The organism is Streptomyces sp. NPDC002671 (assembly GCF_053592475.1).
The window spans coordinates 1-55,725 of sequence record NZ_JBSFVU010000027.1 but is presented as its reverse complement, the minus strand read 5'-3'; the positions used below and the strand labels follow the sequence as shown (position 1 = coordinate 55,725).

The following is a 55,725-nucleotide window of genomic DNA, read 5'->3' as shown; positions in this document are numbered from 1 at the left end:
GTCGGCATCGGCCTGCTGGCCGGTGCCGTGGCGAGCAACTCCTCCTCGCAAATGGGCCCCAACGACAACCGGCTGGCCCTCGGCTTCTTCGGCCTGCTGCTCGGCAGCATGTGCATCATCACGCTCGGCGTGCTGACCACCGCCTCCGAGTACGGCACCGGCATGATCCGTACGACGATGACCGCGTGCCCGAGCCGGGGCCGGGTGCTGGCCGCCAAGGCGATCGTGTTCTTCTCCGTCGCCTTCGTGGTGACGCTGGCCGCCGCCTCCTTCGTGGCGATGGTGCAGGCGTCCATGCTGAAGGGGCACGGCGGGCACACCCCGTCCAGTGGGGAATGGCTGAAGGGCACGGTCGGCATCAGCCTCTACATCGCGCTGCTCGGGCTGCTCTCGCTGCTCGTCGGTTCGATCATCCGGCACTCTGCGGGCGCCATCACCCTCATGATCGGCGCGGTGCTCGCGCCGCTGGTGATCGCGCTGTTCATGTTCGCGTCCTCGCTGGAGACCGTGCGCGAGAAGCTGATGGAGTACTCCATCCCGAGCCAGCTGAGCGTCTTCTACGACAACTCCCTGACCCAGTCCGGCGGCCCCACGGGCTGGGACCCGCTGTGGATCGTCCTGGTCGTGACGGCGGCGGCGTACGCGGGCGCGTACGCGCTGCTGCAGAGCCGGGACGTTTGACGTGCTCCCTGGCCTAAAGGCCAGGGATTCCGGCCTGGGTCGTCTGACCCTTCCGGTGGCTTCCTGCTTCAACGCGCTGTGCCGGGACTTTCGTCCTGGTCTTACCTGCGCTCCACGAGGCGTTTGACGTCTCCGCCCGTCCGGCGGCGACGATTCGGCGTCCTTCGAAGAGGACGTTGCGTGCTGCGTTGTGGTCGCGGTCGTGCACGGTGCCGCACGCGCCGCACGTCCACTCCCTCACGTGCAGGGGCTTGGGACCGTCCCTGAATCCACAGGCCGAGCAGACCTGAGAGGACGGGAAGGCCCGGTCCACCTGGGCGAAGGTGCGGCCGTGCCTGACCGCCTTGTACTCCAGCATGTTCACGAACGCGGCCCATCCCGCGTCGTGCACGGACTTGGCGAGCCGGGTGCGGCCGAGGCCGGACACCGCGAGGTCTTCCACATACACCGCTTGGTTGTCGCGAATGATCTGCGCGGATGCCTTGTGGTGCCAGTCCCGGCGCCGGTCGGCCACCTTGGCGTGCTGGCGCGCGACTTTGATGCGGGCCTTGGCCCGGTTCTTCGATCCCTTGGCCTTGCGGGACAGCTCCCGCTGAAGGCGCTTGAGTTTCTTCTCCGCCCGGCGCAGGAAGCGGGGACTGTCGATCTTGCTGCCGTCGGACAGGACGGCGAAGGCGGACAGGCCGAGGTCGATACCGGACTCCGTCTCCAGCTCGGGGAGGATGTCCGGCCCGGTGTCCACGACGAAGCTGAGGAAGTACCGGCCGCAGCTGTCCTTGGTGACGGTCAGGGACGTGGGCGCGGCCGGCAGTCGGCGGGACCAGTTGACCTTGAGACTGCCGACCTTGGCCACGTACACCGTGCCGTTCTCCTGGAGGGAGAAGCCATTGGTGTTGAGGCGGATCGACTGCCGGGTGTCCTTCTTCGACTTGTACCGGGGCGGCCCGGCCTTCCGGCCCTGCCGCTTGCCCCTGAGGCTGTCGAAGAAGTTCTTGTAGGCGGTGTCCAGGTCCCGCAGGGACTGCTGCAGAACGACCGCCGACACGTCGGCGAGCCAGGCGCGTTCCTCGGTGCGCTTGGCCTGGGTGATGCGAAGCCGGGACAGCTCCGCCGACCTCACATACGGCAGCCCCGCCGCGTGCGCTTCCTTGCGGTCGCGCAGGCAGTCGTTCCACACCACACGGGCACACCCGAACGCCTTAGCCAGCGCACGGCACTGAGAGGCATCCGGATAGGCCCGGAAGTTGTAGCGGAGCTGCACACCCAAGACCCTACGAACGATTGGCCTCATCGAGAGGCAGAACGACTACAAACGCTACAAACGCCACATTTTCGTTCAACGGCGTACGCGATCACGTCCACCTCCTGATCAACTACCCGCCCAAGATCACCGTTTCGAAACTGGTCAACAGCCTCAAGGGCGTTCCCGCCCGCCGGATACGCAGGAGTTCACCGGCCGGATCAACCGCGCCATCATGCACGGACACCTGTGGTCGCCCTCGCACCTCTCCGCGTCGTGCGGCGGAGCACCATCGGCGATCCTCCGCCAGCACATCGAGCAGCAAACGCGCCCGCTCCAAGGTGCACGTCAGAGCCGTCTGGAGATGCATTCATCCCCAGCGTGAACGCCGGGCTTTCTGCAAGAGTCCCGGTAATCGGGGCGGTCACTGTCCCGTGCCCGAACGGCTGGGCAGGGTCGGGTTGAAGGCGTTCGCGCGGGGGCCGGTCCAGGGCGGGGTGAAGGTCAGGAGGAAGGTGACGCGGTCGGCGAAGCGGGGTTCGGGTACGGGTATCTCGACGCCGGGGTGCTCGGCGTAGCCATGGGTGACCGTACGGGCCACGTAGTTGGTGATGGCGTCGGCTCGGTGGGGACGTGGGCGCCCGCCCGGGGCGGTCAGGCGGCTGAGTATGCGCAGCACTGTGGGGACGGACGCGTCGAACGTGAAGTCCAGGGGCGGGTTGATGCCGCTGACAGGGATGGTGTCATCGTCGGGCACGGTGTCGAGGCCTGTCTGGTCGTACCAGAAGGCAGCCGCGTGGGCCTCGCCGCGGGCGCGGTGGTGCAGGGAGAGGCAGTAGGCGGCGGGGGAGTGTCCCGCGCCGGCGGCGTACTGCCACCAGAAGCGGGCTCCCTCGTCGATGTCGGCGACGTGCAGAGCGCAACCCAGCAGCCAGGCTCCTTCCGGTTCGGGGAGCTGGTCGGTGAGGAACTGAAGGGTGCCGGGGACGAGCGCGGTGAGGACGGCGTCGCACAGGGTGCGCAGCTGGCGGACCGTGACAGCGTCGGCGTCGGCGTGCGGGGCCTCGGTGAGCGCGGTGTCGTCGGAGGTGTGGTCGGGGTAGGCGCCGTCTTCATACGGGACGGTGTCGGCGGGGACGCCGGGGCTGTCGTGCAGGCGGGCGCGGGCGAGGAGGGCGTCTATGGCAGTCATGGCGGTGAGGATTCACTCCCGGGGGCTGTCGAGGAGGTCTTCGAGGGCGGCGCGGGCATGGTGGTCGATGGCGTGGGCGATGGCGGGGCTCAGACCGGTGACGTAGGGGATCGTTTCCTCCAGGTCCAGGCCGCAGAGGTGGCCCAGCACGATGACGTCCATGTGGTCCTGCGGGAGCCGGGTGATGGCATCGAAGAGGTCCACCATCTCGGTCAGGACGACGAGGTGCCCCGGCACGCTGTCATTGACCTCCTCGGTGGAGAAGACGGCGGCGCGCAGGTCGGGGTGGCCGTCACGGTGGGCGGCGCGGGCCAGGACGCGGTCGCGGAGCAGAAGCCAGGCGTCGCGCCGGAGGTTCGCGCTGCTGGCGGCCGTGCTCCAGTCCAGCCACAGCAGGTCGAAGGTCTCACCCACCGCCCAGTGGGCGCGGTTGTCGGTCAGCAGGAAGGCGCGCGCGTACGCGGTGTACGGGGCGCGCATCTTCTCGGTGAAGGCCTGGTGGGCCAGGGGCTGGATCTCCGGTTGGCAGGCGACCTGCTGGATGCAGTTCTCGATCCAGTGCGGCTTCTTCTGGGCCTCGCGCGCCGCCGCCGTCCACAGGCGGCGCATCGGCTGGACCGGCAGGCCCAGCGCGCGTATCACGCTGAAGGTGATCTCCCAGGCGGGGTAGTAGCCGTTGCCGCGCAGGAGTTCGCTGATGCGGGCCTTGGAGTAGCCGGAGCGGTCGACGAGGTCGTTCAGGGTCAGTCCGCTGGAGTCTACGTAGCCGCGCACCGGCTCCAGCCAGGCCCGGTGCGAGGGGCCCGCCGTCTCGGAGATCGGGAGGCGCTTACGGCCCCGCCTGCCACTGTTCTCCGACGGGGGCGGCTGGTCGTCGCCAGAAGGCCAGGTCATCGGGGCGGCTCCTCGCCGGCGGTGGTGGGGGCGGGGGCCGGGTCGGCAGGCGCGCGAGGGCCGTCGGGCCCGTTCAGGGCCTGGGCGATCTGCTGCACGAGCAGGCCCAGGGACGGGAGCAGGGTGGCCATGGCCGCGACCTGTCCCAGCACGGTCATCACCGTGCTCCACGTGAGGACCGCCACCAGTACGGCGACGGTCACCACCTTCTTACTCGACATCACACTTCGTTTCTGTGAGCGGGGGTCTCACTCCAACTGGCCCTCCGCCAGGCGGTGCTGAAGCGCCATCAGGAGGGAGGGCCAGCATGGCCCCGGCAGCGTTCCGCACGCCACGTGATCATGGAGGTACGGAACAATGGCCCCAAGGGCCAGGCTCCGCTAGCCCGCGCCACCCCTGGTGCGCCGGATGAACGGCGATGATTCAACACTTTGAGGGGGAAAGGCCGCATCTGTGCGCGCAATGCCGCGCGCGCCGTCATCATGGGGCCCGAGGCGCTACTCGACGCCGCACTGGAAACCGCGCGGCCCCCGTGCTGAAGCGACATCCAAGGGGGGCCGCGCGGGCGGATGCGGATCCGGAATCGCGGGCCGAACGGCGGGAGGAAAATGCCCCATTGGACGACTAGTGCCGCTGCCGGTGTGATGTCCGTCATCTGAGACGTGACGCGCGTTACTTACCGGTCACACGGCCGCTCCGGAGCGCTATCGTCCGCCGAAGAGGCAGACGTTCACAGCGTTCAAGGGAGTCGGAGTGGCACGGAAGCTCGCCGTCATCGGGGCCGGTCTCATGGGGTCCGGTATCGCTCAGGTCGCCGCGCAGGCGGGCTGGGACGTCGTGTTGCGCGACGTCACCGACGAGGCACTCAAGCGTGGCACCGACGGCATCAAGGCCTCGTACGACAAGTTCGTGAGCAAGGGCAAGCTGGCGGCGGACGACGCCGAAGCCGCCCTCGGCCGCATCACCGCGACCACCGACCTGGACGCCGCCGCCGACGCCGACATCGTCGTGGAGGCCGTGTTCGAGAAGCTTGAGGTCAAGCACGAGATCTTCCGCGCGCTCGACAAGATCGTGCGCGAGGACACCGTGCTCGCCTCCAACACCTCCGCCATCCCGATCACCAAGATCGCGGCGGCCACTGAGCGCCCCGAGCGGGTCGTCGGTGTGCACTTCTTCTCGCCGGTGCCGATGATGCAGCTGGTCGAACTCGTCCGCGGCTACAAGACCAGCGACGAAACCCTCGCCACCGCGCGGGAGTTCGCCGAGTCCGTCGGCAAGACCTGCATCGTCGTCAACCGGGATGTCGCCGGGTTCGTGACGACCCGTCTCATCTCGGCGCTCGTCGTCGAGGCGACCAAGCTCTACGAGTCCGGCGTCGCGACCGCCGAGGACATCGACCTCGCCTGCAAGCTGGGCTTCGGTCACGCCATGGGCCCGCTGGCCACGGCGGACCTCACCGGCGTCGACATCCTGCTGCACGCCACCAGCAACATCTACACCGAGTCCCAGGACGAGAAGTTCGCCCCGCCGGAGCTGATGCGCCGGATGGTGGACGCCGGTGACATCGGCCGCAAGAGCGGGCAGGGCTTTTACAAGTACTGATCCGTACAGATCAGCACAGATACGGACGCACTCCCCGGGAGGATCACTCCCGGGGGGTGAATTCGGTATCGGTTCGCTTACAAGCAGCAACCGCTCTGCCACTGAGGCAGTCAGACGTTGCACAGCACCGTCATCACCGTCATGGAGTACGCCACTCGCACTCAACGGGGAGCGCATATGTACATCAGGGGCGACCACGTCGAGCTGGTCGTCGGGGGCCGCCTCGACGTCCGCAGCGCGGCGGACGCCCGTACGGCCCTGCACTCGGCCGTCGACGACGGAGTCGGCGACCTGGTGCTCGACCTGTCCGAACTCGACTCCTGGGACGCCACGGGACTCGGGGTGATCATGGGCGCCCACCGGCGGGCCGGCCGCTGCGGCCGTCGCCTGGTGCTGCGCGGTGTGCCGCCGCAGATGCAGCGCCTGCTGGTGGCCACCCGGCTGCACCGGATTCTCGCCATCGAAGGCGGCATCGGGGTGGAGTCGCTGCCCCGGGTCTGACGGCCCCGGATCTGACGGCCCCGGATCTGACGGCCTCGGATCTGAGGGCGAACCGTACGTCGAGGGCAATCCTCGTAAGACCGTGACGTCTCGGGCCGCGCGGCACCCCGCCCTGTCGGTGACACCGACCTAAGGTTTAGGGTTCGGTCGCCCGCTGCCTCGCGACCCTCGACCGAGCGGGCCCGGACCAGAAGCGACAGCGCAGTGTGCAGCAGGCCGGGAGGGGCCGGTATCCGAGCACACAACGCTTTTGGGGGGCTGGAACCCATGGACCCGATCAACCCGGGACCCGAGGAGCAGGGCCAGGCTCCGGGCCGACGCCCGCCCCGGGACTCCCTCACCGCCGACTTCGGCCCGGGCTCGCCCGCGCTCGCCCGTACGGCACGGCTCGTCTCCGGGGACTTCCTGCTGACCGTCAACCCCGTGGACGGCAGCGAGATAGCGCCCTGCCGGCCGGACGAGGCGCCCGGCAGGCCCCGCAAGCTGACCGCCGCCGAGCGCGCCGAGGCCGAGCGCGCCGCCCGGCCCCCCGTGCCGCCCGGCCCGGCCCGGCCCGCGCTCTCCCTCCTCGAACGCCAGGACGAACGCGAACGCCTGGTCCGGCTGCTGGCCCGCGGACGTTCGGCGCGCCTCACCGGCCCCGGCGGCTCCGGCCGCACCGCCCTGCTCGACCTGGTCGCCGAGGACTGCCAGGACCTCGCCCCCGACGGCGTCGTCCGCCTGAGCGGCTTCCACCGTACGGCCGGCGACCTGCTGGACGGCCTCTTCCGTGCCGTCCACGACGCGCCCCGGTACCGCCCCGAACGGGACGAACTGCTCGCCCTCGTCGGGGAGATCGGCGCGGTCGTCGTCGTGGACGACCTGGAGTTCGGCGGCGACGCCCTGGAGGAACTGCTCGACGCCACCCCCGAGTGCGCCTTCCTGTTCGGCGCCACGCCCGAGGTCCCCGCCCCCTCCGCCGAGGTGGACGTCGAGGAGGTCTTCCTGCCCGGCCTGGACCGGGCCGGCGGCCTGGAGATCCTGGAGCGGGCCGCCGGCCGGGTCCTCACCGAGGAGGAGGCCAACTGGGCCGGCGACCTGTGGTTCGAGTCCGAGGGGCTGCCGCTGCGCTTCGTGCAGGCCGGCGCCCTGCTCCGGCAGCGCGACGAGCTGCGGGCCGGCGCCGACGCGGTCGACGAGTACGGCGTCTTCGAGGACGTACGTCCCCCGGTGGACGCGCCCCTGGCGCCCGAGGACGAGGTCCCGCTGCCCTCCCTCGGCGAGGCCGCGGCGCCCGCCCCACTGCTCGCCTCCCGGCTCAGCACCTCGGCCCGCGCCACCCTCCGCTTCGCCGTCGCCCTCGGCGGCGAGGTGCCGCACCAGGCCCATCTGCCCGCGCTGGTGGGCGACACCCACGCGGACGCCGCGCTCGGCGAGCTGGCGGGCTGCGGGCTCATCTCGCCGGTCGGCTCCCGCTACCGCCTGGCGGCCGGGGTACAGACCCAGCTGGAGGCCGCCGGATACGCCGACGACGCCCCGGACCGGGCGCTCACCGCGGCCGAGCACTACGCCTGGTGGACCGGCCACCCCTCGGTCACCCCCGAGCGGGTGTGCGCGGAGGCCGGTGCCGTGCTGGCCGCGCTCACGGTCGTCGCGCCCGCCACGGTGCCGCCCGTCGAGGGCGAGGAGAGCTGTGCCGTACGGCTCGCCCGCACGGCCGCGCCCGCCTTCGCCGCCGGGCTGCACTGGAGCGCCTGGGAACGGGCCCTGCGGTCCGGTGCGGAAGCCTCCCGGCTGGCCGGCGAGGTGTCCGAACAGGCCTATTTCCACCACGAGTTGGGCATCCTCGCGCTGTGCGGCGGACAGCTCGACCGGGCCCGCGCCGAGCTGGAGGCGTCCATCGGGCTGCGCGGCGCGCTGGCCGACAAGCGCGGCACGGTCGCCGGACGGCGCGCCCTGGCCCTGGTTGCCGACCGTGCAGGGGACCTGCCCGGGCTGCCGGTGTTCGCCGCCGAGGAGGCTGCGGAGGCCCGCCACGAGGAGTCGGCGCCGACCCGGCCGACCGGTATGCCGGCCACGTTCCCGAAGCCGTACCAGGCCCCCGCGGACACCCTGGTCACCCCGCGGGCCCCGAGCGACCCCTCCGGCGGCGGCATCCGGCGGCTGGCCCGGCGCAACCTGGTGGCGGCCGGGTCCGGTGCGCTGCTGGTCGCCGTCCTCGGCACGGTCGTCACGCTCGGGTTCACGTCCCACGACAGCGCGGACGACAACCCGGCCGACAAGGTGAACAACGTCAACCCGTCGGTGACCCAGGGCACGGGCGACGACGCCCCGGGCGCTGACCCGAGCCAGGGCACCAGCAGCACCGCTGCCCCGGGCACCCCCACCGGCCGGCCGGCGACCCAGGGCCCCGGCGTCACGTACACCACCGCACCGGCGGAGCCCACGACCGGCCCGACGGGCACGCCGGGTACGGGCGGCGGGGACACGACTCCCACGCCGTCGAAGTCGCGGACGACGAACCCGTCGACTCCGACGCCCACGCCCACCCGCACGACCCCGACGGCACCACCGACCACACCGACGCCCACCGGCACTTCGGGTTCCCCCACCCCGACCGGCTCGGCCTCGACCACCCCGTCCACGACGAACACGGCGAGCGGTCCGACGACGTCGACGAGTTCGGCGGGGGCGCCGGGGGGCGCCGGCAGCCGGGGTTCCGTGATCTGACGTCTGCCGCAGACAGCAAGAGGGCCGGTCCTCACACGGACCCGGCCCTCACGCCCGTATCACACTCGTATCACGCGAAGCTGATCAGAACAGCCGCAGCTTGTCGTCCTCGATGCCGCGCAGGGCGTTGTAGTCGAGGATCTGGCAGTTGATGCCGCGGTCGGTGGCGAGGACGCGGGCCTGGGGCTTGATCTCCTGGGCGGCGAAGACGCCGCGGACCGGGGCGAGGTGCGGGTCGCGGTTCAACAGCTCCAGGTAGCGGGTGAGCTGCTCCACGCCGTCGATCTCACCGCGGCGCTTGATCTCCACCGCCACCGTCTGCCCGTCCGCGTCCCGGCACAGGATGTCCACCGGGCCGATCGCGGTCATGTACTCGCGGCGGATGAGGGTGTAGCCCTCGCCGAGCGTCTCGATGCGGTCGGCGAGCAATTCCTGGAGGTGTGCTTCCACGCCGTCCTTGATCAGGCCGGGGTCCACACCCAGTTCGTGCGAGGAGTCGTGGAGGATCTCCTCCATCGTGATGATCAGTTTCTCGCCCGCCTTGTTGATGACGGTCCACACGCCCTCGTCCTCGCCCGTGCCCTCCTTCAGCGTGCAGGGCGGCGACATCCAGTTGAGGGGCTTGTAGGCCCTGTCGTCCGCGTGGATGGAGACGCTGCCGTCCGCCTTGACCAGGATCAGGCGGGGCGCCGAGGGCAGGTGGGCGGTGAGCCGGCCGGCGTAGTCGACCGAGCACCGGGCAATGACGAGACGCATGGTCGGCAACGCTACTCGACGTCCGCCGGTGCACGCGATTCGCCCGTTCTGCTTCCTGTGCATCGCCCCATTTGTCCCTGGAAACTCTTGTTCCTCCCTGGCCGATTGTGGGCGTAACTGGACCGTTCCATATACGCATTCTGCTGGTGTGGTCACCGACCGTTGCCTACCGTAGTGAACGGGAGGTCGCGAGCTGTGTACTAAGCGTGTTCGATATCGCGAACTCCCTTGTCTGTCCGGCAACCCCTGCTCCGCGGGGGTGCGAGAGGAGAACCCATGTCGCTCGACGTCTCACCGGCCCTACTCGAACAGGCCGAGCGAGGCGAGGTCGACGAAGCAGCATTCGTCGACTGCGTCCGGACCTCCCTGCCCTACGCATGGGAGATGATCAGCTCCCTGGTGGCCCAGCTGAAGGTGGACGGCGGAGAGTTCGCCGACAACCAGACGCCTCCGCCGGACGAGCAGGCACGCGGCCAGCTGCTGCGTGCGCTCGCGAGTGACGCCATACGAGGCGCCCTGCAGCGGCACTTCGGTGTGCGGCTGGCCTTCCAGAATTGCCACCGGGTGGCGGTGTTCCCGCTGGACGCCTCGGTCGACGAGAGGCTGGCCCGTTTCACCTCGGTGCGCGCCCAGCTGCTGAACCAGTCTCCGGAGCTTCGGGACTGCTGACGCCGAGCTCCGGGACTGCTGGGCCAATGAGCCGCTCGCTTGCCGCTCCACCCGGGGGAGGTGCATCGACTACTGGGGCGGCAAGCCCCTCAGCGCAGCTGCGGCAGCACCTCGGCGCCCAGCCGCCGTAGGTTCCCCTCCGTCGCCGCCAGGTCGCCCGAGCCCTCCACGAGGAGGGCGAAGCGGGAGATGCCGGTGCGCTCCGACGTGGCCGCGAGCCGGTCGGCGCACAGCCGGGGCGTGCCCACCGGGTGCAGTCCGCAGAGCAGTTCGGTGTAGGCGAGCGGGTCGCGCATCGCGCGCGCCCGGCCGTCCACCGTCACATGCGCGTCCAGGCCCTGCTTCAGCCAGCCCGGCATCGCCTTCAGCAGGGTCTCCACCGCGTCGGTGCGCCGGTCCGCGATCTGGCAGACCCCGGCCGACACATGGGCGGCGCCCGCGAACTCCTCGGCGGGCCGGCCCGCCGCGCGTGCGCAGCGCTGCCACAGGGCGACCATCTCGGCCTTCTCCTCGTCCCCGATGTGCATGCCGAGCAGCATCGGCAGCCCGCGCTCGGCGGCCAGCCGGACGCTCGCCGGAGAGGTGCAGGCGACGACGACCTCGGGTCCGGGCGTCTCCGCCAGGGCCTCGGACGGGCGCGGTACGACGGGCACCTCGCGGAAGGAGAACCGCTCGCCGGTGGCGGCGACGGACGGCTCGCGCAGCCAGCGCACCAGCAGATCGAGTGATTCCGGGAACCCGCGCTCGTACGCCGCGAGGCCCGCGCCGAAGACCTCCAGGTCCACCCAGGGCCCACCGCGCCCGACGCCCAGCGTGAACCGTCCGCCGCTCGTCAGGTGCAGCAGTGCGGCCTGCTCACCGAGGGCGACCGGGTGCGTGGTGGGCAGCACACTGACCGCAGTACCGACCCGGACGCGTCGGGTGCGGCCGAGCAGCAGCGCGGCCAGGGTGACCGCGGACGGGCATGTGCCGTACGGCACGAAGTGGTGCTCGGCCAGCCATACTGTGTCGAGCCCGGCCTCCTCGGCGACCTCCGCCGAGCGGACCGCCCGGTGCAGGGCCTCCCCCGGCCCCTGGCCCGGGAACTGGGCCGCCAGCACAAAACTTCCTACACGCATCGCTTTTCCTGATTCCTCGGCCCCGACCCGGAGCTCCCCCGCCCCGCATAACCGGGGGACACGTGCCGAGGACACGGCCTGGCGGGGTAATTTGCGGATTGTCTGCAGAATCGGACGCCCTGGAGGGGGACTTGTGTGGGTTGGTTCCCTACGCGTACCCCGGTCGGCGCGGCGTACGCTGGATGAGCCCGTGCTTCCTGTATAGCCCCGAGAGGTGTTCTGTGTCCCCGCGTCGCAACCGACCGAAGGCAGCCGGATCGTCGGGCCGGAGCGCCGAGGACGACAGCGCCGGCCGGTACGGCGGCTGGCAGTCCACGGAGAGCTGGCAGGGCGAGGAGTGGAGCGTGCGCCATGTCGCCGGGGCGAGCGCGCAGGGCAAGACGTACCGCTGCCCGGGCTGCGACCAGGTGATCCCCTCCGGCGTCCCGCACGTGGTGGCCTGGCCGGAGCACGCGGGCGTGGACGACCGCCGGCACTGGCACAAGGCCTGCTGGAACGCGAAGGACCGCCGCACCACGCGGGTGCAGCGGTCCCGTAACTCGCCGAGGTTCTGAGGGACTTCAGGGTCCCTCAGAACCCCCTTCGCGGGACTACCCTATGCGTTCCAGCAACTACGCACGGAGGTCTGCGATGCCGGCACGAAGGGTGATCACGGGACGCAGCCAGGAGCCCCGTCGGCGGTACGCGGAGGAACTCCGCCGACTGCGCGCCGCCAAGGGCCTCAGTCTGCGCGCACTGGCCGACGCGGTGGGCTGGGATCCGTCGCTCTTCAAGAAGCTGGAGAGCGGGGAGACTCTGGGCGGCCCGGAGGTCGCGGAGGCGCTGGACCAGTTCTACGGCACGCCTGGGCTGTTGTTGGCGATGTGGGAGATGGCGCTGGGCGATCCGACGCAGTTCAAGGAGCAGTACCGGCGGTACATGATTCTGGAGGCGGAGGCGATGAGCCTGTGGCACTTCGGAGTGAGCATCCTGCCGGGCTTGTTGCAGACGGATGCCTACGCGCGCGAGGTGCTCACACTCGGCGGGTACAAAGGCGAGGAACTGGAGCAGCAGGTGGCGGCTCGCTCAGGTCGGCGAATGCTGCTGGAAGGTGAGGACGCGCCGCCGTTCCGCGCCCTCATTGCCGAGGCGGTGCTGCGCACGCCGCTGCGGGACGCGGGAGCGTGGCGGGAGCAGTTGGACCATCTCCTGGAGATGTCGGAGCGTCCGAACATCACCATTCAGGTGCTGCCGGACCGTTCGGGTATGCACGGCCTGGTGAGCACCTCCGTCATGTTCCTACGGCTGACGAGCGGTACTACGGTGGCCTACACCGAGAACGCGTACCGTGGCGAACTGATCGAAGAAAACGCGGCAGTTGAGCGGCTGCAACGTGCATACGATGCGATGCGCGACCAGGCGCTGACTCCTGCCGAGTCGCGGAAGTTCATCCTGCGGATGTTGGAGGAAGTACCGTGCGAGCCATCGAACTGACCGCCCTGACGTGGCGCAAAAGCAGCTACAGCAATCCGGACGGCGGCGAGTGCCTCGAAGTCTCCGACACCATCCCCTGCGCCGTCCCCGTCCGCGACAGCAAGACCCCCCACAGCCCCGCCCTCGTCTTCGCGGCCAAGCCATGGACGTCCTTCGTCACGGCCGTGAAGGGCGGGGCGTTCCACTAGCTCTGTCCGCGTACCGCATAACCGAGGACCTTCTCGCTGAGCAGGTCCTCGATGTCGTCGATGAGGACCAGTACCTCTCGTGACACCTCGGCCGGTTTGCGGCCCGCGAGCATTTCGCGGCCGACGGTGACGAAGACCGTCTGGTGGATCCAGCAGATCTGACCCGCGATCAGCCCCGGCAGCGGGTCGCCGTCGGCCGCGCCCGTCTCCTCGCGCAGGGCCGCCTCCAGGTTGTCGTGGATCTCCTGCTGCAGGCTCCACAGGCGTGAGCGCAGCGGCGGGGCCTCGTGGATGACGCGCATGAAGCGGTCGTAGCCCTCCAGCAGGCCCAGCCGAGGGGAGACGGCCTCGGCCTCCTCGCGCAGTTCGCGCAGCACGGCCCGGGCCGCGGACTCGCCCGCGTCCCGGCCGCGCACCCAGCGGGCGAGCCGGTCGGCCACTCCCGCGGAGCGGTCGAAGAAGAGGTCCTCCTTGGCCGGAAAGTAGTTGTAGACGGTGTTGACGGAGACGTCGGCCGCCTCGGCGACGTCTGCCATCGTCACCGCCATGAAGCCGCGCTCCAGGAACAGTCCCGTGGCGATGTCCGAGATCCGCTGCCTGGTCTCGCGCTTCTTCCGCTCCCTGAGCCCCTCTGCCATGCCGTCATCGTAGGTTGCCGACAGGATAGCTGGTGCCTCTGAAATTTTGGTGGCATTGCAAAATTTCAGAGGCTCTGTTTTTCTAGTCGGCATGGCAGCAGTCATCAGCGCGGCCGGACTGGCGCGCACCTTCCAGACCAAGCAGGGCCCCGTCGAGGCCGTGCGCTGTGTCGACCTCGCCGTCCAGGAGGGCGAGATCCTCGGCTTCCTCGGGCCCAACGGCGCCGGCAAGACCACCACCCTGCGGATGCTCACCACCCTGCTCGCCCCCACCGGCGGCGCGGCCACCGTCGCCGGGTACGACCTGGCGACCGACCCGGTGGGCGTGCGCGGGGTGTGCGGGTACGTCGCCCAGTCCGGCGGCGTCGACCCGCAGATCAGCGTGCGGGAGGAACTGGTCACCCAGGGCCGGATGTACCGCCTGCCGAAGGCGCGGGCGGTCGAGCGCGCGGCCGAACTCGCCCGCGAACTGGACCTCACCGACCTGCTCGACCGGCGCGCCGGCGCGCTCTCCGGCGGTCAGCGGCGCCGCCTGGACATCGCGATGGCGCTCACCCACCGCCCGAAGGTGCTGTTCCTGGACGAGCCGACGACCGGCCTGGACCCCGGCAGCCGCGCCGACCTGTGGGCGCTGATCCGCCGGCTGTGCGACGAGTACGGCACGACGGTCTTCCTCACCACCCACTACCTGGACGAGGCCGACGCCCTCGCCGACCGGCTGGTGATCGTCGACCGTGGCGTGGTCGTGGCCGAGGGCACCCCGAGCGCGCTCAAGCTGAAGCACGGCGGCTCGCTCGACGCCACGCTCCAGGACACCTTCCTCGCCATCACCGGCCGCGGGCCTGTCCCGGCCGACGCCGCCCCCGTAGCCGTATAGGACCCCGCATGCTTCTCCACGACACGGCCCTCATCTACGGCCGCTACCTCCGCCAGTCCCTGCGCTCCCGCTTCGCCCTGCTCTTCGGCGTCCTCACGCCCCTGCTGTATCTCCTCTTCTTCGGCCCGCTGCTCACCGATCTGCCGCTGGGCGGGAAGGGCAGCTCGTGGCAGGTGCTCGTGCCCGGTCTGCTGCTCCAACTCGGCTTGTTCGGTGCCCTGTTCGCGGGCTTCATGGTGATCGTCGAGAAGGGGCAGGGGGTGGTGGAGCGGATGCGCGTGACCCCGGTCAGCCGCCTCGCCCTCCTCCTCGGCCGGGTGCTGCGGGACGCCACGGTCTTCGTCTTCCAGGCGGTGCTGCTGGTGCTGGCCGCCCTGGTGATGGGCCTGCGCGCGCCCCTGGCCGGCATCCTCATCGGCTTCGGGTTCGTCGCCCTGCTCACGCTGTCGCTGGCCTCGCTGTCGTACGCGCTCGGGATGAGGGCCCGTACCCCGCAGGAGTTCGGCCCGACGATCAACATGCTGTCGATGCCGTCGATGCTGCTGTCCGGCCTGATGCTGCCGATGTCCCTCGCACCCGGCTGGCTGGACGTGCTCTCGCACTTCGTGCCGTTCCGCTACCTGGTGGACGCGGTGCGCGACGCGTACGTCGGCCGGTACACGAGCACGCACATGCTGTACGGCGTCCTCGTCGCGGTCGGATTCACCGCCCTGTCGGTGACGGTGGGCACACGAGTGTTCCGAACGGCCGGAGCCTAACTACGCTGGCCACATGGTCAATCTGACACGCATCTACACCCGGACCGGCGACCAGGGCACCACCAATCTCGGGGACATGAGCCGGGTGCCCAAGACGGACCTCAGGATCTCCGCGTACGCGGACGCCAACGAGGCCAACGCGGTGATCGGCACCGCCATCGCGCTGGGCGGCCTGGACGAGGAGGTCGTGAAGGTCCTCACCCGTGTCCAGAACGACCTCTTCGACGTGGGCGCCGATCTGTCGACGCCGGTGGTGGAGAACCCCAAGTACCCGCCGCTGAGGGTCGAGCAGTTCTACGTCGACAAGCTGGAGGCGGACTGCGACCGCTTCAACGAGCAGCTGGAGAAGCTGCGCTCCTTCATCCTCCCCGGCGGCACCACGGGCGCGGCCCTGCTGCACCAGGCCTGCACGGTCGTACGACGGGCCGAGCGCTCCACCTGGGCGGCTCTGGAGGTGCACGGCGAGACCATGAACCCGCTCACCGCGACCTACCTCAACCGCCTCTCCGACCTGCTCTTCATTCTGGCGCGGGTCGCGAACAAGGAGGTCGGGGACGTGCTGTGGGTCCCGGGCGGGGAGCGTTAGGGCTCGCGCTTGGGGACCTTCGGGAACAAGGAGTAGCTGGCGGCGATCACCACGTTGATGCCGATCACCCACACCATGCGCAGCTGCCAGGCCCGCAGCGAACCGGTCTCGCCGTCGCCGCCGACGTACCAGACCGCGCCCTGCAGCAGGGCCAGGGCGACGAGCGAGGCCAGGATCCAGCGGCCCGCGACCTTCCACTCGTGGACGGCGCGGGCCGTGCCGTACTTAGGGGGCCGCACCGGCGGGGGGCCGCCGGCGAAGCGATGGGCGACGCGGGCGTCGGCCCACCTGACGGTGGAGTGGCCGAGGCCCACCGTGAAGCCGATGTAGACCGCGGCGAGGCCGTGCCGCCAGTCGGGCTGGGCGCCGTGCTTGAGGTCGATCGCGGTCACCGTGAACAGCACCACCTCCAGCAGCGGCTCGCACAGCAGCAGCGCGAGACCGGTGCGCGGCATCCGCAGCGCGTACCGGAAGACCAGTCCGGCCGCCAGCAGCACCCAGAACGCCACCTCACAGGCGACGATCAGTCCGACGATCACGGCACGCTCCCTTCGCTCACCCCTCAAGGCTTCCGGCTGCAAAAGGCTCGGGCGTCGTCGTCGCAGAGGAACCGGCGGTAAGCGAAAGTTGCAGTTGGGGACCCTTCCCGGGGAGCAGACGGACGGGCCGTGGGCCGTGTTGGATGGGCTCATGCCCCGCACACTCCCCCGCCCCCACCGCGACGACCTGCGCATCGCCGTGGGCGGGCTGCTCGGCGGGGTGCTGATGTGGGCCCTCGGTATGCACCCCCGTGTGCCCTCCGACGGCCTCGTGCTGTGGCGGGCGCCCTGGGGCCCGCTGGTGCCGCTCGCGATGACCGCCGCCTGCGAGCCGCTGCGCCGCATCCGGCCCCGGTTCGGCCTGCTGGTCGGCACCGTGGCGCTCGTCGGGGACACGGTGACCCTGGGCAGCGTCGTCACGGTCGTGCTGTACACGGACCTGGTGTACGCGGCCGTCCTGTACGGCAGCGCGACCGCCGCCCGGCGCATCCCCTGGGTCACCGGGATGCTGACCGTGCTCGGCGGGGTCGTACCCGCCGCTCTCTGGCGCGATCCCCAGGGCCTGCTGATCGGCGTGGGCGTCGGCGTGGTGGCGTTCGCGCCGGCCTCGACCGGCTGGGTGGTGCGCAACCACCGGGACGCGGCCGAGGCCGCCCGGCTGCGAGCCGAACAGACCGCGCTGCTCGCGGAGATGGACCGGACGCAGGCGATCACCGCCGAACGGGCCCGGATGGCACGGGAGTTGCACGACGTGGTGGCCAACCACCTGTCAGCCATCGCCATCCACTCCACGGCCGCGCTCTCCCTCGACGATCCGCAGACCTCCCGGGACGCCCTGGCCGTCGTCCGGGAGAACAGCGTGGAGGGGCTGGCCGAGATGCGCCGCCTGATCGGGATCCTGCGGGACAGCTCCGGCGACCTCGAACCGGCCGCGACCCCGACCCTGGACGGCGTCGGCGCCCTGGTCGCGGGTGCCCGCGCCAACGGCCTGGACGTCAGCCTCGACGCCGTGCACGACCGTGTCCCCGCGCCGGTCGAGCTGGCCGCCTACCGGATCGTGCAGGAGTCGCTGACCAACGCGCTGAAGCACGCGGCGCAGGGGCGCGTCGACATCGCCCTGCGGCAGCAGAGCGACGCCTTGCACGTCCGGGTGACCAGCCCCTACCGGCCCGGCGACCGCCCGCGCGCCCCCGGCTCGGGCTCCGGCCTCACCGGCATGCGCGAGCGGGCCGCGCTGCTCGGCGGCAGCTTCGCGGCCGGACCCGAGCACGGGCTGTGGACCGTGCGCGCCGCTCTTCCGCTCACCGAAGGAGACCCCGCATGATTCGCGTGCTGGTGGCCGAGGACCAGTCCGCCGTCCGCGCCGGGCTCGTGCTCATCCTGGGCAGCGCGCCCGACATCGAGGTGGCCGGGGAGGCGGCGGACGGGGAGCGGGCGGTCGAAGTGGCCCGGGAACTGCGTCCGGACGTGGTGCTGATGGACGTTCAGATGCCGCGACTCGACGGGGTGTCGGCGACCCGGCAGATCGTCGCGGAGCAACTCGCGGACGTCCTGGTGCTGACCACCTTCGACCTCGACGAGTACGTGTTCGGCGCGCTGCGGGCGGGCGCGGCCGGGTTTCTGCTGAAGAACACCGAGGCGCGGGATCTGCTGGCGGCGGTGCGGACGGTGGCGCGCGGGGAGGGGATCGTCGCGCCCGCGGTCACCCGGCGGCTGATCGCGGAGTTCGCCGCGCAGCCGGCGCGGGTCGCGAAGGCCGACCCGGCCGTGCTGGACGGTCTCACCCGGCGTGAGCGCGAGGTGCTGGCGCACATCGGCGAGGGGCTGTCCAACGCCGAGATCGCGAGGCGGCTGGAGATGGCGGAGGGCACGGTGAAGACGCACGTCAGTCGGCTGCTGGCCAAGCTGGAGCTACGCAGCCGGGTGCAAGCCGCCGTGCTGGCGCAGGAGTTGGGGATCCACTCGAACTGAGGGGCGAGTGGTCCAGACCTATTGACCTGTGGTCCAGACCTTTCTATTCTCGCGGCACCGCGGGCGTGAAGGCTCAGTCATGCCCCTGACATCCCCGATAAAGAGGGAGGCGCAGCATGCGCTTCAGACACAGAGCCGCGGCAGGGTTCGCGACCCTGTTGCTCCCCCTGGCCGGCCTGGTCGGTCTCGCGGGCCCCGCCGAGGCCGCGACGAACGCCACCGCCACTTACACCAAGACCAGCGACTGGGGAACCGGCTTCGGCGGTCAGTGGACCATCAAGAACACCGGTACCAGCAGCATCAGTTCCTGGACGGTCGAGTGGGACTTCCCCTCCGGCACGTCCGTCACCTCCGCGTGGGACGCGGACGTCACCAACTCCGGCACCCACTGGACCGCCAAGAACAAGTCCTACAACGGCACCCTCGCCCCGGGCGCCTCCGTCTCCTTCGGCTTCAACGGCGCCGGCTCGGGCTCGCCGAGCAACTGCAAGCTCAACGGCGACAGTTGTGACGGTACGACGGCTCCGGGCGACGCGGCCCCCTCGGCACCGGGCACTCCCACCGCCTCTTCCGTCACCGACACCTCGGTGAAGCTCAGCTGGAGCGCGGCCACCGACGACAAGGGCATCAAGAACTACGACGTGCTGCGCGACGGCAAGGTCGTCTCCACCGTGACCACGACGTCGTACACGGACACCGGCCTGACCGCCGGCACCGACTACTCCTACACCGTGCAGGCCCGCGACACCGCCGACCAGACCGGCCCGGTCAGCGGCGCGGTCGCGGTCCACACCACGGGAGGCGGCACCACTCCCCCGCCCACCGGCGGCTCCAAGGTCAAGCTCGGCTACTTCACCGAGTGGGGCATCTACGGCCGCAACTACAACGTCAAGAACCTGGTGACCTCCGGCTCGGCGTCGAAGATCACGCACATCAACTACGCCTTCGGCAACGTCACGAACGGCCAGTGCGCGATCGGCGACTCCTACGCCGACTACGACAAGGCGTTCACCGCCGACCAGTCCGTCAGCGGGGTCGCCGACACCTGGGACCAGCCGCTGCGCGGCAACTTCAACCAGCTGCGCGAGCTGAAGGCCAAGTACCCGAACCTCAAGGTGCTGTGGTCCTTCGGCGGCTGGACCTGGTCCGGCGGCTTCGGGCAGGCAGCGGCCAACCCGACCGCCTTCGCGCAGTCCTGCTACAACCTGGTCAAGGACCCGCGCTGGGCCGATGTCTTCGACGGCATCGACATCGACTGGGAGTACCCGAACGCCTGTGGTCTGTCCTGTGACACCAGCGGGGCGGCGGCCTTCAAGAACGTGATGGCCGCGCTGCGCGCCAAGTTCGGCTCCTCCGCCCTGGTCACGGCCGCGGTCACCGCGGACGGCTCCGCCGGCGGCAAGATCGAGTCCGCCGACTACGCGGGCGCCGCCCAGTACGTCGACTGGTACAACGTGATGACGTACGACTTCTTCGGCGCCTGGGACGCCAAGGGCCCGACGGCCCCGCACTCCCCGCTCACCTCGTACAGCGGCATCCCGAAGGCGGGCTTCACCACCGCCGACGCGATGGCCAAGTACAAGGCGATCGGCGTCCCCGCGAACAAGCTGCTCATCGGCATCGGCTTCTACGGCCGCGGCTGGACCGGCGTCACCCAGGACGCCCCGGGCGGCACGGCCACGGGCCCGGCGGCGGGCACGTACGAGCAGGGCATCGAGGACTACAAGGTGCTCAAGACGTCCTGCCCGGCCACCGGCACCATCGCGGGCACGGCGTACGCGCACTGCGGCAGCAACTGGTGGTCGTACGACACCCCCGCCACCATCGCGACGAAGATGGCGTGGGCCAGGAACCAGGGCCTCGGCGGCGCGTTCTTCTGGGAGTTCAGCGGTGACACCAGCAACGGCGAGCTGGTGAGCGCCATCAACAGCAATCTGTAGAAGAACGCCTAAGCGACATTGACGCGCTGACCGGGCGGGGCTGCCTCCAGCCACGCGAGAAATCCGGTCAGCGCGTCTTCGCTCATGGCGAGTTCGAGGCGCGTGCCCCGGTGCGTACAGGCGAGGACGACCGAATCGGAGAGCAGCGCCAGCTCCTCCTCGCCCTCGGGCAGGCGGCGGCCGGACACCTCGATCTGGGCCCGCTCCAGGATCCTGCGCGGCCGGAAGGCGTACGAGAAGACCCGGTACCACTCGATGCGGTCACCGTTGTAGCGGGCGACGCCGTAGCTCCAGCCCTTGCCGTTGGCGTCCGGTTTCTCGGCGACGTCCCAGCGCAGCGAACAGTCGAAGGTGCCGCCCGAACGCTGGATCAGCCTGCGGCGCAGACCGAACAGGAACAGACCCACCACCACGAGCGCGATCACGATCCCGCACACAGTCAGAGCGAGGACCATCGGCACCGACCTCCTCGTCTCCTAGGCACTGGAACTGAATCCGGAACTACGTCTGCGTCTGTAACTGAGTAATGAAAAGGAAAAGCCACCCGTATCTGCCTCAGCCGCGACCGGCACCGGATTGCTCCGGGCCGGCCGCGGCTGAGTGACGTCAACGCGCCGCGCGCTGGGTTCAGCGCGCCGCCGCCGCACGCAGGCGGACGTCCGCACGGCGCTCGGCGGCGGCGTCGCCCTCCGCCTTCGCGCGCTCCAGCTCGCGCTCGACGCGCTGGACATCGATCTCGTCCGCCAGCTCGGCGATCTCGGCCAGCAGCGACAGCTTGTTGTCCGCGAACGAGATGAAACCGCCGTGCACCGCGGCAACGACCGTTCCACCATCACTCGTACGGATGGTCACCGGGCCCGACTCCAGCACACCGAGCAGCGGCTGGTGACCGGGCATGACGCCGATGTCGCCGGACGTGGTGCGCGCGACGACCAGGGTGGCCTCGCCGGACCAGACCTGGCGGTCGGCGGCGACCAGCTCGACGTGCAGCTCAGCAGCCAAGGGTGGCTCCTCGGGTCACCACCCGGCGGTTCTGCCGGGTGTTGGTTACAAGTCTAGTGGGCGTGAGAGAGGGGGCGGGGACGTGCCCGCCCCCTCACGACTCAGGCAGGTGCCGGAGTCAGGAGACGCCCAGCTCCTTCGCGTTCTGCTTCAGGTCCTCAAGACCACCGCACATGAAGAACGCCTGCTCCGGGAAGTGGTCGTACTCACCGTCGATGATCGCGTTGAAGGCCGCGATCGACTCGTCCAGCGGGACGTCCGAACCGTCGACGCCGGTGAACTGCTTGGCGACGTGGGTGTTCTGGGACAGGAAGCGCTCCACGCGACGGGCACGGTGGACAACGAGCTTGTCCTCCTCGCCCAGCTCGTCGATACCGAGGATCGCGATGATGTCCTGGAGGTCCTTGTACTTCTGGAGGACCGTCTTCACGCGCATGGCCGCGTTGTAGTGGTCCGCCGCGATGTAGCGCGGGTCCAGGATCCGGGACGTGGAGTCCAGCGGGTCCACGGCCGGGTAGATGCCCTTCTCGGAGATCGGACGGGACAGAACCGTCGTCGCGTCGAGGTGGGCGAAGGTGGTGGCCGGGGCCGGGTCGGTCAGGTCGTCCGCGGGGACGTAGATCGCCTGCATCGAGGTGATCGAGTGACCACGGGTCGAGGTGATGCGCTCCTGGAGGAGGCCCATCTCGTCGGCCAGGTTCGGCTGGTAACCCACCGCGGACGGCATACGGCCGAGCAGCGTGGAGACCTCGGAACCGGCCTGCGTGAAGCGGAAGATGTTGTCGATGAAGAACAGCACGTCCTGCTTCTGGACGTCACGGAAGTACTCGGCCATGGTGAGGCCGGCCAGCGCGACGCGCAGACGGGTGCCCGGGGGCTCGTCCATCTGACCGAAGACGAGCGCGGTCTTGTCGATGACGCCCGAGTCGGACATCTCCTCGATGAGGTCGTTGCCCTCACGGGTGCGCTCACCGACACCGGCGAACACGGAGACACCGTCGTGGTTGTTGGCGACGCGGTAGATCATCTCCTGGATGAGCACCGTCTTGCCGACGCCGGCGCCGCCGAACAGACCGATCTTGCCGCCCTTGACGTACGGGGTCAGCAGGTCGATGACCTTGACACCGGTCTCGAACATCTCGGTCTTCGACTCGAGCTCGTCGAAGTTCGGGGCCTTGCGGTGGATGCCCCAGCGCTCGCCGTCGTACTGCTCGTCGACGTTCAGCACCTCACCGAGGGTGTTGAACACCTTACCCTTGGTGAAGTCACCGACGGGCACCGTGATGGAGTTGCCGGTGTCCGAGACCGAGGCCTGGCGGACCAGACCGTCGGTGGGCTGCATGGAGATGGTGCGGACCAGGCCGTCACCCAGGTGCTGGGCGACCTCCAGGGTCAGCGTCTTCTTCTCGCCGGCGTTGGCCGGGTCGGCCACCTCGACGTGAAGGGCGTTGTAGATCTCCGGCATCGCGTCGACGGGGAACTCCACGTCGACGACCGGGCCGATGACCCGGGCGACGCGGCCCGTAGCCGTCGCGGTCTCAACAGTGGTGGTCATTATCGGTCACTCCCCGCGGTCGCGTCGGCCAGGGCGCTGGCGCCACCGACGATCTCGCTGATTTCCTGGGTGATTTCGGCCTGGCGGGCCGCGTTGGCAAGACGGGAGAGCGTGTTGATCAGCTCGCCCGCGTTGTCGGTGGCCGACTTCATCGCGCGCCGCGTGGCGGCGTGCTTCGAAGCGGCCGACTGGAGCAGCGCGTTGTAGATGCGGCTCTCCACGTAGCGCGGCAGCAGGGCGTCGAGGACGTCCTCCGCCGAGGGCTCGAAGTCGTACAGCGGAAGGATCTCGCCCTTGTGGGCGACCTCCTCCGCGACCTCTTCGAGGCGCAGCGGCAGCAGCCGGGCGTCGAGCGCCGTCTGCGTCATCATCGAGACGAACTCGGTGAAGACGATGTGGAGTTCGTCCACGCCGCCGTCGGCCGTGTTCTTCTCGATGGCCTCGATCAGAGGCTCCGCCACCTTCTTGGCGTCAGCGTACGACGGCTCGTCCGTGAAGCCCGTCCACGACTCCGCGACCTTGCGCTCACGGAAGTTGTAGTGGGCGACACCGCGCCGGCCGACGATGTACGTGTCGACCTGCTTGCCCTCGCGCTCCAGGCGCTCGGTCAGCTGCTCCGCCGCCTTGATGGCGTTGGAGTTGAAGGCGCCGGCCAGACCGCGGTCGCTCGTGAGGAGCAGGACCGCGGCGCGGGCCGGGTTCTCCGCCTCCGTGGTGAGCGGGTGCTTGGTGTTCGAACCCGTACCGACCGCCGTGACCGCGCGCGTCAGCTCGGTCGCGTACGGCGTGGAGGCCGCCACCTTGCGCTGCGCCTTGACGACGCGCGAGGCGGCGATCATCTCCATCGCCTTGGTGATCTTCTTGGTCGCGCTGACGGATCGGATGCGACGCTTGTAGACCCGGAGCTGGGCTCCCATGAGTCAGGTCCCTTCCTTACGTCACTTGGCGGCAGCGGCAGGAGTGTCCTCGCCGAGCAGCTTGCCGTCCGAGGTCTCGAACTGCTTCTTGAACGCGGCCACGGCGTCGTCGATCGCCTGGATCGTGTCGTTGGACATCTTGGCGCCCTCACGGATGGAGGTGAGCAGACCCGACTCCTGGCGGTGCAGGTAGTCCAGCAGCTCCCGCTCGAAGCGGCGGATGTCGGCGACCGGGACCTCGTCCATACGGCCGTTGGTGCCGGCCCAGACGGAGACGACCTGGTCCTCGGTGGCCATCGGCTGGTACTGGTCCTGCTTCAGCAGCTCGACCATGCGCTGACCGCGCTCCAGCTGGGCCTTGGAAGCCGCGTCCAGGTCGGAACCGAAGGCGGCGAACGCCTCCAGCTCACGGAACTGGGCGAGGTCGACACGCAGACGACCGGAGACCTGGCGCATCGCCTTGTGCTGCGCGGAACCACCGACTCGGGAGACGGAGATACCGACGTTCAGCGCGGGACGCTGACCGGCGTTGAACAGGTCCGACTCCAGGAAGCACTGGCCGTCGGTGATGGAGATGACGTTGGTCGGGATGAACGCCGAGACGTCGTTGGCCTTGGTCTCGACGATCGGCAGACCGGTCATCGAGCCGGCGCCCATGTCGTCGGAGAGCTTGGCGCAGCGCTCCAGCAGACGGGAGTGCAGGTAGAAGACGTCACCCGGGTAGGCCTCACGGCCCGGCGGGCGGCGCAGCAGCAGGGACACGGCGCGGTAGGCGTCGGCCTGCTTCGAGAGGTCGTCGAAGATGATGAGGACGTGCTTGCCCTCGTACATCCACTGCTGACCGATGGCCGAACCGGTGTACGGCGCCAGGTACTTGAAGCCGGCCGGGTCGGACGCCGGGGCGGCGACGATGGTCGTGTACTCCAGGGCGCCGTTCTCCTCCAGCGCGCGGCGCACGCCGGCGATGGTGGAGCCCTTCTGGCCGATGGCGACGTAGATGCAGCGGACCTGCTTCTTCGGGTCGCCCGAGCGCCAGTTGTCGCGCTGGTTGATGATCGTGTCGACGGCCAGGGCGGTCTTGCCGGTCTGGCGGTCACCGATGATCAGCTGACGCTGACCACGGCCGATCGGGGTCATCGCGTCGACGGCCTTGTAGCCGGTCTCCATCGGCTCGTGCACCGACTTGCGCTGCATGACCGTGGGGGCCTGCAGCTCAAGGGCGCGGCGGCCGGACGTCTCGACCTCGCCGAGGCCGTCGATCGGGTTGCCGAGCGGGTCGACAACACGGCCGAGGTAGCCCTCGCCGACCGCGACGGAGAGCACCTCACCGGTGCGCGTGACCGGCTGACCCTCCTCGATGCCGCTGAACTCACCGAGGACGATGGCGCCGATCTCGCGCTCTTCCAGGTTGAGCGCGAGGCCGAGGGTGCCGTCCTCGAACTTCAGCAGTTCGTTGGCCATGGCCGAGGGCAGGCCCTCGACCTTCGCGATGCCGTCGCCGGCAAGGGTGACCGTACCGACCTCCTCGCGCGAGGCCGCGTCCGGCTTGTACGACTGGACGAAGTTCTCCAGCGCGTCCCGGATCTCCTCCGGCCGGATCGTGAGCTCCGCCATCTGGGTTCCCTGCTCTCCTTGTTGGGCCCGAAGTTTCACTTTGGGGGGATGGGGACTCCCCCCTGAAAGAGGTGAATCCTCTGCACGGCCCAACCAGGGCCGTAAGTACTTACTGCTTTTCTCGAAATACCGAGGTGCTGCTAGCTCGCCATGCGGCGGGCCGCGTCCTCCAGCCGGTCCGCGACGGAACCGTTGATGACCTCGTCACCGACCTGCACCCGGATCCCGCCGACGACCTCGGGGTCGACGTCGAGGTTGAGGTGCATCCGACGGCCGTAGAGCTTGGTCAGGGCGGCGCCGAGGCGCTGCTTCTGGCCATCACTCAGCGGCACCGCCGAGGTGACGACTGCGACCATGCGGTCCCGGCGCTCGGCGGCGAGCTTGGACAGGGACTCCAGTCCCGACTCCAGGCTACGTCCACGCGGCGCGGTCACGAGGCGCGTCACCAGACGCTCGGTGGCCGGCTTCGCCCGCCCGCCCAGCAGCCGGCGCAGCAGCTCGGTCTTGGCCGAGGTGCCGGCGGCGCGGTCGGTCAGCGCGGCGCGCAGGTCGGTGTTGGAGGAGACGATCCGGCTGAACCGGAACAGCTCGTCCTCCACGTCGTCCAGCGTGCCCGACTTCTCCGCGGCGGTGAGGTCGGCGATGTCCGCCAGCTGCTCCAGCGCGTCGACCAGGTCGCGGGGCTGCGACCAGCGAGCGCGGGCCATCCCGGACACCAGGTCGGCGGTGGTACCGCTGACCTGGCCGCCGATCAGGCGCTGGACCAGCTCCGCCTTGGCCTCTGCGGGCTGCGCCGGGTCGGTGAGGGCCCGACGCAGGCCGGCCTCGCGGTCGAGCAGCGCGGTGACGGCCGCCAGCTCGTCCGCGAGCTGTACGGCGTCCACGGACGTGGAGTCCGTCAGCGCGTCGAGACGCTCACGTGCGGCTGCCAGGGCCTCGCGGCTCGCTCCGTTCATCGCGTGGCCTCGGCCTTCTCCTCAAGCTCGTCGAGGAAGCGGTCGATCACACGGCTCTGGCGGGCGTGGTCCTCGAGGGACTCCCCGACGAGCTTGCCGGCCAGCTCCGTGGCGAGCGTGCCGACGTCCTGCCGGAGCGCCTGCGCGGCGGCCTTGCGGTCGGCGTCGATCTGCGTGTGACCGGCGGCGACGATCTCCTCGCGCTGCCGCTGGCCCTCGGCCCGCATCTCGGCGATGAGCGCGGCACCCTGCTCCTGCGCCTCCTGGCGCAGACGCGCGGCTTCGTGCCGGGCCTCGGCGAGCTGGGCCTTGTACTGCTCAAGGACGCTCTGGGCCTCGACCTTCATGGCGTCGGCCTCTTCGATGCCGCCTTCGATCGCCGCTCGACGCTCCTCCAGAACCTTGTTGATGTTCGGAAGCAGCTTCTTCCAGAAGAAGAAGAACACGATGGCGAAGGCGATGGTGCCGACGAGCAGCTCGGGACCGGCCGGAACGAGCGGGTTCTGCTCTTCCTCGGCCGCCAGCTGTACCAGGTTGGCGATCACATCAGTGCCTTTCGTCGTTTCGTGTCGGGTAAGGGGTGATTACTTACCGAACACGAACGGCATAACGATGCCGATGAGGGCGAGCGCCTCACAGAAGGCGAAGCCCAGGATCTGGTTGGCGCGGATCAGACCGGCCGCCTCGGGCTGGCGGGCCAGGGCCTGGGTGCCGTTACCGAAGATGATGCCGACGCCGACGCCGGGGCCGATCGCAGCGAGGCCGTAGCCGATCGAGCCGACGGAGCCGTGGACACCAGCGGTGGCGGCAAGGGTCTCAAGAGCAGCGGACATGCCGGTTCTTCCTTCTCTTTCATGGACCGGTGGGGGTTGGCCACCGGACGGCTGGGGGTTGAGGGCGGGTGGTTCGGCTCAGTGGTGCTCGGCCAGAGCACCCTGAATGTACGAGCAGGCAAGGAGTACGAAGACGTACGCCTGGACGGCCTGTACGAAAAGCTCGAAGCCGATCATCGCAAGCGTCATCACGAAGGAGACGCCGGCAGCCGGGACCATCCAGCTGTTCATCAGGTACCAGGAGGCGACGGTGAACATCACCAGCATCAGGTGACCGGCGAACATGTTGGCGAACAGTCGCACCGCGTGGGTGAAGGGCCGCACGAACAGGTTCGAGAGGAACTCGATCAGCATGACCAGCGGCAGCACCGCGCCGAGCGACTTGTCGTAGCCCGTGACGTTCTTGAAGAAGCCCACGAAGCCGTGGCGCTTGAACGTCAGACCGACCCAGAGGATCCACACGATCGCGGCCAGGACCATCGGGAAGGCGATGACCGAGGAGACCGGGAACTGGGCCAGCGGGATCACGGACCAGATGTTCATGATCCAGACGAAGAAGAAGAGGGAGACCATGAACGGCACCCACTTCTCGCCCTCGCGCTTGCCGAGGGTCTCGTAGACGATGCCGCGGCGGACGAAGTCGTAGCCGGCCTCGCCGATCATCTGGAGCTTGCCCGGGACGACCTTGGCCTTACCGAAGGCCGTCGAGAAGAACAGGACGACGAGCGCGGAGGTGACGAGCGCGAGCAGCATCACCTTGTTGAACTCGAACCCGCCGACGGTGGCCATGGGCTTGAACAGGAAGGAGTGCAGGCCCGGAGCCGGAAAGCCACACCCGTTGTCGGACATGATCCGACAACTCCAGTCAAAGGCGAGCTGGTTCTGGTCAGCACTCACCGCGGGCTCCTTCGGCGTGACGCATAGGTTCGGCAACCTCGTTGTGTCGGCGCGGCACACGGCCGCGGATCGGCACCGGACAGGTGTTACGGATGTGGGGGCGGCTGGGGGGCATCGAGCCTCGCGATTGAGCAGGCGTCAGCTCAGATGCCCGCGCCCGCGATGCCGCAGTTGGCACCGGACGATAGCAGGAGATCTCGCAAGCCTTTATCCCGCCCCTACCCCTCACGACGACGGCCCTGTCTTCTCGGGCTTCTCACTCTTCTCGGAGTCCGGGTCGATGTAGAAGATCTTGGCCTTCATGTGCGCGCGAGCTTGCGCGGCCATCCACACGACCGTCGCGACGACGAGCGCCACAGCGAACGCCTTCGCGTTGAAGAGGGAGGTGTCCTTGAAAACAGCGACGAAGATCAGGAGGAGCAGCAGCTGCGCGACGTAGAGCATCAGCCCCATCATCTGGAACAGCTGCGGGAGCGTTTTTGCCGTCCACTGGAGCACGTACAGGCCGATTCCCATGAACAGGATGGCCAGCAGTGTGCCGACGGCCGCACCGAGCGCGCCCTTGCCCCCCGCGACCGCGGCGCTCACGGCGACGGCGATCACGCCGGCAGCCGCTGTGGGCACAGCGATCTGCGCAAGGTTCCGGACGTCTTTGGACGGCATGGCGGCAACTCCGCTTTCACAGGGGGGCAGGTGTCGTCATGGACGAGCGTAGTCCCGGGCTGAGTGATCGAGATCTCACACCAAAGGACCGTCGCACTCGGGTCCTTCGGCTCTCTCCGGGGTTCTCGTGAACCGTATCACAAACTATTTGATGAGGTCTTTACCTGGTGGCTGTGCTGACTGTCACACATGAGAGTGACAGTGCGCGTCTGTGCAAAAACCGGGTTCACTTGTCTGGTATTGGGGGAGTTTGCTCCCCCATGAGTCGGCAATGCTCTAGTCAGATTCTTACCTTGGTGGGCTTAGCGCCGGTCAAGGAAACGCGAACGGGGGCCCACCGCGGTCGCCCCGTTGACGGCCCGCATCCCGGCGCTGACGGGGGCGCGCTCCTCGGCCTCCGCGGCGATCCCCGGGGCCTGCTGCACGTTCTCCTGGGCCTGCGGCGCGGTCTCCTGGACCTGCTGCGCGGGCGCCTCGGCGGCGCTCCGGCGCCTCCGGTAGCGCGGCGGCACGAACCGCTCCGCCCAGCGCGGGGCGCGCGGCGTGAAGCGCGGCAGCAGGAGCAGCACCAGGCCCACCGCGCTGAGGAACACCACACCCAGCCCGATCCACATCGACGCCGAGTTGACCGAGTAGGCGAGCGCGCCGAAAGCGATCAGGGCCGACCAGAAGTACATGATCAGCACGGCCCGGCTGTGCGAGTGCCCGATCTCCAGCAGCCGGTGGTGCAGATGCCCCCGGTCCGCGGCGAACGGCGACTGGCCGCGCCAGGTGCGGCGGACGATGGCCAGGACGAGGTCGGCGGCCGGTACGGCGATGATCGTGAGCGGCAGCAGCAGCGGGATGTACACCGGCACCGTCTGGTGGACCGCCGCCTTCTCCGAACCCGTGAACAGGGCGAGGGCGTCCGGGTCGAGCTGGCCCGTGATGGAGATCGCGCCCGCGGCCAGCACCAGGCCGATCAGCATCGAGCCCGAGTCACCCATGAAGATCCGCGCCGGGTGCATGTTGTGCGGCAGGAAGCCCAGGCACATGCCCACCAGGATCGCCGAGAACAGCGTTCCCGGGGCCGCGGCCTCGATGCCGTACGAGTACCAGATCCGGTACGAGTAGAGGAAGAACGCCGTCGCCGCGATGCCGACCATGCCCGCCGCGAGCCCGTCCAGACCGTCCACGAAGTTCACCGCGTTGATCGTGATGACGACCAGGGCGACCGTGAGCAGGGTGCCCTGCCACTGGGTCAGCGCCACGTTGCCGACGCCCGGGATGGGCAGCCACAGGATCGTCAGACCCTGCATGACCATCACGCCGGCGGCGATCATCTGACCGCCCAGCTTGATCAGCGCGTCGATCTCGAACTTGTCGTCCAGGACGCCGATCAGCCAGATCAGCGCGGCTCCGGAGAGCAGGGCCCGCGGCTCGTTCGACTTCGCGAAGACCTCGTTGAGGTTGGTGAGGTGGTCCGCCACCAGCAGGCCCGCGCACAGCCCGAAGAACATGGCGATCCCGCCGAGGCGCGGAGTGGGTTCCCGGTGCACGTCACGCGCCCGGATCTCCGGCATGGCTCCGGCCACGATCGCGAACTTCCGTACCGGCCCTGTCAGCAGATACGTCACCGCGGCCGTGATGCAGAGCGTCAGCAGGTATTCACGCACGGGCTTCCCCACAGGTCTCGCTGGCCATCACAGCCCCACACCCTAGCGATGCGCGCATATGGATGAGGACTTCCGGGTAGCGACGATGGTTGCACGTGAGGCTGTGCGTCACGCTCCGCACCGGGGTCCACGCGACTGCGCCTACCCCCGATCAGCGCGGATACGGCGGAAAACGCCCGGTCAGCGCACGTACCTCGGCCCGCGCCGTGGCAGGATCCGTCTCCTCGCGCAGCACCTCCGTGAGCAGTGCGCCGATCCGCTCCATCTCGGGCTCCCCCATGCCCTGCGTGGTCACCGCGGCCGTACCGAGCCTGAGGCCGCGGTTGTCGCCGTGCGGCAGCGCGCAGCAGTCCATGACGAGGCCGGCGGCGGCGAGCCGGCCGCGCGCGGTGCGGCCGTCCACGCCGAGCGGGGCGGTGTCGGCGGTGATCAGATGGGTGTCCGTGCCGCCGGTGGTGACGGCGAGCCCCTCCGCGGCCAGCCGGGCCGCGAGCACCCGCGCGTTGGCGACCACCTGATGGGCGTACGCACCGAACGCAGGGGTCGCCGCCTCGCCGAACGCGACGGCCTTGGCGGCGATGGTGTGCATCTGGGCGCCGCCCTGCGTGAAGGGGAACACGGCCCGGTCGACGCGCCCGGCCAGCTCGGCACCGCACAGCAGCATCCCGCCGCGCGGGCCGCGCAGCACCTTGTGGGTGGTCGCGCAGACGACGTCCGCGTACGGCACGGGGTTGGGCGCGGCTCCCCCGGCGACCAGGCCGATGGGGTGCGCCGCGTCCGCGATGAGATACGCCCCGACCTCGTCGGCGACCTCCCGGAAGAAGGCGTAGTCGATGTGCCGGGGATAGGCGATCGAGCCGCACACGATGGCCTTCGGCCGGTGCGCGCGGGCCAGGGTGCGCACCTGGTCGTGGTCGATGAGCCCGGTCTCCGCGTCGACGCCGTAGCCGACGAAGTCGAACCAGCGCCCCGAGAAATTGGCGGGCGAACCGTGCGTGAGGTGACCGCCGTACGCCAGCCCCAGCGCGAGGACGGTGTCACCGGGGCGCAGCAGGGCGGCGTACGCGGCCAGCACCGCCGACGAGCCCGAGTGGGCCTGCACATTGGCGTGTTCGGCGCCGAACAGGGCCCTGGCCCGGTCGACCGCGAGGCGCTCGGCGACGTCCACGATCTCGCAGCCGCCGTGGTGCCGGGCGCCCGGATAGCCCTCCGCGTACTTGTTGGCGAGCGGCGAGCCGAGCGCGGCCAGCACGGCCGGGGAGGTGAAGTTCTCGGCTGCGATCAGCTGGAGCGTCGTCGACTGCCGGCGCAGCTCCCCGAGCAGGATCTCGGCCAGCTCCGGATCCTGCCGCCGCAGGACATCGGTCTCGGGAACAGTGGTGACCGACATGACGGACTCCGGGCGGTCGACGGTGACGTACCCCCAATGTAGGCCCGCCCCGACCGCCCCGCGCGACCATTACGCCCGCGCGGGAACCCCCGTCAACGCCGTCACCACCGGATCCAGCGCCTCATGTATCTCGTCGCCGACCGAGCGGAAGAACGGCAGCGGTGCCCCGTACGGGTCGTACACCTCGTCCGCCTCCGCCGTCGGGGCCAGCAGCCAGCCGCGCAGGGCCGCGGCGGCGCGGACCAGGGCGCGGGCGCGCAGGACCACGCCGTCCTCCAGGGGCGGCAGGGTGGCCGGGTCTATCGCGCGGACCAGGCGGGTGAACTCCTTCAGGGTGAAGGTGCGCAGGCCCGCCGAGTGGCCCATGGAGATGACCTGGGCGCGGTGGTCGCGGGTGGCGGTCAGGACCAGGTCGGCCTTGATGACGTGCTCGTCGAGCAGTTCCCGGCCGACGAAGCCGGAGGCGTCCGCGCCGAAGTCGGCGAGGACCGTCTCCGCGTTCTCCTCCATGGGCGCGCCCTCGTGGCCCCAGGTGCCCGCGCTCGTCACGACCAGCCCGCCGCCGAGCACGCCGAGCCGCTCGGCCACGAAATGCCGGGTCAGCCGCTCGGTGATCGGCGAGCGGCACACATTGCCGGTGCTGACGTGGAGGATGTGGAAGGTGTCACGCGGAAACCCGAAGGTCGTGGTCTGCTCCGCCTCGCGTTCCCCGTTGCCTATGCCACGCCCCGCTTCAGGGGGTGTCAATTCGCCACCTCGAGGTCGGGTACGACCTTCCGCAGCTCGTCCGGCGAGATCGCGCCCTCGCGCAGCAGCACCGGCACCTCGCCGGAGACGTCCACGATGGACGACGGAATGTTGGCGGGCGTGGGGCCGCCGTCGAGGTAGACGGAGACGGAGTCGCCGAGCATCTCCTGGGCGGCGCCGCAGGTCTCCGGCGCCGGGTGCCCGGTGAGGTTCGCGGAGGAGACCGCCATCGGGCCGACCTCCGTGAGCAACTCGATGGCGACGGGGTGCAGCGGCATGCGGACGGCCACCGTGCCGCGCGTGTCGCCCAGGTCCCACTGGAGGGAGGGCTGGTGCTTGGCGACCAGCGTCAGCGCGCCCGGCCAGAACGCGTCGACCAGGTCCCAGGCCAGCTCGGAGAAGTTCGTGACGAGGCCGTGCAGCGTGTTCGGGGAGCCGATGAGGACAGGGGTGGGCATGCTGCGGCCCCGGCCCTTGGCGGCGAGCAGATCCGCGACGGCGTCCGAGGAGAACGCGTCGGCGCCGATGCCGTACACGGTGTCGGTCGGCAGCACCACCAGTTCGCCCCGGCGGACGGCGGACGCGGCCTCGCGCAGACCCGTCGTGCGGTCGGTCGAGTCGTTGGTGTCGTATCGCCGTGCCATGTCTAGCGGGCCTCCTCGTACACGAAATGCGGGACTTCGGAAATGACTGCCGTCGGGGTGCTCACGGCAGCGCCCTGCGGGCGGTCGCGAACCGGGGGCGGTTGTTGAGGTCGGGGTGGTCGGCCGCGTCGGCCCAGCCCAGCTCCTCGGTGAAGATCCACGGCACCTGCCCGCCCTGGGTGTCGGCGTGTTCGATGACGACGACGCCGCCGGGGCGCAGCAGCCGGTGCGCGGTGCGTTCCAGGCCCCGGATGAGGTCCAGGCCGTCCTCGCCGGAGAACAGCGCCAGCTCCGGGTCGTAGTCGCGGGCCTCGGGGGCGACGTACTCCCACTCGGTGAGCGGGATGTACGGCGGGTTGGAGATGACCAGGTCGACCTGGCCGTCGAGGTCCGGGAAGGCGTCCAGGGCGTTCCCCTGGCGCAGGTCGACCCTGGACCCCTCCACGTTCTTCCGCGTCCACACCAGGGCGTCCTCGGACAGCTCCACGGCGTGCACGCGCGAGCGCGGGACCTCCTGGGCGAGGGCGAGCGCGATGGCGCCGGAGCCGGTGCACAGGTCGACGATGCACGGCTCGACCACGTCCATGGCGCGCACGGCGTCTATGGCCCAGCCGACCACGGACTCGGTCTCCGGGCGCGGCACGAACACCCCCGGGCCGACCTGGAGTTCCAGGTACCGGAAGTAGGCCCGCCCGGTGATGTGCTGGAGCGGCTCACGCTGCTCGCGGCGGGCGATGACCTCCCAGTACCGAGCGTCGAAGTCCGCGTCCTTCACGGAGTGGAGTTCGCCGCGTTTCACCCCGTGCACGAACGCGGCCAGCTCCTCCGCGTCGGTGCGCGGCGAGGGCACGCCTGCGTCGGCCAGCCGCTGGGTGGCCTGCGCCACCTCAGCGAGCAGCAGACTTCGGTTGCTTGAGGGGCGCCCCCCAATGGATTGCTGCACGCATGCCCTCCGGAAGTACTCGTACGTGCCTTACGCGGCTGCGAGCTTCGCCGCCGAGTCGGCGTCGACGCAGGCCTGGATCACCGCGTTGAGGTCGCCGTCCAGGACCTGGTCCAGGTTGTACGCCTTGAAGCCGACGCGGTGGTCCGAAATGCGGTTCTCCGGGAAGTTGTAGGTGCGGATCTTCTCGGAGCGGTCGACGGTGCGGACCTGGCTGCGGCGGGCGTCGGCGGCCTCCCGCTCGGCCTCCTCCTGCGCCGCGGCGAGCAGCCTGGAGCGCAGGATACGCATCGCCTGCTCCTTGTTCTGGAGCTGGCTCTTCTCGTTCTGGCAGGAGGCGACGACGCCGGTCGGCAGGTGCGTGATGCGCACGGCGGAGTCGGTGGTGTTGACGGACTGGCCGCCGGGCCCGGAGGACCGGTAGACGTCGATGCGCAGATCGTTGGGGTTGATCTCGACTTCGACCTCTTCGGCCTCGGGGGTCACCAGGACGCCCGCCGCCGAGGTGTGGATCCGTCCCTGCGACTCGGTCGCGGGCACGCGCTGCACGCGGTGCACGCCGCCCTCGTACTTCAGCCGGGCCCAGACACCCTGGCCGGGCTCGGTGGCGCCCTGGCCGCCCTTGGTCTTCACGGCGACCTGGACGTCCTTGTAGCCGCCCAGCTCGGACTCGGTGGCGTCGATGATCTCGGTCTTCCAGCCGATGCGCTCGGCGTACCGCAGGTACATGCGCAGCAGGTCACCGGCGAACAGCGCCGACTCGTCACCGCCGGCACCGGCCTTGATCTCCAGAAGGACGTCCTTGTCGTCACTCGGGTCACGCGGGACCAGCAGGAGGCGCAGCTTCTCGGTCAGCTCCTCGCGCTGCTTCTCCAGGTCCTTGACCTCGGCTGCGAAGTCGGGGTCGTCGGCCGCGAGCTCGCGCGCGGTCTCGATGTCGTCGCCGGTCTGCTTCCAGGAGCGGTACGTGGCGACGATCGGGGTCAGCTCGGCGTAGCGCTTGTTCAGCTTGCGCGCGTTCGCCTGGTCGGCGTGGACCGACGGATCGGCGAGCTGCTTCTCCAGGTCGGCGTGCTCGGCGACGAGTTCCTCGACGGCCTCGAACATCTTGGGCTCCTGATACTGCGATGAAGGGAAGGGCGGGCGACCAAAAACGCCGGTCCCGGGCACACCCCCGCGAGGGCGTGGCCGTGGACCGGCGATTTGGGGCTCGCTACTTCTTGGAGCCGGCGGCAGCCTTGCCGAAGCGGGCCTCGAAGCGGGCCACACGGCCACCGGTGTCGAGGATCTTCTGCTTGCCCGTGTAGAACGGGTGGCACTCGGAGCAGACCTCAGCACGGATGGTGCCGGACTGGATCGTGCTACGGGTGGTGAACGACGCGCCACAGGTGCAGCTGACCTGCGTCTCGACGTACTCGGGGTGGATGTCGCGCTTCAAGGTGTCTCCTAGATTCCGGGAGGGCGCCGGGTCGCCACCACGGGGATGCGGAAGCGTGAACCGGAGCCGACGTACCAGTCTGCCAGGACTGGACGCATCTCCCAAAACCGGGGGTCGGGGGGAACTATTCCCGGACGGCCGGGAGCGGAAGGAGTCGCGGGGTGAGCTACGAACTGCGCGGGGTGGTCGGGGCCGGGAGCGTGCTGCGGACGATGACGGACGACCTGTTCGACTCGGTCACCGGCGGCGGCCCCGCCCGGGCCCTGGGTTTCTGGTGGCTGCCCGGAGGGTTCGACGTGCGTCTCGCCGAGTGGTCCGCCCGCGGCCCGATCGCCTACGTGGAGGCGGAGTACTTCGGCGGCGTGGGCGAGCAGCAGGCCGCCGTCTTCTCCGCGGTCGGGCTGGGGCGTCACCGGTACCCGGCCCGGTGGCTCGGCTGAGCCTGGGCGCTACGGCGTCGTGACGACGCCCTTGGCCTCGCCCGTGGCCGTGCCTGTGGTGGCTGCCCTCGGGATGGGCTGGTCGTTCTTCAGGGCGTCCCAGACCAGCTGGTCCTTGGCTGCGGCCGGGAGGACGCGGTTGAGGTTGGCCGGGTCGTAGCGGACCGGCATCGTGACCATGCTCATGTGGGACGAGCTGATGCCCTTGAGGCCGTCCGCGAAGTCGGCGAGGGAGTTGACCGTGCCGAGGTCGGAGTCGGTGGTGACGGCCTTGGTGGCGGTGTCGGCGAGGTCGTACAGCCTCTTGGGGTTCGAGAAGACGCCGACGTGCTTGACCTGGGTCATCAGCGCCTTGATGAAGGCCTGCTGGAGCTGGATGCGGCCCAGGTCGGAGCCGTCGCCGACGCCGTGCCGGGTGCGCACCAGGCCGAGGGCCTGCTGCCCGTTCAGGGTGTGCCTGCCGGCCTTGAGGCTCAGATGGCTCTGCGGGTCGTCGATGCTCTTGGTCGTGGTGACCTGGACGCCGCCGAGGTCGTCGACGAGCTTCTGGAAGCCGGCGAAGTCGACCTCCAGGTAGTGGTCCATGCGGACGCCGGTCATCGTCTCGACCGTCTTCACCGCGCAGGCCGCGCCGCCGGTGGAGTACGCGGAGTTGAACATCACGCCGGTCGCGGCCGGGTACGTCGTGCCCTTCGGGTCGGTGCACGCGGGGCGGTCGATCAGGGTGTCCCGCGGGATGGAGACCACGCTGGCCTTCTTGTGGCCCTGGTAAGCGTGCAGGATCATCGCCGTGTCCGAGCGGGCGCTGCCGTCGTCCGTGCCGCCGCCGAGCTTCCTGTTGCTGCCGGAGCGGCTGTCCGAGCCGAGGACCAGGATGTTCTCGGAACCGTTGTCGAGCTTCGAGGGCCGGTCCGGGCCTAGCGCCTGGTTGATGTCGACGCTCTTGATGTTGCCGTTGAGCTTGAAGTACAGGTACCCCGCGCCCGTGCCGCCCAGCACCACGATGCCCGCGGCCGTCCAGGCCACGGCCAGCAGGGCCGTACGACCCCTGCTCCGAGCCTTGCGGCCACGCCCCCTGCCGCCCCCGCTCGGGCCGGCCTCGATCGGCTGCGGTATGCCGGGCTGCGGCGCGCTCTCGGCGGACACATCACTCCTAGATCTCGTCCGGTCACCATCGTCGCTCCATCTGGTCAGACGGAGGAACTCGGGACAGGGTTGCACAACGCAAAGTGCCCACCGCGTGGAGCGATGGGCACTCTGTGTGATCAGGTCAGCGGGGCGAAACCCCGCTCACCAGCGTCTTCAGCAGAAAACGTCGTACATCCGCAAACCGGTGCCGAACGAGATCCTTGTGGCAAAGGTCTCGCCCGCGGGCACTGAGAACTCAGTCCCCGTTGCCCGGCGTCGGCGTCGTCTTCTGAATCTGCATCAGGAACTCGCCGTTCGACTTGGTCTGCTTCATCTTGTCGAGCAGCAGCTCGATCGCCTGCTGCTGGTCGAGCGCGTGCAGCACCCGGCGCAGCTTCCAGACGACGGCCAGCTCCTCGTTGCCGAGCAGGATCTCTTCCTTACGGGTACCGGACGCGTCGACGTCCACCGCCGGGAAGATGCGCTTGTCGGCGAGCTTCCGGTCGAGCTTCAGCTCCATGTTGCCGGTGCCCTTGAACTCCTCGAAGATCACCTCGTCCATGCGGGACCCGGTGTCCACCAGGGCGGTGGCGAGGATCGTCAGCGAGCCGCCGTCCTCGATGTTGCGGGCCGCACCGAAGAAGCGCTTCGGCGGGTACAGGGCGGTCGAGTCGACACCACCGGACAGGATGCGGCCGGAGGCGGGCGCCGCGAGGTTGTACGCACGGCCCAGACGCGTGATGGAGTCGAGCAGCACGACCACGTCGTGACCCAGCTCCACCAGACGCTTGGCGCGCTCGATGGCCAGCTCGGCGACCGTGGTGTGGTCCTCGGCCGGGCGGTCGAAGGTCGAGGAGATGACCTCGCCCTTGACCGACCGCTGCATGTCGGTGACCTCTTCCGGACGCTCGTCGACGAGGACGACCATCAGGTGGCACTCGGGGTTGTTGTGCGTGATCGCGTTGGCGATCGCCTGCATGATCATGGTCTTACCGGTCTTCGGCGGGGCCACGATCAGACCGCGCTGGCCCTTACCGATCGGCGAGACCAGGTCGATGATGCGGGTGGTGAGCACGCCCGGGTCCGTCTCCAGGCGGAGGCGGTCCTGCGGGTAGAGCGGGGTCAGCTTGTTGAACTCCGGGCGGCCACGGCCGTGTTCGGGCGCCATGCCGTTGACGGAGTCGAGGCGGACCAGCGCGTTGAACTTCTCGCGGCGCTCACCCTCCTTCGGCTGACGGACCGCACCGGTGATGTGGTCACCCTTGCGCAGGCCGTTCTTGCGGACCTGGGCGAGGGAGACGTACACGTCGTTCGGGCCCGGCAGGTAGCCGGAGGTCCGGATGAAGGCGTAGTTGTCGAGGATGTCCAGGATGCCCGCGACGGGGATCAGGACGTCGTCCTCGGCGAGCTGCGGCTCGGCGCCGCCCATCTCGTCGCGGCCACGACGGCCACGGCGGTCGCGGTAGCGGCCCCGACGGCCACGACGGCCGCCCTCGAAGTCGTCCTCGTCCTGCTGCTGGCCGCGGTCCTGCCGGCCGGCGCCCTGCTGCTGGCCCTGCTGACGCTGGCCCTGCTGCTCCTCGCCCTTGCCCCGGCGGTCGCGGTCGCGGTCACGCCCGCGCTCCCGGCGGTCGCGGCGGCCACGGCCCTCGCCGTCACCGGCCTCGCCCTGAGGCTGCGCGGGCGTCTCGGCCTTGGGCTCGGCCTTCGCCTCGGCCACGACGGTCTCGGTGCCGGTCGCGGCGGGGCTGCCGGCCTCGGCGGGGCTGCCGGCCTCGGCGGTGGCACGGCGGCGGCGGCGCTCGGTGGGGGCGTCGTCGCTGGCGGGCTGGCCGGGGATCTCGATCTGCTGCTGGGCCACGGCCTTCTCGGCCGGAGCCTCGGCCTTCTTCTCGCCGTCGGCGGTCTCACCCGTACGGGCCTTGGAGGTGGCCCGGCGCTTGGGCTTGGTCTCGGTGGCGGCCTCGGCCTTGGGGGCGGCGCCCCCACCGGCCTGGGCCTCCTTGATGACCTCGATCAGCTGGCTCTTGCGCATCCGCGCGGTGCCCCTGATGCCGAGGCCCGAGGCGACCTGCTGCAGCTCGGCCAGCACCATGCCCTCGAGGCCGGTACCGCGGCGCCGCCGGGAGCCGGCACCGGCGGCAGGCGCGGAGGCGTCCGTGGCAGGCGCGGCAGCGGTCTCCTCGACACGTGCGCCCATCAGATCGGTGGTGTCGCTCACGAAGGGTCCTTCCCTGGAGCGGACGTCGGCCTGTCTGGCTCGGCGACCGGTTGTGCTGTCCGGCTACGGTCCTGTCTTCGGTGAACCGTGCCGGGGCGGTGGTCCGCCAACGAGGCGGAAGAGAAATTTGCTGGTGATGGCGCTTCCGCGAGTCGTGGCACCCGGTGTCACGTGGCGTGGTCGCACCGATTCCGGAGCTTGCGCGGCCCGCTCAGTGTCCGCATACGTCGTACTGCCCAGGTACGGCGCACGGAACACGGAGTGGCTTGGGAGGCTCCCGGAAGAATGTCTGTCCCGGACGGGGACACGAAGCACCTCGCCGTGGTCAGGTCGGGTGCAGACTTGAGATTAACACTACCGGATCCAACAAACATTCCCCCTCTCCAAATCCGGCAACCGTCCGCGGTCAGTCCACACCGGAGGTCGCGAGCGGCAGAACGCTCGCGCCCTGGGTGTCGAGGCTGAGCCGGTTGGCGGCCCACTCAGTGCCGGCCAGGGCCTCCACCTTGGCGGCGGTGCCCGCGTCGGCCAGGGCCATCACGGTGGGACCGGCGCCGGAGATGACGGCCGGGATGCCGTCGGAGCGCAGCCGCTCCACCAGCGCCGCGCTCTCCGGCATGGCCGGGGCGCGGTACTCCTGGTGGAGGCGGTCCTCGGTGGCGGGCAGCAGCAGTTCGGGACGCCGGGTGAGGGCCTCGACGAGCAGGGCGGCCCGGCCCGCGTTGGCGGCGGCGTCGACGTGCGGCACGGTGCGCGGCAGCAGACCGCGGGCGGTCTCCGTCAGTACCGGCTTTCCGGGGACGAAAACCACCGGAACGATGGAATCGTTGGGCTCCATCCTGATCGCCCGGGCGGCGCCGGCCTCCATCCAGGACAGGGTGAACCCGCCGAGCAGACACGCCGCGACGTTGTCGGGATGACCCTCGATCTCGGTGGCCAGCTCCAGCAGGGCCGCGTCGTCGAGCTTGGCCTCGCCGCCTATGGTCACCGCGCGGGCGGCGACGATTCCGGCGCAGATGGCAGCGGAGGAGGAACCCAGGCCCCGTCCATGCGGAATGCGGTTGGCACAGACGATTTCCAGGCCGCGAGGCTGTCCGCCCAGCAGATCGAAGGCGGTGCGGGCGGAGCGGACGAGAAGGTGGCTCTCGTCGCGCGGGAGGGTCTCGCTGCCCTCACCCGCGATGTCGATGTGCAGCCCGGAGTCGGCCACCCGGACGACGACGTCGTCGTACAGACCCAGCGCGAGGCCCAGGGCGTCAAAACCCGGGCCGAGATTGGCGCTGGTGGCGGGAACGCGCACCCGGACGGCGGCGGCGCGGAACGCTGGACCGGCCATCGCTCGAAGACTCTCCTTGAGCTGCGTGGCTCGAATGGCGCTCGAATGACGCTCGATGGATTCGATGGTCACTCAGGAGGCATTCGATGACATGGACATTCGATGATGACATTCGATGACGTACGAAGACCCGTCGGGCCGCGGAGACGACGCGGCCCCGTGCCACACGCAGGGCATATGCGGTAGGCGGGTTCGGTACAGCCTATCGAAGGAAGGTTCTGCGGCGACATAGGGCGCACAGGAGGCGCACGATGCGTGTCGTAAGCCCCCTGTGCCCCTCGCCACGGGTTTGCCCCTGCTCAGGCCGGCACTCGGGCCGGCACTGGAGCCTGCGCTCAGGCCAGGCCCAGGCGCTCGGCCGCGGTGGCCGCGTCGACCGGGACGGTTACCGGCTGCGGGGCGCCGGCGACGGCCCAGTCGGGGTCCTTCAGGCCGTTGCCGGTGACGGTGCACACGATGCGCTGCCCCGGGTCGACCTTGCCCTGCTCGGCGGCCTTGAGCAGACCGGCCACGGAGGCGGCGGAGGCGGGCTCCACGAAGACGCCCTCCCGCGCGGCCAACAGCCGGTAGGCGCGCAGGATCTCACGGTCCGTCACCTCGTCGATGGCACCGCCGGACTCGTCCCGCGCGGCCAGCGCGTACTGCCAGGAGGCAGGGTTGCCGATGCGGATGGCGGTGGCGATGGTCGACGGGTCCTTGACGACCTCGCCGCGTACGATCGGTGCACTGCCGGAGGCCTGGAAACCCCACATCCGAGGGGTCTTCGTGGAGATGCCGTCGGCGGCGTACTCCTTGTAGCCCTTCCAGTAGGCGGTGATGTTGCCCGCGTTGCCCACCGGCAGGACGTGGATGTCGGGCGCGTCGCCGAGCATGTCCACGATCTCGAAGGCGGCCGTCTTCTGGCCCTCGATGCGCGCCGGGTTGACCGAATTGACCAGCGCCACCGGGTAGTTCTCACTCAGGGCTCGAGCGAGCGTCAAGCAGTCGTCGAAGTTGCCGTCGACCTGGAGGATCTTCGCGCCGTGTACGAGGGCCTGGCCCATCTTGCCGAGCGCGATCTTGCCCTGCGGCACGAGCACGGCCGAGACCATGCCCGCCCGCACCGCGTACGCGGCGGCGGAGGCGGAGGTGTTGCCGGTGGAGGCGCAGATGACGGCCTTCGCCCCCTCCTCCTTGGCCTTGCTGATGGCCATGGTCATGCCCCGGTCCTTGAAGGAACCGGTGGGATTGGCGCCCTCCACCTTCAGGTGGACCTCACAGCCGGTGCGCTCGGAGAGCACCTGCGCGGGCACGAGGGGCGTACCCCCCTCGCGAAGCGTCACGACCGGCGTGGTGGCGGATACCGGCAGCCGGTCCCGGTACTCCTCGATGATTCCGCGCCATTGGTGGGTCATTGCTGCCTACTCTCCTTCAACCCGCATGATGCTGGCGACACCCCGCACGGTGTCGAGCTTGCGCAGCGCCTCGACGGTCCCGGACAGGGAGGCGTCGGACGCGCGGTGGGTGACGACGACGAGAGAGGCCTCGCCGTCCTTGACCTGCTGACGAACAGTGTCGATCGACACGCCGTGCTCCGCGAAGACGGTGGCGACCTGGGCCAGCACACCCGGTTTGTCCGCCACCTCGAGGCTGATGTGGTAGCGCGTGACGACCTCGCCCATCGGCGAGACGGTCAGGTCGGCGTACGCCGACTCGCCCGGCCCGGTCGAGCCGCTCAGCAGGTTGCGGCACACGGCGACGAGGTCGCCGAGGACGGCGGAGGCGGTCGGGGCACCACCGGCGCCGGGGCCGTAGAACATCAGCTGCCCGGCCGCGTCCGACTCGACGAAGACGGCGTTGTACGCGCCGCGCACGGAGGCGAGCGGGTGGGTCAGCGGAATCATGGCCGGGTGCACGCGCGCGGTGACGGAGGTGCCGTCCTCGGCCCGCTCGCAGATGGCGAGCAGCTTGATGGTGCAGCCCATCTCCTTCGCCGAGCGGAAGTCGGCGGCGGTGACCTCGGCCATGCCCTCGCGGTAGACGTCGTCCAGGCGGACGCGCGTGTGGAAGGCGATGCCGGCGAGGATCGCGGCCTTGGCGGCGGCGTCGAAGCCCTCGACGTCGGCGGTCGGGTCGGCCTCCGCGTACCCGAGGGCGGTGGCCTCGTCGAGGGCCTCCTGATAGCCCGCCCCCGTGGAGTCCATCTTGTCGAGGATGAAGTTGGTGGTGCCGTTGACGATGCCGAGCACCCGGTTGACCTTGTCACCGGCGAGGGACTCGCGCAGCGGCCGGATCAGCGGGATGGCACCGGCGACGGCGGCCTCGTAGTAGAGGTCCTTGCCGTGCTCCTCGGCGGCGGCGTGCAGGGCGGCCCCGTCCTGGGCGAGCAGGGCCTTGTTCGCGGAGACGACGGACGCCCCGTGCTCGAAGGCGGTGGTGATGAGGCCGCGGGCGGGCTCGATGCCTCCGATGACCTCGACCACCACATCGATGTCCCCACGTTTGACGAGGGCGGTGGCGTCGGTGGTCACCAGCTCGGCGGGAATGCCCTCACGCACCTTGGAGGGCCGTCGTACGGCGACCCCGGCCAGCTCGACGGGGGCCCCGATCCTGGCGGCGAGGTCGTCGGCGTGCGTCGTCATGATGCGCGCCACCTCTGAGCCGACCACTCCACAGCCCAGCAGCGCCACCTTCAGCGGACGCGTACGCATCATCCGACCTCGTTTCCTCATACCGTCTACGGTTTGACCAGTCTCACTCACCGGACGGGTGTTTCTACCCTTCGTCCGGATCGTGAGACATCTATTTCACTTAGCCGAGACGGAAAATCCGCAGATCTTCCGGCTGCTCTTCCGGCTGTTCACCGGGCTGCTCACCCGACGTCGAGACGCAGGAGGTCCTCCTCCGTCTCACGCCGGACGATCACCCGGGCTTCTCCCTCCCGCACCGCGACGACGGGCGGCCGGAGGACGTGGTTGTAGTTGCTGGCCATGGACCGGCAGTAGGCGCCGGTGGCGGGTACGGCGATGAGGTCGCCCGGCGCCAGGTCGGCGGGCAGGAACGCGTCCTTGACCACGATGTCCCCGCTCTCGCAGTGCTTGCCGACGACACGGGCGAGCATCGGCTCGGCGCTGGAGGTGCGCGACACGAGGGCGACGCTGTACTCGGCGTCGTAGAGCGCGGTGCGGATGTTGTCCGACATGCCGCCGTCGACGGAGACATAGGTGCGCAGCCCGTCGAGCGGCTTCACGGTGCCGACCTCGTACAGGGTGAAGGCCGTGGGACCGACGATGGCGCGCCCGGGCTCGACGGAGATCCGCGGAGTCCGCAGCCTGGCGACCTCGCACTCACGCGTGACGATCTCGGTCAGCGCCTTGGCGATCTCGTGCGGCTCACGCGGATCGTCGTTGCTGGTGTAGGCGATGCCGAGCCCGCCGCCGAGGTCGATCTCGGGCAGCTCGACGCCGTGCTCGTCCCGGATGTCCTTGAGCAGCCCGACCACCCGGTGGGCAGCGACCTCGAACCCGGAGGTGTCGAAGATCTGCGACCCGATGTGGCTGTGAATGCCGATCAGTTCGAGCCCGTCGAGCTGGAGCGCCCGCCGCACGGCCTCGGCGGCCTGCCCCCCGGCGAGCGGAATGCCGAACTTCTGGTCTTCATGGGCGGTGGCGATGAACTCGTGCGTGTGCGCCTCCACGCCGACGGTGACCCGGATCTGCACCTTCTGCCGCACGCCCAGGGACTGCGCGATGTGCGCGACCCGCACGATCTCCTGGAAGGAGTCGAGCACGATCCGCCCGACACCGGCCTCGACGGCCCGGGTGATCTCCGCGACGGACTTGTTGTTGCCGTGGAAGGCGATGCGCTCGGCGGGCATGCCGGCGGAGAGTGCAGTGGCCAGCTCCCCACCCGAGCACACATCCACATTGAGCCCTTCCTCGTGCAGCCAGCGCACGACGGCGCGGGAGAGGAAGGCCTTGCCGGCGTAGAACACGTCGGCGTCGGCGCCGAAGGCGGTACGCCACGCCCGCGCGCGGGCCCGGAAGTCGGCCTCGTCGAGGATGTAGGCAGGGGTGCCGAACTCCTCGGCGAGCCGAGTCGCCGGAATCCCGCCGACGGTGAGGACACCGTCTTCGTTCCGGCCGACGGTCTGGGCCCACACCTTGGGGTCGAGGGCGTTGAGGTCGGCGGGCGGGGCGGCGTAGTGCCCCTCGGGGAGGACGTCGGCGTGACGGGGCCCGGCGGGGTGCGCGGAACGGCTCATGACGTGACTCTCAGACTCTCTGTATCTCTCCGGGACTCATCTGCGCTGGGCCCTCAGAGGTGTTCGGGTGCGTCGATACCGAGCAGGGACAGGCCGCCGGCCAGCACCGTCCCGGCGGCTTCGGCGAGCGCGAGCCGGGCGCGGTGGGCGGCCGAGGGTTTCTCGTCGCCGCGCGGCAGCACGGTGGCCAGCAGGGGCAGCACGGCATCAGCGACGATCACGAGATGCCGGGCCAGCCGGTCCGGGGCCCGGTGGTCGGCGGCCAGGGCGAGGACGCGGGGGTGGGCGGCCAGGGCGGTCGTGAGGGGGTGGGAAGTATCGATGGCGGGGACGACGCCGGGGTCGGCGGTGAAGCCGAGGCGGGCGGCGTTGCGGCCGAGGGAGCGGACGCGGGCGTGGGCGTACCGCACCCGGAACAGCGGATTGCTCTCCCGCTGCACGAGATGGTCGGCGGTGATCCGGGGCCGGTCGTGCGCGGCGGGGTACAGCAGGGCCCACTGGGCTGCGTCGGCCCCGAGCGGGGCGGGATCCTCCGGCGCGGGCACGGGCCGCAGATTGACGGGCTCACTGTGCTCGACGGTGCCCCGCCCGCCCTGCGTGCCCACAATCCGTACGACGGCGTCGGCGACGACCTCGGCCCGGACCTCGTACGGCACGCGGAGCGCGACGACCTGCCCGGCGAGACCGTCTCCGTGCCCGTACGAGCCACCGCGGGCGTGGATCTCCCGGACGAGGGCGGCGACGAGTCCGGCCTGCTCGGCGAGACGGATGTTGAGGAACCCCGGCCCGGTGACGACGACGTCCCGGATGCCGTCGGTGCCGACGAGATGGGGCCGCAGGATCTCGGCCACCCGCAGCGGCGGCTGCCCGGCCGGCCGGGCGAGCTGCAGCGCGATGTTGGTCGCGAAGTCCCCGCACCCTCCGGGCCCCGGCTCGGTCACGACGACCCGCTCGGGCACGGCCACACTGAGCTGCCCGCCCTCGACGGCACGACGCACTGCGTGCAGCACGACACGGGACAGCTCGACGGGGGTCACGGGACAAGCGTAGGGGAGGAGGGGGGTGGGAATGCGAAGCGGTTTCAAGTGCTGGAAGGGGAACTGGAAGGGGAAGAGGACAACGGGAGGGACGAACGCCAAAGGGAGCCCCTCGCCCGATCAGCTACCCACCAAAAGAGACGCCACCGGGAACCTCATCGGCGAGGCCTTCGTCGTCACCGTCCCCACTGTCCTCACCACCCCCCTCGTCCTCACCACTGCCGCCGCCACCGCCACCACCACCACTGGCAACATCCCCGCTCTTCTTCCCGATCAAGTGCTTGACGAGCCGAACGAGTTCCGCGGGTTCGAAGGGCTTGGCGAGGAAGGCGTCGACGCCGACATCGAGACCGGCCTCGATCTCGTACTGCGTACAGGCGCTGATGATGGCGAGGGGCAGGTCGTGCGTACGGGGGTCGGCACGGAGCCGAGCGGCGGTCCGCAGCCCGTCGAGACGGGGCATGACGACATCGAGCGTCACTACATCGGGCCGCACCTGATGCACCACGTCCAGACACTCGGCACCATCGGCCGCGGTCACGACCTCGAGCCCCTCCAGCTCAAGGTTGACCCTGATCAGCTGCCGGATGACCTTGTTGTCGTCCACAACAAGCACCCGACCCGACGCGCCTGGCACAACTCGAGAGTAGGTCCGGACCGGCCACCGCGTCCGGGTTTTCCCCACTTCCACCCCGTACAGGGGACCCTCCCCCACTGCACCGAGGAAACCCGTTCCTGATCACCCCGCAGGACCTGCTAGGGTTCTACCCGTCGCCGCAAGCAAGAAGCAAAGCGCCCGACACGCCCCCGTAGCTCAGGGGATAGAGCAACGGCCTCCGGAGCCGTGTGCGCAGGTTCGAATCCTGCCGGGGGCACCCCGTATGAGGTGCCCAAAGACCCCGTCACCAGCGGAAACGCTGAGGCCGGGGTCTTCGCGTATGTGCAGGCGTATGCGGGCCGGAGCGGCAGTATGTCGAGATCTGTGGACTATTCGTGGACAGGTTCTCGGAGTATCTGCTCTGGCCACCCCGGCGTTTCCATAGTGCCGTCAGCCAACGTCCGGCCATTGCTCCGGGGGCGGAGGCGGCTCCGGGTCGTTCTGTCGTTCCGCCTGCCGCGCATTCTCCCCTCGCAGGGACGTCAGCCACGGCCATAGATCCGGCAGAGGCTGTGCCGGGCAGGCCAGACGATGTTCGATACGACAACGCTGAAACTGATCCGGCGGACACACCCCGTAGACGGTCACCCGCCCATCGGACAGCTCGATCCACCGGTGCTCCGCCGGCACCGTGTGGGCCAGTGGATTCATGTCCGGTTCCAGCAGCACCCAGTCATACTCAAGCGTCGCCACCCGATCTTGCGGCAGGCCGCAGTAAAGACAGTGTGACTGCCCGCCACCAAGTCGACGCGGCTCCTTCTCCAAAGCCCCCATGTAGCGAGGGTCGACACCCTGGCGGCTCGTGCGTAGAGCGCGAACCAGCCGGGACTCCTGGGGTTCTTGTGCGTCGAGAAAACGAGTTACGACGCGGCAGGCGCAAGGAGCAACCAACGACCGAGGGAGCTCGGCCGAGATATGACGAAGCCCCCAGCCCCAGAGCTGGAGGCTAACGGCCCAGGGGCCAGTTCACTCGTATTCGCGCAACAATTCCTCGATCTTGCGGTTAGCGATTTCCTGCCGCCCATCGATGCACTTGGCGTAGCGGAATAGGGGGCCTCGGCCCTGTTGCCCGCGCGCTCGGCTAGTACCGCCTAGCACTTCAGGCACCAGTTCGTACTTCGTGTACGCCCAACTCTCCTGCCAGGCCCCGCAACTCCTCAGAGGGAGGCTGGCTCATGGTCAGAAGGTCCGCCACGAGCTGCTTGACCATCGGCAGGGACCGCACCATCTCGGGCGAGAACTCACGCGCCCTCAGCAGCGCTGATACCGCGTCAGCCACCTGACGGCGCTGGGCGTGGGCCCGGGCCATATCGATCTGGAACCGCGTCTGCCGCTCTGCGGACAGCTCCGACGCGTCAACTGCCTGTGCAGCCCGTAGGGCGACGCCCGCGTCTCCGAGGTCGACTGCGACGGACACCTCGTGCAAGCCGACGTTGGTAGGCCCGAATTCGGTGTTGTAGTCGTTGCGCCCGTCACCGACCTGTTCGGCCATCGCGCGAGCGTCACGGAGGAGGCCGTACGCCTCATCAGCCAGGTTCAGCCGAGCTGCGGCGACCGCCCGTTGCAGCGTCAGCGCACCCCGCAGCGCCACCGCCTCGATCTGCCCCGACTCTGCCAGGGGCCGCAAGGCATCAGCCGCGCTCCCCGATGCTTGAGCCGCCTGCTCGAAGTGACGCGCGCCGAGGAAGACGATCGAGAGCCGGAACGCACCGGCGGCCATCAGGAGCGGATCATTGGCCCGCTCGGCGGCGACCACGGCCCGGTCGACGGCGATCCAGGCCGCTTCGGGCTCTCCCAGGTTCGCGAGCGCTCCACTGCACGTGTGGTACATGACCGCCAGCAGTCGGAAGAGTTCGGGACGATCGGTCTCCGGAACCGACCGGGTGGCTGACTCCAGCCGAGGAACGAGCCCTTCGAGCAGTTCGGCCAGGTCGGCGTAGTTGCCCTGATGTGTCAGCGACCAGGCGTGGTCGACCTCGGCGCGAAGCGCCGGCACATCAGGGGAGGCGTTCTGCTGGCCAAGGATCGCCTTGAGCGAGTGCGCGGCGCTCAGCACCAGTCGCAGCCGACTCGCACCCGGCGCCTCACCTTCGGCCACCGACGCAACGATGGGGGCCTCGGCCGCCAACTCGGCGATCGGCACCTCCAGCACCTCGGCGACCTTCTCCAGCACGGTCATCCGGTCGATGCGGCGCACGCCCCGCTCCACCTGGGACACCCACGCTTCCGATCGTCCGAGGAGACCGGCGAACTCCTTCTGCGACAGCCCGCGTCGTTTGCGCTGGAAGGCGATCTTGCGACCTAGCGCCTTCTGATACTCAGTGCTCAACGTCCACGCCCTTGCCGGACACGAAGTCCAGACGGTCGACCTCTGTGGCGGAAAGGTACTGGTCCCGCTCGGAGAGGAAGGCCCGCACGTAATCCGTCGACTCGTGCTCCTCGAAGGCGCCCTTGTCCCGGTACAGCTCGTAGAACATGCGCTCCAGAGGACGCCCGTCAACACGGTGCACCGCGTAGATCACCGTTCCGGGCTCGTTCGCCCGGATCAGTTCCCCAGTCCGCGCCACGAGGGCATCGAACGCAGTCGCCGAAGCCTCGTCCTTGCAGGTGAAGCGCACCATCAGTCCGAACATGCGAGGTCCTCTCTCCATCGGCTTCCAGGCCAGCACCAGACCACCCGGCGAACGCTATGCGCCGACCGCTCGCACGAAAAGTACGAACCCGCACTCCCAGTACACGCACATTCGGTACGGTGCTAGTACTAATTGTACGGCTCTGCATGGTCCGTGTCAGCCGGTCGTCATCGCTGGCACAGAAGACAGCAGGTCACCGCCATGGAGGACGCCATGCCCACCCACGGACGCAGCTTCCCCGGGGACCCTCAAGAACTCAGCGCCGCGCGCCGCTGGACCCGCGCCATGCTGAACTGCCACCCTCGCTCTGAAGACGCCGAGCTGATCGTCACCGAACTCGGCACCAACGCCCTGACGCACACTGCCAGCGGCCACCGCGCCGGCACCTTCCACGTCGGGCTCACCATCTCCGAGCGGACCATCACGATCGCGGTAACCGACCACGGCAGCGCGAAGACCGCTCCTGAAATCCAGCATCCGCCTCTCAGCGCCACCCACGGCCGCGGACTCGGCCTGGTCGCCGCCCTCGCCGACAGCATCACGGTCCAAGGCAACGACTCAGGCCGCACAATCACCGCCGAACTCCGCGTCCACGCGAGCCTCCGTGACGTGGCTCGGGCATCTCACGAGGAGAACAGCGGCTGGAGGGCCGCGGTAGGAGGCCGCTCGTGCTGATGCAGGAACCCCGACGCGGCTACTGGTGCGAGTGCTGGACCCAAGTCCTCACCGAACAGGAACGACCAACACTCCGAGCATCCTTCGACGCCTACTCGGCACCCCAGGCAGACAGATGGGTCGCGATCACCCTCCGCACGATCTCACCCGCCCTGGACTCGGACGCCTCCGACGCAGCATGGGCGTACCTGTACCAGGGCCGCATCGCGACCCGACAGGCCCTCCTGCGCTCCGAACCCTGCACGGTCACGGTCACCCAGGACCGCACCCGCATCACGTGGACGATCCGGCCGGTGCTCTTCCTACCACTCGCCCACCGCCAAGGGGCCGAACTGCCAGCCTGCACAAACGACTTCAAACCCCAAGCGACCGACTGAGTTACAACTTTCTCTACGGGTTCAAGGCGGCTCGCTCCGCTCACCGCGCGCGGCCCGGCCCCCTGGCCGGCGCGCGCGCCGCGCTCATGGCAATCAGTCGCCTGATGCCAGAGAAGGGGTACGTCGTGGCTGAGGCGGTCGGCTCCACGGCTTTAGGCAGCCACTTCGGCGCGAGCCTCGAAGATCATGGCCCCAACGCCGTGCCTTACCGGGCAGGTCCAGAGACCGCCCGACGCGCCGGAAGCTTACGGGGCCATGATCACTCGCGCCAAAGCAGCTCCAGCCCAAAGCCGCTCCACCGACCTCGCAAAATCAGCCTGCACGAAGCCTTACAGCGGGAAGATCGTCGAATACCATGCCCCTATGTCGCCAAGCCTTTCCTACGCCATCCGCACCATGTCGGGCGCATCGGACGCGAACTCTTTGATCTCCGCAAGCCGCCGAGCCATGCGTCTGGGAGGCTTGTCACTCGACCTAGGGAATACTCACCGAATATACCCGAACGGTGCCGTGCCCATGGCGGCGACTTTGGAGTATTTTCGCGCAGACGGGCTTCGAATATCGACCAGCCGCCTCAGTGCATCAGTCATAAGTACTCGATTCTTGCACCCACTGGCAGCAACACCAGAGAACATCCGGGATCACCCCGCGGGAAATATTGTATGGAAGTACAACGAGGAACAGTCGACCGGCCTATGCAACGCGTTTATCGACATGCTCGAAGAGAACGCGCGCTGCGAAACCGGTGTCATCGAGTCTCTCAATTGGTGCCTTTTCGAAGTATTGGACAACGTTTTCCAACACAGCAAGGCCGCTTACGGATATGCCATGATGCAGATACACGCGAAGCGTCGATGGTGTACGGTCGCGGTCGCGGATTGCGGTATTGGGATCCACAGATCCTTCAAGGAAAGCAACGTCTATGCAGCACAAAATGCATACGAAGCAATTATGCTTTCCGTGCAAGAAAAGGTAACCAGTAAAACCAAGAACATGGGCAACGGCCTCTACGGCCTCATGCGCGTCGTGGGCCTCAACAAGGGCGAGCTGCAGATCCGCTCCGGCAGAGGATGGCTTGAATACCGGGATGGAGAGATAAAAGGAAATTACTCGATGTCGATCCCTCTGGTTGATTTGAATGACCATCATGGCACCACTGTCGACTGGCAACTCGACCTGAGCAAGCGCGTGAGCCTTGCCGAGGCTCTTAACTTCCCCGAGCCGAATCTATTGCTCGAGCGCATAGAAGATCAAGCCGGGGAGCACTGCCTTCGGGTTGCCGACTTCGAAGAAGGGCTGGGCACCCGCCGATCGGCGGAGCAGATTCGCAATAAGCTTGTGAATCTACTAAACCTGGGCGCTCCTCGATTGATACTCGACTTCTCAGGAGTTTATGTAGTTTCTTCAAGTTTCGCCGACGAGGTCCTTGGAAAGCTAGCGCTTGAAATGGGAATCGTTGGGTTCATGGGCCGCTTCGACCTGAAGGGGATGACGCCCACCGTTTCCGCTATCGTAAATCGAGCGATTTCCCAAAGGATCGCGGAAGGTGACGACCGAACTCCCGGACAAGGCACGCGACATTAGGGAATGTTCTTCCCCTCAGAAAGATCACTGCCTCTTGTAACCCGCGGGCTCGAGCGCGCAACGGGGCGGGAATGTGACTACATTACGCGAACCCAATCATCACCGCGCAGGCCGTCGCACCCGCCGGCGGCAGGCATCCGGCAACAGGCCGGACCAGGTACTCGCAAACCCGTGCCCTCCCCGGCCGTGCTTGGGCCGTGAAGCGGCAGGTCGCGACGTTGATCGGTTAGGCGGCCGCAGGTCACGACCGCCGTGGTCAATTGTGGCTGAATTGAGCGCAGTCGGTAGGGCGCCGAAGCTGTTGGGGTGGCAGTGACGGTAGCACCATCGGGGAGCGCACACTGCTACAAGGACGTGAACGAAAGTTCGATACTTGGGGTCGTGCTTCCAGCACCGGTGCCGGATGGTTGGATGCCGGTGTCCGGTGGTGTGATGGGTCCGTTGGATAAACAGCGGGCCGTGGCTGTGCCGTTGGTAGGAGGGCTCGATTCGAGGGGATGGGGGGGCCGGTCGGTGAGTGACCGCAGTGCAATCAAGAACGCCCCTCCATCTGATCGCGCAGAGCGCTAGCGGTCCAAGGCGCGCCCCCTCCCCAGCGAAAATGGGGCACGAGCGTAGGTGGGTAGCCGTTGGTGGGGCGGCGCCTTCACGGACGGGCCGTGCTCACAGCGGCCCGAGCGAGCCGCGAATGATGATCTGATTCAGGTGGAAATTGGGGCGAACTCGGTCCCGATGCACAGGACTGACCCCCTGTGCTGCTAGACATGCAACCGTGCACTCAGCTCTCTCCCCTTCGCAGTTTCAACTTCTGCAACACCTCATGCTCGCCGAGGTTCCACACCCCGATACGGATCCCGTCTCGGTGGCGGTCCGAGACCTCGAAGAAGCGAGCATCGCGGACGACGTGCGAACTCTTAGCTGGATGGGACTGTTGGAGGTCAGAGGGGAGCGCCTGGCCATCACGCCGCGCGGAAGGGCAGTGCACTTCGAAGCCGAGTGCACCGTGCTCTCGACGCGCCTCGCCGAGGTGAGCCTCTTCGCCGACGACCTCCAGCGACGCACACCCTCAATCAGTGCAGAACTGCACGCGCTCCGCCAGCTCGCCGACGGGGCATGGAGCGTGACGGAGGCGATGGCGTACGTGGAGCGTTGGGCGCACTGACCAGGCCCTACGCTTCCTCGCCGGCCTCCGTGGGGAGCACGACTCGGCGGTGGGGTTTGCGGGCCTTGTCGGGGACCGGCAGGATGCCGACCTTCTCAAGGTCAACTGTAGTAATCGTGGGAGCGGCGAGGACGCGGTCCAGCAGGTCCTGCTGGGCGGGCGCGAGGTCAACAAGTCGGCGCAGCACGGAGAGCAGTTCCATGAGCTCCCGCGACCAGTCGGCTGGCCAAGACTCGACATGCAGGTCGTCCAAGGGGCTGGTCTTGCGGCTGTTGGGGTTGGCCTTTCGGTAGCCGAACCATTTCTTAATGATCTGCATGCCGCCGACGTCGTAGTTCCACACTTCGGCAGGGACAGGGCTGACGTGCCCGCCGCCCAAGTGCAGGGTGCCGGTCATCTCGGCGTACCGGATTTCGGCGGGGACTTCCGCCCCTATGTGCTGGTCGTAACGGAGCCGGCGCGCATCGCCTAGCGGAAAGAGGACGTCTCCGGCCGGTCGGCCATCTTCCGGATCGGCATAGCGCTCCCCGTACGTCGAGGCCCACAAGAGGCGCTTGCCCAGTTGCACCGCTTCGTGCCACAGGGCGGAATCGCGGGTGAGCGGCAGCCGCACGCCTGGGGTGAGGAGCTCCTCGGTGAACCGCTTGGTGAATCCGCCGTGCCCGGCAACAGCCGCCACATATGCAGCCAGATCGTGCACCGTGACGTCGTCGATGCCGAGTTCGGCGGCGAGGTACGCGAGAAGGCGCGGATGCACGTTGGGAGTGCCGTCCGGATGGAGGATCGGCATGATCTTGCCACCGCGGCCGTTGAAATGGTGGGTATCGGGGAGCAGGGAGGTGGCGACGATCGCCGGCCCGGTTTCGATCTCGTGCGAGGACTGCTGGTTCAGGAAGAGCTGATCTGGCTGCATGGCGTCCCACAACGTCGGCCGGGCGAAGTCGATGACACGGCTATCGGAGATCAGCCACTGCCGGTCGAAGCTCCGCATGGCGATGCGTACCAGGTCAGGCGCCAGGTTTGTTTCGACTGCGAGTTCCTGGGTGTGCTCAGGCTGCCCGGGCAAAGGATCCCTACTGGCGTGCAGCGAACGGTCTCTTGTCTCCTTGAGTAGCTCCGCCTTCTTGGCCAGATCGTTCTCGTGGATCAAACGCGCCCATCGCTTCTCAAGCACCTGCCTGCTGGGGCCGTTGACCCAGGAGCGGTTGGCCTTGATACCCGGGCTTCCCCAGCGGAAGAGATCGTCGAGAGCCGGGCAGTCCTCCCACCCCGTCTCGGTGGTTGGGCGGAAGGGGCGAATAGCATCCGCGTGCGTGTCCTGCCAGCCGTCGTCGTCCAGTCGGATCTCTTTGAGCTGGCGGTACTTGGCGCCTCGCTTGCCGTGGACGGCGCGGTAATGGACACGGGCGGGCCGCTCAGGGTCGGTGTCCTTACTGCGGACGAAGATGCAGATGGCCAGAGGCTGGGCAACACCCGGGAAGATCCGGCTGGCCACATCCGGGCGGTGCCCTTCCGGAGACAGGTCGATAATCCAGCCCTCGTCACAGGTGCGCCGCAGGTAGTCCCGCATGCCACGCCCGCCAGGCCCAGTAGTGAACCCCGAGGGCGTGATGAAGCAGACGACTCCCTGCTGATCCTGCGGATGGGCGTCGAAAACCTTCCACGTCGCCCAGCGCCAGAAGTAGACGTAGAGGTTCTTCAGCACGTGCTCATAGCGGCCGTTGCCAGGCCACTTGAAGGCCTCGATGGGAGCCACGCCCTGCGCGGGTGTGCCCTTCTCGACCCAGCCGCCGCGACCCTTGGCCTTGTCGTCGTAGGGCGGGTTCCCGATCGCAACGGTGACCGGCGTGCTGGCCTTCACCTGGTTCGCCCGTTTACGAGACTCCGAGATCACTCCGTACGTCGAGGCGAGGGTTTCCTCGGCCAGATACGGGTCGTCCAACGTATCGGTGACGAAAAGCTTCATCCCATCCGGCGGTGCGACCGCTTGATGCCGCTTAAGCAGATCCGAGGTCCGCAGCTCGGCGACAGCGAAGGGCCCCATCTGCAGCTCGAAACCGATCAGGCGCTTCGCCAGATCACCTATCGCATCCGGCGTTGCTCCGGGGCCGATGTTCTCCGCCGCCCAGGCGGCGACATGTTCAATGACCGCGTGAAGGTACGTGCCTGTTCCCATGGCTGGATCGACGATGCGCACGCTCTCGTCCGCATATCCGTCCGAGCGGCCCAAGCGGGTACGCAGCACGTCCTCGGTGAGACGCACCATCTCCTCGACCACTTCGCGCGGGGTGTAATACGAGCCGCTCTTCTGCCGTAGCTTCTCGTCGTACACCTCCAGGAACGACTCGTATAGGTGCAGATATGCATCCCGCCGGCCCTTACGAATCGCCGCCCAGTCAACCGCGTCAATCACCTGAATGAGCAGATCGAGGCTGACCTCGAAGCTCACCGTGATGTTGTCGGTGAGGAGCTGAAGGGCCTTGCCCATCAAGGCATGCCCGGCATCCAGCCGCCGACCGACCTCATGCAGCCCGACCCCCTTCAAGGAGATGTCAATCCCCCCGATCTGTGGAGACCTTCCTATGCAGCCAGTTCCTCGGTGAGGCTGGCCTGGTAGCTGTGTTCGTAGTCGATCGGGCTCTTGA

Annotated in this window: 56 protein-coding genes, 1 tRNA gene and 1 pseudogene (1 of these 58 only partly in view); 21 read left to right on the top strand and 37 right to left on the bottom strand. The window is 68.9% G+C overall.

Annotation, left to right across the window (positions count from 1 at the left end; translation table 11 throughout):
• Nucleotides 1–681, top strand: partial view of an ABC transporter permease gene (locus ACWD35_RS33440; protein WP_451355089.1) — the 3' portion only. The gene continues 201 nt to the left of window position 1, outside the view; only the last 681 of its 882 coding nucleotides appear in the window; its start codon lies off the left edge, out of view; the stop codon is at nt 679–681.
• 13 nt (nt 682–694) lie between these two features.
• On the opposite strand, the gene ACWD35_RS33435 is transcribed toward ACWD35_RS33440, so the two are convergent.
• On the bottom strand, nt 695–1,942 hold the full coding sequence (locus tag ACWD35_RS33435) for an RNA-guided endonuclease InsQ/TnpB family protein (protein ID WP_451355088.1): 1,248 nt from the start codon (nt 1,940–1,942) through the stop codon (nt 695–697).
• 74 nt (nt 1,943–2,016) lie between these two features.
• On the opposite strand from ACWD35_RS33435, the pseudogene tnpA reads away from it, so the two are divergent.
• Nucleotides 2,017–2,306 (top strand): annotated as a pseudogene (tnpA, locus tag ACWD35_RS33430) (IS200/IS605 family transposase); the annotation flags it as partial.
• Nucleotides 2,307–2,345: 39 nt separating this feature from the next.
• On the opposite strand, the gene ACWD35_RS33425 reads toward tnpA, so the two are convergent.
• Genes ACWD35_RS33425 through ACWD35_RS33415 form a run of 3 tightly spaced genes read right to left on the bottom strand, consistent with a single transcriptional unit; the run spans nt 2,346 to nt 4,228 of the window.
• Nucleotides 2,346–3,113, bottom strand: coding sequence for a DUF6207 family protein (locus ACWD35_RS33425; RefSeq protein ID WP_451355087.1), 768 nt, complete (start codon nt 3,111–3,113; stop codon nt 2,346–2,348).
• A gap of 12 nt (nt 3,114–3,125) precedes the next feature.
• A complete protein-coding gene (locus ACWD35_RS33420) occupies nt 3,126–4,007 on the bottom strand; it encodes an XRE family transcriptional regulator (RefSeq protein WP_451355086.1) in 882 nt (293 codons plus the stop codon).
• Nucleotides 4,004–4,228 (bottom strand): hypothetical protein, encoded by a 225-nt coding sequence (locus ACWD35_RS33415; protein ID WP_451355085.1) that lies wholly within the window; start codon nt 4,226–4,228, stop codon nt 4,004–4,006. The genes ACWD35_RS33420 and ACWD35_RS33415 overlap by 4 nt, the downstream gene beginning before the upstream one ends.
• Nucleotides 4,229–4,760: 532 nt before the next feature.
• On the opposite strand from ACWD35_RS33415, the gene ACWD35_RS33410 reads away from it, so the two are divergent.
• From ACWD35_RS33410 to ACWD35_RS33400, 3 genes are all read left to right on the top strand, one after another.
• The gene (locus ACWD35_RS33410; protein ID WP_451355084.1) at nt 4,761–5,609 is read left to right on the top strand and encodes a 3-hydroxyacyl-CoA dehydrogenase family protein; all 849 of its coding nucleotides are present in this window, start codon (nt 4,761–4,763) and stop codon (nt 5,607–5,609) included.
• A 177-nt stretch (nt 5,610–5,786) separates the two neighbouring features.
• Complete coding sequence (locus ACWD35_RS33405; RefSeq protein ID WP_451355083.1) at nt 5,787–6,110, top strand: STAS domain-containing protein; 324 nt, start codon at nt 5,787–5,789, stop codon at nt 6,108–6,110.
• Between the two features lie 267 nt (nt 6,111–6,377).
• Nucleotides 6,378–8,819, top strand: coding sequence for an ATP-binding protein (locus tag ACWD35_RS33400; protein WP_451355082.1), 2,442 nt, complete (start codon nt 6,378–6,380; stop codon nt 8,817–8,819).
• Nucleotides 8,820–8,903: 84 nt separating this feature from the next.
• Here the strand turns inward: ACWD35_RS33400 and nucS are convergent, their stop codons facing one another.
• A complete protein-coding gene (gene nucS / locus ACWD35_RS33395; RefSeq protein ID WP_451355081.1) occupies nt 8,904–9,575 on the bottom strand; it encodes an endonuclease NucS in 672 nt (223 codons plus the stop codon).
• 276 nt (nt 9,576–9,851) lie between these two features.
• Between nucS and ACWD35_RS33390 the strand changes: the two genes are divergently transcribed.
• The gene (locus ACWD35_RS33390) at nt 9,852–10,244 is read left to right on the top strand and encodes an SCO5389 family protein (RefSeq protein WP_451355080.1); all 393 of its coding nucleotides are present in this window, start codon (nt 9,852–9,854) and stop codon (nt 10,242–10,244) included.
• A gap of 89 nt (nt 10,245–10,333) precedes the next feature.
• Here ACWD35_RS33390 and ACWD35_RS33385 read toward each other — a convergent pair whose 3' ends face one another.
• Nucleotides 10,334–11,362, bottom strand: a complete 1,029-nt coding sequence (locus ACWD35_RS33385) for an LLM class flavin-dependent oxidoreductase (RefSeq protein ID WP_451355079.1) — start codon at nt 11,360–11,362, stop codon at nt 10,334–10,336.
• A gap of 221 nt (nt 11,363–11,583) precedes the next feature.
• Here ACWD35_RS33385 and ACWD35_RS33380 point away from each other — a divergent pair, with 221 nt between their 5' ends.
• The 3 genes from ACWD35_RS33380 (at nt 11,584) to ACWD35_RS33370 (ending at nt 13,023) form a co-directional block, all read left to right on the top strand.
• Nucleotides 11,584–11,916, top strand: coding sequence for an ATP/GTP-binding protein (locus tag ACWD35_RS33380; RefSeq protein ID WP_451355078.1), 333 nt, complete (start codon nt 11,584–11,586; stop codon nt 11,914–11,916).
• Between the two features lie 76 nt (nt 11,917–11,992).
• Entirely contained in the window at nt 11,993–12,835 is an 843-nt protein-coding gene (locus tag ACWD35_RS33375) for a helix-turn-helix domain-containing protein (RefSeq protein ID WP_451355140.1), read from the top strand.
• A complete protein-coding gene (locus tag ACWD35_RS33370) occupies nt 12,817–13,023 on the top strand; it encodes a DUF397 domain-containing protein (RefSeq protein ID WP_451355077.1) in 207 nt (68 codons plus the stop codon). Before ACWD35_RS33375 ends, ACWD35_RS33370 begins: the two co-directional genes overlap by 19 nt.
• Here the strand turns inward: ACWD35_RS33370 and ACWD35_RS33365 are convergent.
• Nucleotides 13,020–13,661, bottom strand: coding sequence for a TetR/AcrR family transcriptional regulator (locus tag ACWD35_RS33365; protein WP_451355076.1), 642 nt, complete (start codon nt 13,659–13,661; stop codon nt 13,020–13,022). The genes ACWD35_RS33370 and ACWD35_RS33365 overlap by 4 nt on opposite strands.
• Nucleotides 13,662–13,752: 91 nt before the next feature.
• Here ACWD35_RS33365 and ACWD35_RS33360 point away from each other — a divergent pair, with 91 nt between their 5' ends.
• The 3 genes from ACWD35_RS33360 to ACWD35_RS33350 are packed head-to-tail and all read left to right on the top strand — an operon-like array spanning nt 13,753 to nt 15,882.
• The gene (locus tag ACWD35_RS33360) at nt 13,753–14,538 is read left to right on the top strand and encodes an ABC transporter ATP-binding protein (protein WP_451355075.1); all 786 of its coding nucleotides are present in this window, start codon (nt 13,753–13,755) and stop codon (nt 14,536–14,538) included.
• Nucleotides 14,539–14,546: 8 nt separating this feature from the next.
• On the top strand, nt 14,547–15,296 hold the full coding sequence (locus ACWD35_RS33355; protein ID WP_451355074.1) for an ABC transporter permease: 750 nt from the start codon (nt 14,547–14,549) through the stop codon (nt 15,294–15,296).
• 13 nt (nt 15,297–15,309) lie between these two features.
• The gene (locus ACWD35_RS33350; protein ID WP_451355073.1) at nt 15,310–15,882 is read left to right on the top strand and encodes a cob(I)yrinic acid a,c-diamide adenosyltransferase; all 573 of its coding nucleotides are present in this window, start codon (nt 15,310–15,312) and stop codon (nt 15,880–15,882) included.
• Here ACWD35_RS33350 and ACWD35_RS33345 read toward each other — a convergent pair.
• Entirely contained in the window at nt 15,879–16,421 is a 543-nt protein-coding gene (locus ACWD35_RS33345; protein ID WP_451355072.1) for a hypothetical protein, read from the bottom strand. The two genes, ACWD35_RS33350 and ACWD35_RS33345, sit on opposite strands and share 4 nt — an antisense overlap.
• 151 nt (nt 16,422–16,572) lie before the next feature.
• On the opposite strand from ACWD35_RS33345, the gene ACWD35_RS33340 reads away from it, so the two are divergent.
• From ACWD35_RS33340 to ACWD35_RS33330, 3 genes are all read left to right on the top strand, one after another.
• Nucleotides 16,573–17,745 carry a sensor histidine kinase gene (locus ACWD35_RS33340; RefSeq protein WP_451355071.1) on the top strand — a complete coding sequence of 391 codons (1,173 nt, stop codon included), beginning with the start codon at nt 16,573–16,575 and terminating at the stop codon, nt 17,743–17,745.
• Nucleotides 17,742–18,392, top strand: a complete 651-nt coding sequence (locus ACWD35_RS33335) for a response regulator (RefSeq protein ID WP_451355070.1) — start codon at nt 17,742–17,744, stop codon at nt 18,390–18,392. The genes ACWD35_RS33340 and ACWD35_RS33335 overlap by 4 nt, the downstream gene beginning before the upstream one ends.
• Nucleotides 18,393–18,508: 116 nt before the next feature.
• A complete protein-coding gene (locus ACWD35_RS33330; RefSeq protein ID WP_451355069.1) occupies nt 18,509–20,332 on the top strand; it encodes a glycosyl hydrolase family 18 protein in 1,824 nt (607 codons plus the stop codon).
• A gap of 8 nt (nt 20,333–20,340) precedes the next feature.
• Here the strand turns inward: ACWD35_RS33330 and ACWD35_RS33325 are convergent, their stop codons facing one another.
• The 17 genes from ACWD35_RS33325 to rpmE all read right to left on the bottom strand — a co-directional run bounded on the left by ACWD35_RS33325 (nt 20,341) and on the right by rpmE (nt 35,586).
• Nucleotides 20,341–20,787 (bottom strand): DUF2550 domain-containing protein, encoded by a 447-nt coding sequence (locus tag ACWD35_RS33325; RefSeq protein WP_451355068.1) that lies wholly within the window; start codon nt 20,785–20,787, stop codon nt 20,341–20,343.
• A 172-nt stretch (nt 20,788–20,959) separates the two neighbouring features.
• Nucleotides 20,960–21,334: a F0F1 ATP synthase subunit epsilon gene (locus tag ACWD35_RS33320; protein ID WP_451355067.1), complete on the bottom strand. Its 375-nt coding sequence runs from the start codon at nt 21,332–21,334 to the stop codon at nt 20,960–20,962.
• Nucleotides 21,335–21,452: 118 nt separating this feature from the next.
• Nucleotides 21,453–22,889, bottom strand: coding sequence for a F0F1 ATP synthase subunit beta (gene atpD / locus ACWD35_RS33315; protein ID WP_451355066.1), 1,437 nt, complete (start codon nt 22,887–22,889; stop codon nt 21,453–21,455).
• Complete coding sequence (locus ACWD35_RS33310; RefSeq protein ID WP_451355065.1) at nt 22,889–23,806, bottom strand: F0F1 ATP synthase subunit gamma; 918 nt, start codon at nt 23,804–23,806, stop codon at nt 22,889–22,891. The genes atpD and ACWD35_RS33310 overlap by 1 nt, the downstream gene beginning before the upstream one ends.
• Nucleotides 23,807–23,827: 21 nt before the next feature.
• Entirely contained in the window at nt 23,828–25,420 is a 1,593-nt protein-coding gene (gene atpA, locus ACWD35_RS33305; protein ID WP_451355064.1) for a F0F1 ATP synthase subunit alpha, read from the bottom strand.
• 140 nt (nt 25,421–25,560) lie between these two features.
• A complete protein-coding gene (locus ACWD35_RS33300; RefSeq protein ID WP_451355063.1) occupies nt 25,561–26,376 on the bottom strand; it encodes a F0F1 ATP synthase subunit delta in 816 nt (271 codons plus the stop codon).
• Nucleotides 26,373–26,921 (bottom strand): F0F1 ATP synthase subunit B, encoded by a 549-nt coding sequence (locus ACWD35_RS33295; RefSeq protein ID WP_451355062.1) that lies wholly within the window; start codon nt 26,919–26,921, stop codon nt 26,373–26,375. The genes ACWD35_RS33300 and ACWD35_RS33295 overlap by 4 nt, the downstream gene beginning before the upstream one ends.
• Before the next feature lie 39 nt (nt 26,922–26,960).
• On the bottom strand, nt 26,961–27,209 hold the full coding sequence (locus ACWD35_RS33290) for a F0F1 ATP synthase subunit C (protein WP_451355061.1): 249 nt from the start codon (nt 27,207–27,209) through the stop codon (nt 26,961–26,963).
• A gap of 78 nt (nt 27,210–27,287) precedes the next feature.
• Nucleotides 27,288–28,058 carry a F0F1 ATP synthase subunit A gene (gene atpB, locus ACWD35_RS33285; RefSeq protein WP_451355139.1) on the bottom strand — a complete coding sequence of 257 codons (771 nt, stop codon included), beginning with the start codon at nt 28,056–28,058 and terminating at the stop codon, nt 27,288–27,290.
• Between the two features lie 273 nt (nt 28,059–28,331).
• The gene (locus tag ACWD35_RS33280) at nt 28,332–28,769 is read right to left on the bottom strand and encodes a hypothetical protein (protein WP_451355060.1); all 438 of its coding nucleotides are present in this window, start codon (nt 28,767–28,769) and stop codon (nt 28,332–28,334) included.
• A 302-nt stretch (nt 28,770–29,071) separates the two neighbouring features.
• Nucleotides 29,072–30,424 carry an MraY family glycosyltransferase gene (locus ACWD35_RS33275; RefSeq protein WP_451355059.1) on the bottom strand — a complete coding sequence of 451 codons (1,353 nt, stop codon included), beginning with the start codon at nt 30,422–30,424 and terminating at the stop codon, nt 29,072–29,074.
• A 151-nt stretch (nt 30,425–30,575) separates the two neighbouring features.
• Nucleotides 30,576–31,814: a serine hydroxymethyltransferase gene (locus ACWD35_RS33270; RefSeq protein ID WP_451355058.1), complete on the bottom strand. Its 1,239-nt coding sequence runs from the start codon at nt 31,812–31,814 to the stop codon at nt 30,576–30,578.
• 69 nt (nt 31,815–31,883) lie between these two features.
• Nucleotides 31,884–32,561 (bottom strand): arsenate reductase/protein-tyrosine-phosphatase family protein, encoded by a 678-nt coding sequence (locus ACWD35_RS33265; protein ID WP_451355057.1) that lies wholly within the window; start codon nt 32,559–32,561, stop codon nt 31,884–31,886.
• A complete protein-coding gene (locus tag ACWD35_RS33260; RefSeq protein WP_451355056.1) occupies nt 32,558–33,205 on the bottom strand; it encodes an L-threonylcarbamoyladenylate synthase in 648 nt (215 codons plus the stop codon). The genes ACWD35_RS33265 and ACWD35_RS33260 overlap by 4 nt, the downstream gene beginning before the upstream one ends.
• Before the next feature lie 61 nt (nt 33,206–33,266).
• Entirely contained in the window at nt 33,267–34,106 is an 840-nt protein-coding gene (gene prmC, locus ACWD35_RS33255) for a peptide chain release factor N(5)-glutamine methyltransferase (RefSeq protein ID WP_451355138.1), read from the bottom strand.
• A 72-nt stretch (nt 34,107–34,178) separates the two neighbouring features.
• Nucleotides 34,179–35,255: a peptide chain release factor 1 gene (prfA, locus tag ACWD35_RS33250; protein WP_451355055.1), complete on the bottom strand. Its 1,077-nt coding sequence runs from the start codon at nt 35,253–35,255 to the stop codon at nt 34,179–34,181.
• A gap of 106 nt (nt 35,256–35,361) precedes the next feature.
• A complete protein-coding gene (gene rpmE / locus ACWD35_RS33245) occupies nt 35,362–35,586 on the bottom strand; it encodes a 50S ribosomal protein L31 (protein ID WP_030672379.1) in 225 nt (74 codons plus the stop codon).
• A 161-nt stretch (nt 35,587–35,747) separates the two neighbouring features.
• Here rpmE and ACWD35_RS33240 point away from each other — a divergent pair, with 161 nt between their 5' ends.
• Nucleotides 35,748–36,026: a hypothetical protein gene (locus ACWD35_RS33240; RefSeq protein WP_451355054.1), complete on the top strand. Its 279-nt coding sequence runs from the start codon at nt 35,748–35,750 to the stop codon at nt 36,024–36,026.
• A gap of 9 nt (nt 36,027–36,035) precedes the next feature.
• On the opposite strand, the gene ACWD35_RS33235 is transcribed toward ACWD35_RS33240, so the two are convergent.
• From ACWD35_RS33235 to ACWD35_RS33200, 8 genes are all read right to left on the bottom strand, one after another.
• Nucleotides 36,036–37,172, bottom strand: a complete 1,137-nt coding sequence (locus tag ACWD35_RS33235) for an LCP family protein (protein WP_451355053.1) — start codon at nt 37,170–37,172, stop codon at nt 36,036–36,038.
• A gap of 238 nt (nt 37,173–37,410) precedes the next feature.
• The gene (gene rho / locus ACWD35_RS33230) at nt 37,411–39,375 is read right to left on the bottom strand and encodes a transcription termination factor Rho (RefSeq protein ID WP_451355052.1); all 1,965 of its coding nucleotides are present in this window, start codon (nt 39,373–39,375) and stop codon (nt 37,411–37,413) included.
• Nucleotides 39,376–39,781: 406 nt separating this feature from the next.
• Nucleotides 39,782–40,711, bottom strand: coding sequence for a homoserine kinase (gene thrB, locus ACWD35_RS33225; protein WP_451355051.1), 930 nt, complete (start codon nt 40,709–40,711; stop codon nt 39,782–39,784).
• A gap of 335 nt (nt 40,712–41,046) precedes the next feature.
• Nucleotides 41,047–42,105, bottom strand: coding sequence for a threonine synthase (thrC, locus tag ACWD35_RS33220; RefSeq protein WP_451355050.1), 1,059 nt, complete (start codon nt 42,103–42,105; stop codon nt 41,047–41,049).
• Nucleotides 42,106–42,111: 6 nt separating this feature from the next.
• Entirely contained in the window at nt 42,112–43,404 is a 1,293-nt protein-coding gene (locus ACWD35_RS33215) for a homoserine dehydrogenase (protein WP_451355049.1), read from the bottom strand.
• 158 nt (nt 43,405–43,562) lie between these two features.
• Nucleotides 43,563–44,954, bottom strand: coding sequence for a diaminopimelate decarboxylase (gene lysA, locus ACWD35_RS33210; RefSeq protein WP_451355048.1), 1,392 nt, complete (start codon nt 44,952–44,954; stop codon nt 43,563–43,565).
• 53 nt (nt 44,955–45,007) lie between these two features.
• Nucleotides 45,008–45,991 (bottom strand): ArgS-related anticodon-binding protein NrtL, encoded by a 984-nt coding sequence (gene nrtL, locus ACWD35_RS33205; protein ID WP_451355047.1) that lies wholly within the window; start codon nt 45,989–45,991, stop codon nt 45,008–45,010.
• 124 nt (nt 45,992–46,115) lie between these two features.
• Nucleotides 46,116–46,676, bottom strand: a complete 561-nt coding sequence (locus ACWD35_RS33200; RefSeq protein ID WP_451355137.1) for a response regulator — start codon at nt 46,674–46,676, stop codon at nt 46,116–46,118.
• 118 nt (nt 46,677–46,794) lie between these two features.
• Between ACWD35_RS33200 and ACWD35_RS33195 the strand changes: the two genes are divergently transcribed.
• Nucleotides 46,795–46,866: transfer RNA gene (locus ACWD35_RS33195), tRNA-Arg, on the top strand.
• 173 nt (nt 46,867–47,039) lie between these two features.
• Here ACWD35_RS33195 and ACWD35_RS33190 read toward each other — a convergent pair.
• From ACWD35_RS33190 to ACWD35_RS33180, 3 genes are all read right to left on the bottom strand, one after another.
• On the bottom strand, nt 47,040–47,423 hold the full coding sequence (locus ACWD35_RS33190) for a DUF6083 domain-containing protein (protein ID WP_451355046.1): 384 nt from the start codon (nt 47,421–47,423) through the stop codon (nt 47,040–47,042).
• A gap of 325 nt (nt 47,424–47,748) precedes the next feature.
• A complete protein-coding gene (locus tag ACWD35_RS33185) occupies nt 47,749–48,978 on the bottom strand; it encodes a helix-turn-helix domain-containing protein (protein WP_451355045.1) in 1,230 nt (409 codons plus the stop codon).
• On the bottom strand, nt 48,968–49,282 hold the full coding sequence (locus ACWD35_RS33180; protein ID WP_451355044.1) for a putative quinol monooxygenase: 315 nt from the start codon (nt 49,280–49,282) through the stop codon (nt 48,968–48,970). Before ACWD35_RS33180 ends, ACWD35_RS33185 begins: the two co-directional genes overlap by 11 nt.
• A 213-nt stretch (nt 49,283–49,495) precedes the next feature.
• Between ACWD35_RS33180 and ACWD35_RS33175 the strand changes: the two genes are divergently transcribed.
• The 4 genes from ACWD35_RS33175 to ACWD35_RS33160 all read left to right on the top strand — a co-directional run bounded on the left by ACWD35_RS33175 (nt 49,496) and on the right by ACWD35_RS33160 (nt 53,080).
• Nucleotides 49,496–49,957: an ATP-binding protein gene (locus ACWD35_RS33175; protein WP_451355043.1), complete on the top strand. Its 462-nt coding sequence runs from the start codon at nt 49,496–49,498 to the stop codon at nt 49,955–49,957.
• On the top strand, nt 49,957–50,334 hold the full coding sequence (locus tag ACWD35_RS33170) for a hypothetical protein (RefSeq protein WP_451355136.1): 378 nt from the start codon (nt 49,957–49,959) through the stop codon (nt 50,332–50,334). The genes ACWD35_RS33175 and ACWD35_RS33170 overlap by 1 nt, the downstream gene beginning before the upstream one ends.
• Nucleotides 50,335–50,589: 255 nt before the next feature.
• Nucleotides 50,590–51,918: an STAS-like domain-containing protein gene (locus tag ACWD35_RS33165; protein WP_451355042.1), complete on the top strand. Its 1,329-nt coding sequence runs from the start codon at nt 50,590–50,592 to the stop codon at nt 51,916–51,918.
• 772 nt (nt 51,919–52,690) lie between these two features.
• Nucleotides 52,691–53,080 (top strand): hypothetical protein, encoded by a 390-nt coding sequence (locus ACWD35_RS33160; RefSeq protein WP_451355041.1) that lies wholly within the window; start codon nt 52,691–52,693, stop codon nt 53,078–53,080.
• A gap of 7 nt (nt 53,081–53,087) precedes the next feature.
• Here ACWD35_RS33160 and ACWD35_RS33155 read toward each other — a convergent pair whose 3' ends face one another.
• Complete coding sequence (locus ACWD35_RS33155) at nt 53,088–55,625, bottom strand: type ISP restriction/modification enzyme (RefSeq protein WP_451355040.1); 2,538 nt, start codon at nt 55,623–55,625, stop codon at nt 53,088–53,090.
• Between the last annotated feature and the right edge of the window lie 100 nt (nt 55,626–55,725).

Bases quoted from the DNA above. Each gene is read 5' to 3' on its own strand.
- ACWD35_RS33350 (WP_451355073.1), top strand. From the start codon at position 15,310: ATGGTCAATCTGACACGCATCTACACCCGGACCGGCGACCAGGGCACC.
- ACWD35_RS33290 (WP_451355061.1), bottom strand. From the start codon at position 27,209: ATGTCCGCTGCTCTTGAGACCCTTGCCGCCACCGCTGGTGTCCACGGC.
- ACWD35_RS33375 (WP_451355140.1), top strand. From the start codon at position 11,993: ATGCCGGCACGAAGGGTGATCACGGGACGCAGCCAGGAGCCCCGTCGG.
- ACWD35_RS33170 (WP_451355136.1), top strand. From the start codon at position 49,957: ATGCAGGAACCCCGACGCGGCTACTGGTGCGAGTGCTGGACCCAAGTC.
- thrC (WP_451355050.1), bottom strand. From the start codon at position 42,105: ATGACCCACCAATGGCGCGGAATCATCGAGGAGTACCGGGACCGGCTG.
- ACWD35_RS33335 (WP_451355070.1), top strand. From the start codon at position 17,742: ATGATTCGCGTGCTGGTGGCCGAGGACCAGTCCGCCGTCCGCGCCGGG.
- thrB (WP_451355051.1), bottom strand. From the start codon at position 40,711: ATGGCCGGTCCAGCGTTCCGCGCCGCCGCCGTCCGGGTGCGCGTTCCC.
- ACWD35_RS33310 (WP_451355065.1), bottom strand. From the start codon at position 23,806: ATGGGAGCCCAGCTCCGGGTCTACAAGCGTCGCATCCGATCCGTCAGC.
- ACWD35_RS33425 (WP_451355087.1), bottom strand. From the start codon at position 3,113: ATGACTGCCATAGACGCCCTCCTCGCCCGCGCCCGCCTGCACGACAGC.
- ACWD35_RS33390 (WP_451355080.1), top strand. From the start codon at position 9,852: ATGTCGCTCGACGTCTCACCGGCCCTACTCGAACAGGCCGAGCGAGGC.
- ACWD35_RS33405 (WP_451355083.1), top strand. From the start codon at position 5,787: ATGTACATCAGGGGCGACCACGTCGAGCTGGTCGTCGGGGGCCGCCTC.
- nucS (WP_451355081.1), bottom strand. From the start codon at position 9,575: ATGCGTCTCGTCATTGCCCGGTGCTCGGTCGACTACGCCGGCCGGCTC.
- ACWD35_RS33175 (WP_451355043.1), top strand. From the start codon at position 49,496: ATGCCCACCCACGGACGCAGCTTCCCCGGGGACCCTCAAGAACTCAGC.
- ACWD35_RS33215 (WP_451355049.1), bottom strand. From the start codon at position 43,404: ATGATGCGTACGCGTCCGCTGAAGGTGGCGCTGCTGGGCTGTGGAGTG.
- ACWD35_RS33280 (WP_451355060.1), bottom strand. From the start codon at position 28,769: ATGCCGTCCAAAGACGTCCGGAACCTTGCGCAGATCGCTGTGCCCACA.
- ACWD35_RS33165 (WP_451355042.1), top strand. From the start codon at position 50,590: ATGATCACTCGCGCCAAAGCAGCTCCAGCCCAAAGCCGCTCCACCGAC.
- ACWD35_RS33415 (WP_451355085.1), bottom strand. From the start codon at position 4,228: ATGTCGAGTAAGAAGGTGGTGACCGTCGCCGTACTGGTGGCGGTCCTC.
- prfA (WP_451355055.1), bottom strand. From the start codon at position 35,255: ATGTTCGAGGCCGTCGAGGAACTCGTCGCCGAGCACGCCGACCTGGAG.
- ACWD35_RS33270 (WP_451355058.1), bottom strand. From the start codon at position 31,814: ATGTCGGTCACCACTGTTCCCGAGACCGATGTCCTGCGGCGGCAGGAT.
- atpB (WP_451355139.1), bottom strand. From the start codon at position 28,058: ATGTCCGACAACGGGTGTGGCTTTCCGGCTCCGGGCCTGCACTCCTTC.
- ACWD35_RS33360 (WP_451355075.1), top strand. From the start codon at position 13,753: ATGGCAGCAGTCATCAGCGCGGCCGGACTGGCGCGCACCTTCCAGACC.
- ACWD35_RS33340 (WP_451355071.1), top strand. From the start codon at position 16,573: ATGCCCCGCACACTCCCCCGCCCCCACCGCGACGACCTGCGCATCGCC.
- ACWD35_RS33420 (WP_451355086.1), bottom strand. From the start codon at position 4,007: ATGACCTGGCCTTCTGGCGACGACCAGCCGCCCCCGTCGGAGAACAGT.
- ACWD35_RS33325 (WP_451355068.1), bottom strand. From the start codon at position 20,787: ATGGTCCTCGCTCTGACTGTGTGCGGGATCGTGATCGCGCTCGTGGTG.
- ACWD35_RS33385 (WP_451355079.1), bottom strand. From the start codon at position 11,362: ATGCGTGTAGGAAGTTTTGTGCTGGCGGCCCAGTTCCCGGGCCAGGGG.
- atpD (WP_451355066.1), bottom strand. From the start codon at position 22,889: ATGACCACCACTGTTGAGACCGCGACGGCTACGGGCCGCGTCGCCCGG.
- atpA (WP_451355064.1), bottom strand. From the start codon at position 25,420: ATGGCGGAGCTCACGATCCGGCCGGAGGAGATCCGGGACGCGCTGGAG.
- ACWD35_RS33190 (WP_451355046.1), bottom strand. From the start codon at position 47,423: ATGGGGGCTTTGGAGAAGGAGCCGCGTCGACTTGGTGGCGGGCAGTCA.
- ACWD35_RS33180 (WP_451355044.1), bottom strand. From the start codon at position 49,282: ATGTTCGGACTGATGGTGCGCTTCACCTGCAAGGACGAGGCTTCGGCG.
- ACWD35_RS33355 (WP_451355074.1), top strand. From the start codon at position 14,547: ATGCTTCTCCACGACACGGCCCTCATCTACGGCCGCTACCTCCGCCAG.
- ACWD35_RS33365 (WP_451355076.1), bottom strand. From the start codon at position 13,661: ATGGCAGAGGGGCTCAGGGAGCGGAAGAAGCGCGAGACCAGGCAGCGG.
- ACWD35_RS33330 (WP_451355069.1), top strand. From the start codon at position 18,509: ATGCGCTTCAGACACAGAGCCGCGGCAGGGTTCGCGACCCTGTTGCTC.
- ACWD35_RS33400 (WP_451355082.1), top strand. From the start codon at position 6,378: ATGGACCCGATCAACCCGGGACCCGAGGAGCAGGGCCAGGCTCCGGGC.
- lysA (WP_451355048.1), bottom strand. From the start codon at position 44,954: ATGAGCCGTTCCGCGCACCCCGCCGGGCCCCGTCACGCCGACGTCCTC.
- ACWD35_RS33300 (WP_451355063.1), bottom strand. From the start codon at position 26,376: ATGAACGGAGCGAGCCGCGAGGCCCTGGCAGCCGCACGTGAGCGTCTC.
- ACWD35_RS33260 (WP_451355056.1), bottom strand. From the start codon at position 33,205: ATGGCACGGCGATACGACACCAACGACTCGACCGACCGCACGACGGGT.